Raw genomic sequence first — 57,671 nt, 5'->3', positions numbered from 1 at the left:
ATTTCATCAAAGACGATAAAAAAAGTGTTGAAGAATACGTTAAATCACTTGGAGATGTATCTGTAGTTGCTTTTGAAAGAGTTTCTTTAGGATAAATTCAAATCATATATTTTTTCAGATATTTCTAAAAAATTTAAAAACCGCTTCTTTTAAAAGAAGCGGTTTTTTTTCATCATTTTCAAAATACTTTTATCCTGTTTCTGTTACGTTTATAAGTACCTAATTTCTTAAAGCACTTACCCCCAAAATAAAGATTGACCCCCCAATCAACCTATATAACATACAGACTATTTAAGTTTATATGTTTAAAACGTAAAAAAACATTCTCAAAATATTTTTTATCCCCCAACATATTTTTTTGTTTTCCTTGGAACAAACCTATAACATAATTAAACATTAACCAATACCAATAGCAGGGGAAAACCACCCTTTTTTAAAAATCTCACAAAATTTGATCTTTATTATTTTAACACAAAAAACCACCTTTATAATACAAACTATTTTCTAAATTAAGAATATCGCTATATTTGCACCACAGTTAAATCTCACAATGAAATATAAAAGAATATTACTTAAATTATCTGGCGAGGCTCTAATGGGAGATCGCCAATATGGAATTGACCCTAAAAGGCTAGCAGAGTATGCCTATGAAATTAAACAAATTACAGAAAAAGGTGTACAAGTTGCCATTGTAATTGGAGGAGGTAATATTTTCAGGGGTGTTGCAGGGGCCAGCAAAGGAATGGACAGAGTACAAGCGGATCATATGGGAATGTTAGCCACCGTTATTAACGGACTAGCTTTGCAAAGCGCACTTGAAGACGCTAAAATACCTACTCGATTACAATCTGCTGTAAAAATCAATGAAGTTGCAGAACCATTTATTCGCAGAAGAGCAATACGTCACTTAGAAAAAGGAAGAGTAGTGATTTTTGGAGGAGGAACAGGAAATCCATATTTTACTACCGATTCCGCTGCAGTACTTAGAGCAATAGAGATTCATGCCGATGTTATTTTAAAAGGAACAAGGGTAGACGGGATTTATACTTCAGACCCCGAAAAAAATGCAGATGCAACCAAATTTGATTTTATAACATTTGATGATGTTTTGCGTAAAGGTTTAAAAGTAATGGATACCACAGCCTTTACATTAAGTCAAGAAAATGAATTACCAATAATCGTCTTTGACATGAATAAAGCGGGTAATCTGCTAAAAGTAGTTTCTGGCGAATCCATTGGCACCCAGGTAAACCTTTAATCATATTGGCTTATTTTTTGATCAATCAGAAGAAAAGAACTAAAAAATGAACGAAGAAATAGATTTTATAATAGACTCTGCTAAAGAGGCAATGCAAGATGCAATCACTCATTTAGAAAAAAAATTACTTAACATTAGAGCAGGAAAAGCATCTCCTGCAATGTTAGGAGGTGTAATGGTTGAATACTACGGATCCCCTACTCCATTAAACCAAGTAGGAAATGTGAGCACGCCAGATGCTAGAACCATAACTATCCAACCTTTTGAAAAATCTTTGATCCAAGCAATCGAAAAAGGTATACTATTGGCCAATCTAGGCTTTAACCCTATGAATAATGGAGATAGTGTAATTATAAGCGTTCCTCCTCTTACAGAAGAACGTCGTAAAGACCTTGTAAAACAAGCTAAATCGGAAGCTGAAGATTCAAAAATTGGCGTACGTAACGACCGTAAAAATGCCAATAGTGAAATTAAAAAACTAGAAAAAGAAGGACTATCCGAAGATTTGGCAAAAGTAGCAGAAACAAATATTCAAGAATTAACAGATATGTACATCAAAAAAATTGATGACACACTTAGTAAAAAAGAAAAAGAAATCATGACAGTCTAATCTTTCTTACATTGTTTTAATTATAATAGAAGCGTTTTCTAAACGGAAACGCTTTTTTTGTATATTCGTTTTTTTGAATCTATTTAGCATAATGCAAAAAAAACTCTTTTGTTTATTATTTTTCACACACTTTGTCTTAATTTCTCAGGTTAGTATTAATGGTGTCATTATAGATCAAAACTCTAAAAAACCTCTATCATTTGCTACAGTAAAAACTAATGACTCCTCTTACGCCCTTACTTCGGTAAAAGGAGAGTTTACAATACGGTGTAACACCTATCCTGTAAGATTAACTATAAGCTATTTAGGTTATCAAAAAAAAACTATTATAATTACCAAAAAAAAACCTGAAAAGCTTTCGATTGAGCTTGTTGCTCAAGAAGAAAACCTAGGTGCTGTAAAACTAAAAAGCTCTCAAAATACTGCCGCAAAAATTATTGATAAAGCAATTCGTAACAAAAAACAAAACAATCCAGATAAATCATTATCCTCTTATAGTTATAAAAGTTATAATAAATTAAAAATAACAGAAGATCATCAAGCTCATTTAAAAACCAATGATACTTCAAATGTAGATATGGAGCATTTATTCAATAAAGCCCATTCTTTTTTATCTGAAAAAATAAGCTTACACCAATTTAAAAAAAATATTGGGCAAAAAGAAACAGTCTTAGCCACTAAGATGAGTGGATTTAAAAAGCCAATTTACAACATACTAGGCATTAAAATACAATCCAATTCTCTATACGATGAAGATTACACCATTTTCAACAATAAATATATAGCACCATTATCTAAAAGAGCTCTTAAAAATTATCATTATAAAGTTCTGGATACTACACAAGGTAATACTCCTGCTTTTGTTATTCTTTTTCAACCACGAAAATCTAAAAATTTTGCAAGTCTAGAAGGAGTATTATATTTGGATATAAAAACATTAGCAATTCAAAAAGCAATTATAGAATTACGAGGAGAGCTTAATGTAATGGCAATACATAATTTTAAATATTTAACTGAAAAAGAAAGTTGGTTTCCAACCCGACAAGAGATTACAATAAGACCTGGTAATGGAAGACAAAAAATAAGTCTTTTTGGAGGGCAAATTTCTGTAGGAAGAATAGGAAATAATAATAAAAACAACCCTAAGAACAATGATTTTTTAATTTCTACTACCGATTTGTTTGATATTCAATTAAATGAAAACAAAAGCTTAAATCTAAGTCAAGCGACAATAAAAGTTGACCCCTTAGCAAACAACAGATCAGAATCTTATTGGAATAAGTACCGTACAAATGCCATTACTGAAAAAGATTTAAATTCATTTCCAATTGTCGATAGTATAGTAAAAGCTCAAAATATAGAACGAAGAATTGATGTAATTCAAAGTTTCAACACAGGGTATTACCCTGTTGGTTTCTTTAATTTTGATCTTACATACCCCGTAAAATTTAATAACTATGAAGGTTTGCGGGTAGGATTAGGTGGCAAAACAAATACAAAATTTTCTAATAGATTTAGGCTAGAAGGGTATCTTGTTTATGGTTTTAGAGACTCCAAATTTAAACATGGCGTTGGTGGGGGCATCTTATTAAATAAAAATTCAGATTCATGGTTAAACATAAATTATAAAGACGATGTTAAAGAAGTAGGTAGTTTTCTATATCTTACAGACCGAAGAGTATATTCCTTATTTGAGCCTCGTCTAGTAAATATTGATTTTTATTACAAACACAAAACATGGAGTACTAGCCTACAACAACAAATATTTCCAAAATTAATGTCTGAAACTCAATTTTCTATAAGCGATATTGATCAGACTGGAGGGTATAGATATATAAATAACAATACGTCTTTTTCTTCATACAAAACATCCGAAGTTACTATTGCTTTAAGATGGAATCCATTCAGTGAATTTCTAAAAACCCCAAATCAATTTAAAGAAATTCATGAAGGATACCCAAAAATAACAGCGCAATACACACAAGGTTTTAAAGGTATATTTGACAGTGATTTTGAGTATCGAAAAATAGGATTAAAAGCAGAATATATCATTAATCGTATTAATCAATCTCAAACAAGTTTTTTGTTAGAAGCAGATTATGCAAGTGGTGATATCCCTCTTACTCATTTGTATCACACTTACCCCAATGCCCCTACAAAAGAAACTGCATTAAGAAGATTTTCTGTAGCAGGAAGAAGAACTTTTGAAACTATGTATTTTGGTGAATTTTTTAGTGATAAATTAGCCACATTACAGGTTAAACATAGAATAAAACCAATACATATTACGAATTGGTTAAAACCAGAGCTTGTTTTTATAAGTCGTTACGCTATTGGAGAAGTTAGTGATACCGAAAAACATCAAGAAGTTAACTTCTCTTCTTTACAACAAGGATATCAAGAATCTGGATTAGAGATTAATAAATTATTTGCTGGTTTTGGACTAAGCTTTGCTTATCGTTACGGAGCATACCACCTTCCTGAATTTGAGGATAATATTTCTTTTAAATTCACCTTTTATTTAAAACTTTAATTTTCAAAAGCAACATCCAATTTTCTTTACCAAATTAGATAAATTATACCTCTTCAATCCTTACATTTGCACAAGAAAGTAAAGAATGGCAAAATTATTCAGTTTCGGGTTTTGGAATGCACTGGCTGGAATTATACTCCGTAATAGAGCAGTAATATTTCTAATAATAATAGGAATAACAATTTTTTTAGGTTTTCAGTGGAAAAACATGAGGTTTTCCTATACGGAAGCTAACTTACTCCCAGATGATCACGAGGTAAATATACAATACCAAAAGTTTCTTGAAAAATTTGGAGAGGAAGGTAACTTGATAGTAATGGCTGTTAAAGACAGTACCCTATTTACTCCTGAAAAATTAAAAGCATGGAATGATTTCAACACTTCTTTTAAAGCATATAAAGAAATTGATCTAGTAGTATCTATTGCTGATCTAAAAACTTTAAAAAAAGAAGATAATCCTTCTAGATTTGAATTAGTGCCTTTTATTAAAGATAGTAGTTATACTAAAAAGCAAGTTGCTAAATATAAAAATGAATTATTTAATAAACTACCTTTTTATGAAGGTTTAGTATATAGCAAAAAATCTCAAACAGTACAAAGTGCTCTTTATTTAAAGAAAGATATTGTAAACACTCCTTTAAGAAAAAAATTCATTAAAGAAATCCTTCAACCCGCTGTAATTGATTTCGAAAAAAAACATGATCTAGACATCAAAGTATCTGGCATGCCATATATCAGAACCTTGAACTCTCAAAATATAATGGATGAAATTCAAGTTTTCATTCTTGCAGCTTTACTAGTTACATCTTTAATTTTCTTTTTCTTTTTTAGATCATTTAGAGCAACTTTTATCTCCATGACTGCAGTTATCATTGGAGTAATGTGGGCTTTTGGATTTTTAGGTCTTTTAGAATACGAAATCACAGTGCTAACCGCAATTATACCACCATTAGTAATTGTTATAGGTATCCCAAATTGTATTTTTCTGATCAATAAATATCAGCATGAAATTAAAAAACATGGGAATAAAGCAAAATCTTTACAACGAGTAATCACAAAGGTAGGTAATGCAACATTAATGACAAATGTTACCACTGCTGCTGGTTTTGCAACTTTTGCTTTAACAGAAAGTAAATTACTACGAGAATTTGGTATCGTAGCCTCACTAAACATAATTGCTCTATTTATACTTTGTTTATTAGTCATAACTATAATCTATAGTTATATGCCTCAACCTAAAGAAAGGCATTTAAAACATTTGGGTAAAGGATGGATAGAAAAATTAATGGATTGGATGGAAAATATGGTGAAAACAAGAAGAGTAACCATATACTTTTCATCTATTATTATATTAATTGTTAGTATTATTGGTATCTATACTATAAAAGTTTCTGGAAGCTTATTAGAAGATATGCCCAAATCTGCCGGTTTCTACAAGGATATAGAGTTTTTTGAAAATGAATTTGATGGCATTATGCCATTAGAGATATTAATAGACACTAAGCGAAAACAAGGGGTATTGAAGCTACCTACACTAAAACGAATGGAAAAACTTCAAGAGCTTCTAGAAGATACTCCAGAGCTTTCTAAGCCAATTTCTATCGTTAATCTTGTCAAATATTCCAAACAAGCTTTCTATAATGGAAACCCAAAATATTATCAAATACCAACTAGCCAAGAAAGAAACTTTATCTTGCCGTATGCAAATAGTTTTGAGTCTGAAGCAGGAGTAATGAAAAGTTATGTAGACTCTACTGGGCAATATGCCCGTATAACTACATTTATGAAAGATGTAGGCACCGAAGAAATGGAGCGTATAGAATCTACACTTGCTCCCCAAATTGAAAAAATATTCCCAAAAGACCGATATGACGTATCCTTTACTGGCAAAGCTCTTATTTTTCAAAAAGGAACTAAATATTTGGTCTGGAATCTAACCTTTTCATTAGGTCTTGCGGTACTATTAATAGCTATATTTATGGCCTGGATGTTTCGATCCTGGAAAATGATAGTTATATCTTTAATTCCAAATTTATTACCATTACTAATGACCGCTGGTTTAATGGGATATCTGGGTGTACCTATTAAACCTTCTACTATATTGGTTTTTAGTATTGCATTTGGCATTTCTGTAGATGACACTATACATTTCCTTGCAAAATACAGACAGGAATTAAAAGCAAATCATTGGAGGATTAGAAAATCTGTTCTTGCAGCTTTAAGAGAAACAGGAGTTAGTATGTTTTACACTTCAACTGTCTTGTTTTTTGGTTTTTCTGTATTTATGATATCTAGTTTCGGAGGGACTAAAGCTTTAGGAGGACTAGTATCCACAACTCTATTATTTGCTATGCTATCTAACCTATTACTACTTCCTTCTTTATTACTATCGCTAGAGAGAAGCATAGCAAACAAAAAGACTCTTAAAGAACCTACACTAAAAATTATCCCTAACGACGAAGAGTTAGATGAACCTAGTAAAAAAGACTAGTTATACTCCAAAACAAAACAAATCTTATAAAAAAAGCCCCGTTAGAAACTAACGGGACTTGTGTAAGATAGATTACCCCAAAACCTATCGAACTAAACTTAACGTAAACACAATCGTCATAATTGCATACGCAAGATAACACCCCTTTATATATTTTAAAATACCCCGTGGGGGGGAAAAATCCCCTTTTTTTAGAAACAAGGTGTATTTTAACATTATTCAAGAAGTTAATACTCAAAAAAAACAACTTAAAGAGCTGAAAAACAAATGTTTAATTTAAAAAATAATTATTTAAATTATTTTTATTTTTATACAAAAACCTTAAAAAATGAATGGTTTTTAGCTTAAAATGATATTAAACAGTATATTTTTATAGAATTGAAATTAAAAAAAGCGCCAGATTTTAATCATAAAGTATAATCCTTCTTTTTTGAATTCATAAGATTATGCTACAATCGGATTAAAAAATTATCTTTGCTACCTTAAAAATCATTATATATTTTAGTTTATCTATTATAAACTACCGAGAGGTATCGAAAAAATGATTTTAAAAAAAAATATTTAGAAAAACAGATTATATAATTAATAAATGTACATATCAACAAATTCTAACATCTAATTGTTGGGTTGTTATATGAAATCACATTTAATCTTAAAAAAAGTTAAAACTGATGAAACATACTAAAGTAATAGAGGTACTACAAAGTGATAAGCTATTACAACCTGTAATTATTAAAGGCTGGGTTCGTTCTTTTAGAAATGATCGTTTTATTGCGATTAACGATGGATCGACTATAAATAACATCCAGTGTGTTTTAGAAGATAACACCATTGACAAAACCACACAAGACAGAATAAATATTGGGGCTGCAGTAGTAATAAAAGGGACTCTTACTGAAAGTCAAGGGCAGGGACAACGTGTAGAAATACAAGTAACCAATGTTGAAATTGAAGGAGATGCAGACCCAGAAGAACTAAAACTTACTATTTTATCTCCAAAAAGACACTCTTTAGAAAAATTAAGAGAACAATCACATTTAAGAGTACGAACTAATACTTTTGGTGCAATAATGAGAGTTCGCTCAAAACTATCCTTTGCTATACATGAATACTTTCAAAAAAATGATTTTTATTACGTACACACTCCTATAATTACAAAAAGTGATGCAGAGGGAGCTGGTGAAGCTTTTAAGGTAACCAACCTAGATCTTAATAATATTTCTAAAGATAAAAATGGTGAGGTCGATTATAAAGGCGATTTTTTTGGTGGTGAGACAAACTTAACTGTTTCTGGTCAATTAGAAGCAGAAACGTACGCTATGGGACTGGGACAGGTATATACTTTTGGCCCTACTTTTAGAGCTGAAAACTCAAATACTTCTCGCCATTTAGCAGAATTTTGGATGGTAGAACCAGAAGTAGCTTTTTGTGACTTAGATGGCAATATGGATCTGGCAGAAGATTTTATAAAATATGTAATTAAATTTGTTTTAGAAAATTGTCAGGATGACTTAGAGTTTTTAGAAAATCGTCTAACTCAAGAGGATAAACAAAAGCCGCAAGAGGAAAGAGCTGAGATGTTATTACGAGATAAGTTAAATTTTATATTAGACAATAATTTTAAACGAGTAAGTTATACAGAGGCGATTGAAATTCTAAAAAACTCTAAACCTAATAAGAAGAAGAAATTTAAGTTTCCTATCGATTCATGGGGTGCAGATTTGCAGAGTGAACATGAAAGATTTCTTGTTGAAAAGCATTTTAAATGTCCTGTGATCTTATTTGATTATCCTGCAAATATAAAGTCATTCTATATGCGTCTAAACGAAGACGGAAAGACGGTAAGAGCTATGGATATTTTATTTCCAGGAATAGGAGAGATTGTTGGTGGTTCTCAAAGAGAGGAACGTCTGGATGTTTTAAAAGAAAAAATGGCAGCTCTTAACATCCCTGAAGAAGAATTATGGTGGTATCTGGATACTCGTCGTTTTGGAACCTGTACCCATAGTGGTTTTGGTCTAGGATTTGAACGTTTAGTACTTTTTGTTACTGGTATGGGCAACATTCGCGATGTTATTCCTTACCCAAGAACACCTCTTAATGCAGAGTTTTAAGATAGATTAATTACTATGCCTTTTTAATAAAATCTCAGAAATTAGATTCTTTATAATAATTTTATCTGGACCTGATTTCTGAGATTTGTTTTTTGCATGTTGTATCTTTTTATAATGTGGCATCTTTCCTGTTTTCTCTATAACCATAAGAACTTCTTCAAAAAAACCATTTAAAATAGGAATTACAAATCTGCTCGATTCATGTTTTTCTCTCAAATGAATAAATTTTTTGGTGTATGCTAAAAAAGTTTGTGGGTATTGAGAAAAAGTAAGTAACGCTTCGCAAAAACTCTTATAAACTTCTATTTTATTTAGGTTGTTTTTAAATTTAAGTTTTTCACGATTTATTTGTGTTAGAACATATAGTAATACGCTTTCTTTGATAAATACGCTATAATCATTCTTAGAGTAATAATACACTTCCATTCCGATATTTGTATTTACTACCAATACTTCCTGACCTATATTTTCTTTTAAAAATAATTCAAAAACCGTGACCATAGACGAAGACATTAATAATCTTCTATTAACACCTAATCCTATAATATTTACAGATTTAATACTTTCTATTTCTTTGTTATTATTCACTGAGTAATCTTAAATAATCCTGAGATTTCTAATCCTTGATTTTTGGCATGCATTTCTGCGGTATAACCCCGATTATCTTTTGCTAATACATCAGCCCCTTTTTCGACTAATAACTTAATGATTTCTTTTTGTCCAAATGTAGCAGCATATATTAAAGCTGTAGCATCATTAAAGTTTCTCTCATTAACATCTGCTCCGTTTTCTATGAGCAACTTTGCAATATCATAATACCCTTTAAAGCAAACTCCCATTAGTGCTGTATTTCCTGAAGCATCTTTAGCATCTATATCAGGAGTATAATCTAAGATTATCTTTGTAATTTCCTCAAGACCATAATAAGACGCTAATAATAAAGGTGTTGATCCTCTACTATCTTTTTTATTAACCAATAATGGGTTTTTATTTAGATTTTTTTTTACTTTTTCTACTTCTTCAGATCGAATAGAGTTAAAAATATCTTCCATACTTATTTTGTTATTTTTTTGTGAATATGTAACAAACTAGTCGAAAATATTTTTTGGTATCTCAAGAAATATTTTCGACTAGAAGTTAACTAATGTAAAATCAAATTATGAATTTAATACAAATTTTGAGCTGTTAAATTTAAAGCTTTACGAACACCGTTACCATATTCTGGGTCCGCTTTATCAAAATGAACTAATTGTTTTTCGATAATTTCCATAGAGACCCCTTGCATTGCTGCAGCAATATTATTAAAAAGACGATCCTTTTGCTCATCATTAAAGAGTCTAAATAAATCTCCTGGTTGTTTATACTCTCCAAAAGTGTCGTTCTCTTCATATCTATTTACATCTCCTTCAATTTTCATTGGTGGTTCTGCAACACTAGGATCTTCTACTGGACCTCCTTTTGTATTAGGCTCATAATATGCATCTGGGTTTGTATTTCCATTATCAAAAAATCGCATGGCACCATCTTTATGATAATGATTTACCTCTGATATTGGTGCATTAGCTGGTAATGCCTCATAATGCGTTCCTAACCTGTATCTATGAGCATCTGCATAAGAAAAAATCCTAGCTTGTAATACTTTATCTGGAGAAAATCCAATACCAGGAACCACATTAGATGGTGAATATGCAGCATTTTCTATATACTGAAAATAATTATCTGGATTTTTATTTAACTCGAACTCTCCTACCTCAATTAACGGATAATCTGCATGTGGCCATACTTTTGTTAAATCAAATGGATTATACGCTGTTTTTTCTGCATCTGCTTCTGGCATTACCTGAATCATCATCTTCCATTTAGGATAATCCCCACGCTCTATTGCTCCATACAATTCTTCTTGAAATTTTTCTCTGGTTTGCCCAATTACCGCTGCAGTTTCCTCATTTGTATAATGTTTATGACCTTGCTGTGTTTTCATATGAAACTTCACCCAAAAACGTTCTTCGTCATTATTCCAAAACGAAAATGTATGTGAACCATACCCATTCATATGCATAGGTGTTTGAGGGATTCCTCTGTCACTCATTAGTATAGTTACTTGGTGTAAACTTTCTGGGGTTTGAGACCAAAAATCCCACATAGCCTCATTGGATCTCAAATTAGTTTTAGGATGTCTTTTTTGAGTTCGAATAAAATCTGGAAACTTATAACCGTCTCGAATAAAAAATACTGGAGTATTGTTTCCTACTAAATCCCAATTTCCTTCTTCTGTATAAAATTTCAAAGAAAACCCTCTTACATCTCTTTCTGTGTCTGCTGCTCCTAATTCGCCTGCAACAGTAGAAAATCTAGCTAACATTGAAGTTTGTTTTCCTACTTCAGAAAAGATCTTGGCACGAGTATATTTTGTAATATCATTGGTTACTGTAAAAGTTCCTTGAGCTCCCCATCCTTTGGCATGAACAACTCGCTCTGGTATTCGTTCACGATTTTGGTGAGCCAATTTTTCTAACAATTGGTAATCTTGTAATAAAACGGGCCCTCTATGTCCTGCAGTAACAGATTTTTGATTATTAGGAACAGGAGCCCCTGCCGAAGTTGTTAATTTTTTCTTAGTCATTGTGTATAAATTTTGTATGGATAATCTCTACATAAAGATACTCCTTATCATACATAAAATCAATATCTTAAATTGATTGTAATAATTTTACTATAGTTAAAATCTATTTTAACTAATTTTAAAATCATAAAAAATTATGGCTTTAAAGATTTATACTTAAAATGAATATACTACTAATCAATAACCTCGGAGAAGCTCATGAGGTATGTTTCCAAAAACATGTTTTGTTTTCGAGGTAAGCCTCAGAGAATTAAACTCTACAATGTGGATTAAAATTAAACCTATTATTTCTTTTTTTAACCAGTTGTTGTTTGAATTTACTAGAAAAGAAAATAAAGTTTTTTTTGTTTCAATGAAAAAAAAAAGCTTGTGCCAAACTCTATCTGGTATTAAGCATAACAGGGCTACAGTTTATATTTATTCTGAAATTGAGGTATAAAAAGAACCTTTTATTCCAGTAAATTCAAAATGATAAATAGCATTAGATCCTCAAGCCATTACAAAATAGAAAAAACAAACAAAACTTATCATTCCGACCTAAGAAACAACGTTTTTAAAATCTGTGAGATTTAAGCTTTTTTATATCAAAATATTTTATACTTTTACATAAGCACTTATATAAATACTTATGGAAGATAAATTACAGTTATATGGAGAACTGGGATTAGGATCCCGACTAAAAAGGCTTAGTGATATTTTGATGAAAGAAGTTCAGATAGTATATAACATCTTAGATATTGATTTTGATGCTTACTTATTTCCGATTTTTAAAGTAATCATTGATCTGGAAGTAGCTACTACCACAGACATTCAGGAAGCAATACAATATACCCAACCAGCAATTACCCAAGCGCTGAAAAAACTTACCGACAAAAAACTAGTAACCTATAAAATTGACAAACTAGATAAGCGAAAAAAAATCTTTAAACTTTCTCCTAAAGGAAAAAAAATTCATCAACAAATGTTGCCTTTATGGAGTGCAATTGATATCCAAGTAAAATGGTTAACAGAAGGTAGCGCCGCAAACCTAATGCATCACCTTACCTATATTGAAAATCAATTAAAAGAAAAGTCCTTAAGCCAAAGAATATTAGAAAAATATAACGTTTAAAAAATGAAAACTACTATTATCCCGTTTGAATCCAAATATGCAAAAAACTTTGCTAACCTTAATATAGAATGGTTAGAAAAACACTTTGTAGTAGAACCGCATGATATTAAATTATTGGAACAGTGCGAAAAAACTATTATAAACGAAGGCGGTTATATATTTTTTGCAAAAGTAGATACTGAAATCGCAGGAACTTTTGCATTAATAAAAATAGAAAATGGTATTTATGAACTAGGAAAAATGGCAGTGTCTCCAAAGTTTCAAGGTCAAAAAATTGGTCAGCAACTAATGCTATTTTGTATTGAATTTTCTAAGGATCAAAACTGGAAAAAACTAATTTTATATTCTAATCGGATTTTAGAAAACGCAATTTATATCTATCAAAAATATGGTTTTAAAGAAATCCAAATGGAAGAAAACCCTCCGTACCAACGTGGTAATATTAAAATGAGCCTTGTATTATAGGGTCCTATTCAAAAAAAAATACCAAATCTATCTTTTGTGTTTAAAATTTTGATTGAAACTCAAATTTCTACAAACACACCAACATACTTAAAAAGTCTTTTTTCTACCACAAAAGAGGCAAACCCCTTTTTAGAAAAGGGGCAAAAACCCCTTTTTTCGAACAAAAAAACCAGCTGCAAAATAACAAAAACATCATCAAACACATTTATTATCAATAGCTTGCGAATTGTTTAATAAAACAAAAGGTCCTATTGTTTTTTTATACCTATAGAATAATAGTATTTTTATTCAAAAGAACACCTCCGTTTGTATGGAGAAATTAAATAATTATCATTTCTATTATTTACATTTTAAAAGGAATAACAAAAAGCTTCAACAAATGTTGAAAAAACTAACTAATATGTTTCGATAAGATCGAAACCTTAACAAACCAGTAAAAAAAGCTTACAAAATGGACAAAAGATCTAATTTAATTGGGTATCCAATCGTTATTATCATCACAGCTATCATTACATTTTTACTACTCAAAAAATGTGAAAAACCAGATCCACCAACAGTAGATCCTCCAAAAGAAATCATTTCATTTAAAGACGCTATAGAGCTTTACCGAACCTATACTAATAATCGATCGTGTGTTATCGAAGTTTTTGAAAGTAAAAGGGATAGTTCTTTAACAAATCTTTGTCCTTCTAAAAGAAAACCTATTGCAAATTTCGTTCCTTCTAGGTCGTTTCATTTAAACAAAGAATTTTTAAATCAGTATATGGCATATATCAATCAAGTAACTCCAGATTCTATTGCTGTTACAGGATATCGTTTATATCTTGGCAACTACCCTGACACTACTAATTTAAGCAGTGGAAAACCTGTTCCAGATCCAAGAAGAAATACTTTTTTTATTGCACCAACAACTTTATTAGGAAACTCAAGTACGCACAGAGGATTTACTTTTGTTGACCAAAATAATGATGGAAAACCAGAGGTGCTTTTTTTAGAAGACGAATTAGACAATCTAAAAAATTCTAATCCAAGCTCTCCTAAAACAAAAATAAATACCGCTAATTTCTTTTCATTCTCTAGTCAAAATGGAGGAACCAGTACTATTGCTAATGAACTTGGTGGGTACCCTCCGCCACAATAAACAGCATCACTAATGAACTTTAGTTTACAAACATTTGGAATAACTTTTCAAATAATTACTGCGATAATTGGATCAATATATTTTTATAAATACAAAAAAACCTTTTTAAAATATTTTTTAATTATACTCTGGTACATTGCAATTAATGATCTATTAGGTTTTTTTTTAAGAAATAATGATTACCCTGTATCTATTCTTTATAACATATATTACCTAGTAGTATTTAATTATTTAATGTTTTTGTTTAAAAACTATATAACCAATATGAATCACAAAAAAATGATACTGACATTTATGTTTGTTTATACAATATCATTCTTCATAAATGGTATCTTTGGAAATTACTTAATTCAAGATTCTAAAACACCTTATATAATTGGAGCTAGTTTTTTAGTTATTAGTATAATATTCTATTATATGGATATCTTAAATTCAGAAAAAGTATTGCATGTTAAAAAGAATTTACTTTTTTGGATAAGCACTGGGGTACTTATATATTATTGCGGTAATATCCCTTACAAAATAGTAAAAAATTACGCTGGTGATTTAAGAGATATTCATATTGAATTTCTAGTTCTTTGTATTTTAACTATTGTAATGAATCTTTGTTTTATTATAGGTTTTGTATGGAGCGACAACAAGCAGCAATATTAATTGCAAGTATTATTCTTGTAGTTATTATTATTTTTTTGATAGCTTTATTTACTATTTTTCAAAAAAGAAAGAATAGCCTATTGCTACAACAAAGAGAAGCGGAGAAAAAATTTGAAACTGCCATAGCAGAGACCCAGATTGAAATACGGGAGGAAACCTTACGCAATATTAGCTGGGAGTTGCATGATAATATTGGCCAGCTACTTACGCTGGCCAAAATACAAGTAAATATTGCACAGGATGATCCGGATAAATTGGGAGAAGTTACCGAAACCATCAGTAAAAGTCTTACAGAACTAAGGTCTTTATCTAAACTAATTAATCCTGATATTATTAAAAGTCTCACCCTAACAGAAGCTATAACCTTAGAAATAGAACGATTTAATCGTATGCAATTTATTGCTGCCACCATCACTAGTAATGAAGAAATGGAAGATCTGGATGATAAAGCTGAAATTATAATTTTTAGGATATTACAAGAGTTTTTTACCAATACTATAAAACATTCTAAAGCTTCCACTTTGGATGTTACGGTACATTATGATACCGATAAACTAATAATAAAAGCACAGGATGACGGCGTTGGTTTTGACCATACAGATCGTACTATGCACAGCGGGATAGGGTTAAGCAATATGCAGAATAGAGGTAAGTTGATAAATGCTGAAGTACAGCTCCTGTCTGAAAAAGGAAAAGGAACCGCTATAACCCTAATTTATCCTTACAAAAAAGAAAATTCTATAGTATTAGAAGATAAAATCGATTAAAGCCTAATTAATTTAAAAACTAGTAAAGTTATATAAAAAGCATTGTTCTGTCATTTTAAATAAACTGAAATAAAAATAATAGAATATGCTTAAATACAGGTTTTGCACAAACATCAGCTTTAAGTTCACTAGTTTTGTAGTTATTATCAAAAAAATGTATAAACAATAAATTCTAACAGATGAAATACTCCATAGTAATCGTAGAAGATCATATTTTACTATCCCAGGCTTTATCTGGACTAGTTAATGGGTTTGCCAAATTTAAAATCTTATACATTTGCAAAAACGGAAAAGAATTACTCACTAGACTTAAAGACCCCAAAAACATACCCGATATTGTACTTATGGATATTAACATGCCTATTATGAATGGTATCGAAACCACTGCTGTCTTAAAAGAAGAATATCCGCAAATTAAAGTTCTGGCTCTTTCTGTAGAAGAAAACGAGAACACCATTTTAAAAATGCTAAGAGCTGGTGCTAAAGGGTATCTTTTAAAAGACACAGAAAAAAGTATTCTGGAGAGTGCTCTAATACAAGTGCAGGAAACTGGATTTTATCACACAAAAGATGTTACTAAGTTACTTTTGGGATCTCTAAATAACAAAAAAGAAAAAGAGATAGTGTTAAAAGATCGTGAAATAGAATTCATTAAACATGCTTGTACCGAAAAAACGTATAAAGAGATAGCAAACGATATGTGTTTAAGTCCAAAAACTATTGAAGGTTATCGGGATTCTATTTTTGAAAAGCTTCAATTAAAAAATAGAACCGGCTTGGTTATTTATGCTATTAAAAGCAAACTATTTGTTCCTTAATTTCCTTTACAATAACATACAAGCTCTATTTATAAAATTAAATTTGATGTAAAAAAATTATTCCAACAGGGTGATTTACGACAGAGAATTGTTTTGAACAACTAAGCAAGTTTTCAATCAAAAAGCTTTATTTCAAACCAAACTCTTAGATTGAATTCGCATTATAAATACATAAAAAGAAAATTTACAAACAAAGAAATAGGCTAACTTATACCTCTGCTAAAGAACAGAGTCCTCCATTAATGATACCAAGCAAAATAAATCTAAATCTTTAATTTACCTCTTAACTGACTAAAAAATAGTATCATAAACAATAATCTATATACGCTTTTTTACCCTCTACTTAATCATAAATATAACTATACTCTTTTTGTGCAATAATATCAATATTTAACGTTTTAAATCACAAAACTGTCTATATAGTATATTATATTTACTTTTGGCTCGTTTATTGATTAAACCCAAAAAAACAAGGTTATACAAAGGTGAATTCAGAACAAGAAATCAGGATCAAACTACTTTAATACAAAAACTTAAAAAATTCATCTAATAATAAAGTTTGCTTTATTAACAGACTTATAACTTTTTTAAAACAAACTAACCATCTAATACTTATTTAAGAACAGTGTTTTTTGTTTATTTTTGTGAGTAGAAGAACATTGACAATTTTATGCTAAAACAACAATTAAATTTTAAACTTTCTCAGAAACTCTCTCCGCAGCAAATTCAACTTATGAAGTTGATTCAACTTCCTACACAAGCATTTGAACAACGTTTAAAGCAAGAAATGGAAGAAAACCCTGCTCTGGACGACAGTAAAGAAAAAGCAGATGAATATGAAGATACGTTTAGCAATGAGAGTACAGGAGATGATGACTACGGAACAGAAAAAATTGAAGCAGACATTAATGTAGACGAATACCTTAGTGATGATGAAATACCAAGCTATAGATTAAGCACTAACAATTATAGTGCAGATGATGAGGAAAAGAGTGTGCCATATGCCTCCGGAACTTCTTTTCATCAACATCTAGTCAATCAATTAAACACCTATCGATTAAATGACGAAGAAAGAGAAATAGCAGAGTTTCTTGTTGGTAGTATAGATGAAAGTGGGTATATAAGAAGACCTTTATCTGACATTCTTGATGATTTAGCCTTTACCCAAAACGTATATACTACTGAAGAAAAAATAGAAAGTATTTTAAAAATTGTTCAACAGTTAGACCCTGCAGGAATTGGAGCTCGTAACTTACAAGAATGTTTATGGATTCAATTAGACAGAAAAGAAACCACAATTCCAACAAAACTTGCTTCGGAAATATTAAAAAAAGCATTTGATCTTTTTAGTAAAAAACATTACGACAAGCTTATAGTTAAATTTGACATTACCGAAGATGATCTAAAGAATGCTATTGATGAAATCGAACATCTTAATCCAAAACCAGGAGGAGCCTATTCGGGAAGTAATCGCATAATTGAACATGTGGTTCCTGATTTTACTATTAGAATTGTAGAAGGAGAACTTGAGTTGTCTTTAAACGGTCGTAATGCTCCTGAACTCCATGTTTCCAGAGAGTACAATAACATGCTACAAGGATATAAGGCTAGTAAAGAAAAATCTAAATCTCAAAAAGATGCTGTTTTGTTTATCAAACAAAAATTAGATGCTGCAAAATGGTTTATCGAAGCTGTAAAACAAAGACAACAAACACTTTTTGTTACTATGAGTGCAATAATGCACTATCAAAAAAGTTATTTTCTTAGTGGAGACGAAAGAAGCTTAAAACCAATGATCTTAAAAGATATTGCAGATGAAATTAGCATGGATGTAAGCACTGTTTCTAGAGTTGCAAATAGCAAATATGTAGATACTCCATACGGAACAAAACTCATTAAAGAGTTCTTTTCTGAATCTATGACAAATGACCAAGGAGAAGAAGTTTCTACTCGAGAAATAAAAAAAATACTGGAAATAACTATAGGAGAAGAAGACAAGAAAAAACCTCTTACAGATGAGAAACTTGCCAAAATCCTAAAAGAAAAAGGATACCCTATAGCCAGAAGAACGGTAGCTAAATACAGAGAGCAATTAGATGTTCCTGTAGCAAGGTTACGAAAGAAAATTTAATGAACTTTTTTTTAAGAAGTATTTCCTATATTTTACATCCTTTATTAATGCCTATACTTGGTGCTATAATTTATTTTAGCAATGCTCCTAGATTTATCTCATCTGAAATTATAACAGCAAAGATATTAGGGCTAATTACGATTACCCTTTTAATGCCAATTGTATTATTTTTTTTATTAAAAAACCTTGGTATCATCACCTCTATACATCTTAGAAATAGTAGAGAACGCAAAATACCTCTTTTATTACAATCTATTTTATTTATAATTGTTATTAAAATGGTTATTAATATTTATCATTACCCTGAATTATACTTTTTTTACTTAGGGATTTTATTTTCATCACTAAGTGCTATCTTTATGATTTTTTTCAATATTAAGGCAAGCCTTCATATGATTGGAGTTAGCAGCATTACAATATTCACTATACTACTCAGCATTCATTTTGAACTAAACTTAATTATATTAATCTCTATATTGTTTATTTTAAATGGATTGTCTGCAACTTCGAGATTACACTATAAAGCACATACTAGTTTCGAGCTTATTCTCGGCATATTAATAGGCACTGTGCCTCAAATTACTTTAGCAAACCTCTGGTTATAAAATATAAAACATTAGTCCGATTTTAGCCGTATTAAGTCCTACTGGAGCCTCTTGAACCATCGCTTTTTCGTTAAACATGCTATTTAAACTATAGTAAAAATAAAAATTAAAGGTATTCCACCCAAAAGTAAAAGTAGCTCCTACTCTCCACCTATTCAATTCCTCCACTTTAGTTTGTCTTACTTGGTTTCCTGGTTGTTTAAAATTAGAACTAAAAGAGTATAAGTATCCTATCCTAATTCCAGTATAAATCCTATAAAATTTATGTGTTTCTGGAATAGATGTGCGCCACCTAAACTCAAAAGGAGCCTCTAATAGATGTGTTGTAAACCTATTAGTATTATATTCTACATCATCTAAAACACTAAACACACTTTGCTCTTCTTCTTCTCCTATAAATAAATTCTGATTATATACATTAAACGAATACCCTAAACCTAAACCTATAGCAACATTACGTCTTTTATTAATTGGCATGTCTCTTAAAAATCCAAAATGTACACCACCAGAAAATCCAGATTGACTAACACCCTTAGGCTTATTAAAAAGCAGGTTGTATGTTACCCCAACATAAAATTGATCTTCACGATATAACGAATCTATCTCTATACTTTTATTAGAATCTAATTCAGTTTCTTGACCAGAAGAAAAAAACACAGATAAATAACAGATAATAAATACAAATAATCTTTTCATTTATTCTTTCTCATTTTTTTTAGATTGCCTTACTTAAATTAAGACAAACATAAAGTCGTTTCCCTTTTTAAACATTCCTACAAGTATCACACTTACTCTATACCAATCACTAAAATAAATCTATTTATTTAGATAGAATAAAAACTTTGCCAAAACAAAGTAAAAATGCCAATATTTAATCTAGTGAAGTCAAAAAAATACATGGATTAAATTAATAACTATGCTTCTAAACTTCACCAGAAATAATATGTTTTTAACCCTATATAAGAACATACTATATATAATATGTCCAATTTCTTAACTTAGTATAATGTATTTTATACTGCTATATAAGTCGTACAATTAATTAAAATATTAATAACCAGATATACAACTAAGTACTTTACATCTAGGTATTTTTTTTATAAGCATAAATTTAATCTCCAAGACTTCTTCCGTTGCCTAAAAACACTATCATGTCCTTTTAAACCCATTTTATGCAGTAGAAAATCTATTACATCTTGTAGCTGCTGCAAATGCAGATGCTTTGCTTCGTTTTTTAATGTAACCGTAGCGATACGGTGCTAAAATCAAAAAAACGACTGTATCTATAGCATCTTAAAACTTTATTACGTAGTTCTACTACATAAAGCAGGGTAAATCTTTAATTTTCATAACAGGAAGCAGTAATTTAAAACAAAAAAAATCCCGCCCGAAGGCAGGATTTACTGTATCATTTTGAATATTTTCTATGCAACAGTCATTATTTAAGATTATCCATAGCGCTTCCCACTCTGGTTGTATAATTAATCTTTAAAGCCTGAACATCCCTTAGTTCTGATTTAATATCTCCTACAAGACCCATATTAGTATCTCCATCCACTTTTAAAGCTGTAGTTAAGAAAGGTATTAATTCTTCTCTTTTAGAGGTTCTCTCTGCCAATATAAATGCTTTTATATCACTTACATCAGCAAATTTATCATTTAACTGAACTCTAGCTTGATCCCCTGCACTTGCACGATATCTTGAACTAGGTTTGCCTGCATAAATATACATTACCAAATCTTTTTTGTCTAATTTTTCTATTTGGTCTGCTGTAGGCAATTTATTTTCTATCATCAAAGTATTTTGACGCATTACCGTTGCAACCATAAAGAAAAACAGTAACATAAATACAATATCTGGTAACGAAGCTGTAGAAATAGCAGGTAATTCTCCACCTTTTTTCTTTTTAAACTTAGACATAGGAATTTTGTTTTATGTTATTTTATTTTTTTGGTTCTGCTTCAGAAAGTTTTTCAGGAAACAAAAATTGTATTTTCTTAATATCTTCCTTTAGGCTTTCTTTGTTTCCAGAATAGTTAACATCTTTTAGATCTTTTTCCATTTGACTAAAAGTTTTACCAAAAAGACGTTGTGCTTCCCTATTACGTAAGGTAGTATATGCTGCTACCAGTTCATTTTGAACTGCAATATAAGTAGCATAGTTAGTCTCTCTATTGTTACGTAAAGACACTACAGCCTTAGTAGGGTTATCTGATGATGATGGATCTCTTGCTCCCTGGCAGTACTTACATGCTTCTTCTCCTGTTCCTCCACCATTGTCTAAAAACTTGATAGCTGCTTCACGTAAATCTTTCAGTTCCATAGGAACTTCTTCTACTAACAGATCATTATTTTTATTCAATTCTACAACAAAAATATTTTTTTGTTTAAGAACTGGTGGGTCTACGTTATCCTCTTGCGGAGGAGGAAGTTTACGGCTAATTCCGCTATCTGTTTCAATAGTGGTAGTAACCAGGAAGAATATGAGAAGTAAGAACGCAATATCCGCCATAGATCCTGCATTTACTTCCGGTGCTGATCTTCTTGCCATAATTATTTTCCTATTAATTTTTTAATACCAGATAAAAACATCAAACCAACTGCAACTGCTGCTAGAACATAAAATGCATATAGTCCGGTTCCCACCCATTTAGAGCCACTAGCAGAAAGAACTTCTCCATCTTTTAGAGGAGTTTCTACTCCATCCGCTAGGACATAACCTACACCTAGGATGATTAAAAAAGCGATAATTCCTATAGCTGCATTTTTAAGACCCGCAGGGTTCTTTGCTAATGTTGAAAACACTGCAATTAAAGTAGCTACAATAGCGATCACAAAAATAATCAACGTAAGAAAATATAATGGAGAAACTGTTGGTTCTGCGATATCGAAAGGAAGTTCTCTCGCTTCAGAAACACCATTTTGATCCATTAAAGTGCTAATTGAACTACTCATGACATACCAAAGGATCGCTCCTAAGATACCCAATCCGAGTACAACATATGATAATATTTTAGAAATTTTCATGTGTCTATATTTTATATAAAGTGTTTATTACACTTTGATTAAACAATAAGTACACTTACCTTTTAATATTTAAAATCAAAAACAAAGTAAAGTAAGTTTTTAAGATATAGAATCTAAACTTATTATTTCTTGTTTTTGTAAGCTACTAACATATCGATTAAAGTAATCGAAGCATCTTCCATATCATTTACTATTCTATCAATTTTAGCAACTATATAGTTGTAAAATACTTGAAGAATAATTGCAACGATAAGACCAAATACTGTTGTAAGAAGTGCTACTTTAATACCACCTGCTACAAGAGAAGGTTGCATATCTCCAGCTGCCTCAATTTTATCGAATGCTTGAATCATCCCGATTACTGTACCCATAAACCCAAGCATTGGAGCAAGAGCTATAAATAAAGATACCCATGATACGTTTTTCTCTAATTGTCCCATTTGCACACCACCGTAAGCAACAACTGCTTTTTCTGCAGCATCAATACTTTCGTCTGCTCTATCTAAACCTTGATAATAGATAGATGCAACAGGTCCTTTTGTGTTTCTACACACCTCTTTTGCTGCTTCTACACCACCACTATTTAGTGCATCTTCTACATTTTGTTGTAATTTCTTAGTGTTTGTAGTAGAAAGATTTAAAAAGATAATTCTTTCAATTGCAATCGCTAAACCTAATATCAAACATAAAAGTACGATCCCCATAAACCCAGGTCCTCCTTCTATAAAACGTTTTTTAAGATTTTGATGGAAGGATAATTCTTCTGTAGCAGGTGCTGCTTCATCTTGAGTTGTTGTTGTCGCTGTAGTTATAGGAGCAATTAATAATTGCACATTAGCCGTTAATAACTGGGCAGGTGCAGTAGATGCTTGTAAATTTCCAAAAGTCATTACTGCTGCGATTGCCAGAATAGAAAATAATCTTTTCATTGCGCTGATTCTTAATTTTAATTAGTTAAAGGGTTAAAGATATAAAAATAATACAAAAATTATTAAAAAATTGATAATAATGCAGAGAGGAAGGGATTCGAACCCTCGATACGCTTTTGACGTATACACACTTTCCAGGCGTGCGCCTTCGACCACTCGGCCACCTCTCTAATTTTTTCCCAATTTTTTCCTAAAAAATAGGATGGGCAAATAACAAAAAAAAAGTTAACTAGTGAAATTTAACACGTTAATTTTCTGACATTTCCCCTCTCAAAGATGTTTCATAAATGGTTTTTAGGACTTTAAGTGGTAAATTTTCTCCTAACAAATACATCAATTTTGCTACAGCAGCCTCTGTTGTGATGTCTTTTCCTGAAATAACACCTGCTTTTTTTAATGCAATACTTGTATCATATTTCCCCATTTCAACACTTCCTCCTATACATTGCGTAACATTAACAATGGGAATCCCTTTTTGTATTATGTCAGAAATCATAGTTATAAACCATTTTTGAGTGGTCGTATTACCAGATCCGTATGTCTCTAAAACAATTCCTTTTATTGTTTCTAAAGCAAAAATACTTCTTAAAATGTTCTCATTAATACCTGGAAACATTTTAATAATTAGAATATCATTATTAAAATGTGTGTGATATTCCATTTTTTTTCGCCTGTTAACTGCTCTCAAAAAAGAGGTGTTTACTTTAAGATGCACTCCTGATTCTACTAATGATGGGTAATTGAGAGATTGAAATGCCTCAAAATGCTCTGCATTAATTTTAGTAGTCCTATTTGCTCTAAGTAATTTATACTCAAAATACAATCCTACTTCGGTAATCACAGGTTTTCCTTTTTCTTGCAATGCAGCTATCTGAACAGCTGTAATCAGATTCTCTTTAGCATCTGTTCTCAAATCTCCTATTGGTAATTGAGATCCTGTAAAAATTATAGGTTTTGCTAAGTTCTCAAACATAAAACTAACTGCCGAGGCAGTATAGGACATAGTATCACTACCATGCAAAACAACAAATCCGTCATATTTTTCATAATTACTGTTTATGACATCTCCCAACTCTTTCCAACGACCAACATCCATATCAGAAGAATCGATAGGCTTCTCAAAGCTAATAGTCTCGATACTACAATCTAGTTGTTTTAGCTCTGGAATATTTAATAAAAGTTCATCAAAATCAAAAGCAACTAATGCTCCTGTATCAAAATCTTTAATCATTCCTATAGTACCGCCTGTATAAATAAGTAATATGCTTGGTGAAATATTCATAAAACAAATGAATGAAATTATTTTTTTTTAATACCCTTAAACACCAAATACTTCTTTGGAATTTTGTGTTGTCGTACTTGCTATCTCTTCTATTGGCATTTGGTATATCTCGGCAAGCTTTTCTGCCACATTGATTAAATAAGAGCTTTCATTGCGCTTCCCTCGATAAGGGGTTGGTGCTAAATAAGGAGCATCTGTTTCTAACACAATATGGTTTACACCTATCTCATTTAAAAAAGTATCTATTTTACCGTTCTTAAAAGTAACTACTCCTCCAATCCCTAATTTCATATTATACCCTATAGCACGATGCGCATCTTGAATAGTTCCTGTAAAGCAATGAAAGATTCCATATAAATCTTCTCCTTTTTCTAATTCCAACACCTCAAAAACTTCCTCGAAAGCATCTCTGCAATGTATTACTATAGGTAATTTATATTTTTTTGCTAATTGAATTTGATATCTAAAGGCCTCCTGTTGTTGTTTTAAAAAAGTGGTATCCCAGTACAAATCGATTCCTATCTCTCCCACGGCATAAAACCTCTTATCTATTCTTCCATCAAATCGCTTTTTAAGCTCATTATCTACATGTAACAGTTCTTCTTTATAATTTTCTTTCACATGTGTAGGATGCAATCCCATCATCAAAAAAACATTTTCTGGATATTTTGACTCTATTGCATACATTGCATTGGTATATTCAGAATCTATTGCAGGGACAAAAAATCGTGTTACCTTATTTTCTATTGCTCGCAGCATCATCTCTTCCTGATCCTCATCAAAAGCATCACTATAAATATGGGTATGTGTATCTGTTAATATCATCCCGCAAAAGTATTAAATTATGACAGCTATTTTAATATCCTTAAAATTATCTTTATTAAAAATCCTTATAGTCTAGGTTTTTATTAATTGTGTTACTTTTGAAAAAATTTCCTCTAAACATAATATGATCACTCTTCGAAAATTTTTAACTCAAAAAGAATATCACAGAATTCAGCTAGTGTACACAAAAACCAATCATTTTGAAGTTACAGCAATACTAAATGGCATTGAAGGCAATTTTATTGTAGACACAGGAGCTTCTAATTCGTGTGTAGGTTTTGAAGCAGTAGAAAAATTTAATTTATACACCCAAGATAGCGATGTAAAAGCTGCGGGAGCCGGAGCTACAGATATGCTTACTCAGCTTTCCAAAAAAAACACCGTACAAATAGGAAATTGGTGTAAAAAAAGTATTCCCTTGGTATTATTTGACCTCAACCACGTAAATACAGCTTTAATAGCACACCAAGCAGATCCGGTAGATGGCATATTGGGAGCTGATATCTTAAAAAAAGGAAAAGCTATTATTGATTATCCAAAAAAATGTTTATACCTAAAATAAAATAGACATTATCCTTCTTTAAATCAAAAACTTAAAATCGAAACATCATTTTTCAAACACCCCCTCTCCCTTCTTCAACTTAAAACAAAAACAAGTCAAAAACAGTTGATTATTAAAAAAATAATTATATTAGTAACTGGCAAAACACAGTATATTTATTTAAAATATTAAAAATCAATAACTTAAATAAATACACATTTATATCCTACCCCCATAAATGTGACTAAAAATAAACCCCCTAAATGAGGGAGGAGTACTTTATTGAGTAATCACATCTTGTCAATTTTCAAATAGCTTGTTCTGTTAGTTTATTTTAGTTTCTATTCTTTGAAAATAGATTAGATCAGATTAAAACTACAACTATGCAATTATTAATTTTTAAGCCATATAGGTTATCCAATAACTTATATTAAACTATGTGTGTATGAAAATTACTCTAATTGGGAGTTTTCCTTCTTGTTTTACACTATACAAATACTTGTCTAAACACAACTATTTAGATGCTGTTTGCGTTCAAAAATATAACACCTCTGTTCCTAATCAAGATTTTTGGGTGCAATCTATTAAACATGAAGGTTTCGAAACTTATACAATAGACAGCAACTCTATCAAAAACAAGTTTAAGACTTGGTTAGAAGATCGATCCCCAGATTTGGTAATAGTTTATGGTTTTTCATTAAAAATACCTGAAGAAATTCTATCTATCCCTAAATATGGGTTTTTAAACATCCATTTCGGAAAATTACCAGAAAATCGAGGACCAGACCCTTTGTTTTGGTCTATAAAAAACGGAGAAAAAGAAACAGCGATTACCATACATCAAATGGATAAAGATTGGGATACTGGCAAAATTCTTTTGGAAGAACCAATACCTATTATACAAGGTGAGACAGGAGGGATGATAAACTCTAAAATGAATTTCATACTAGTTCAACTTATAGAAAAAACCTTGTCCCTTATACAAGAGCCAGTGAATTATAGAGTTCAACCCACTAAAAACAGATATAACAAACGCCCCAGTGATATCGAAACCACAATTAACTGGGAAGAACAGACAGCAGATGAGATTGAAAACTTAATCAATGCTTGTAATCCAAAATATGGTGGAGCTACGACTTATTATCAGGGTTCTCCTATAAAAATAATAGAAGTTTCTCCTGTTGACGGTCAATTACCTCTACTAGGAAAAACAGCTGGAGAAATAATCCATGCTCACCCACAAGAAGGATTATACGTATGCTGTAAATATGGAAAACTATTAAAAATAAATATCGTTAGCTCTGATGCAGGGATTCTTACTGGCAACAAGTACATACACCTAGGGCTACGACAAGGACATCTACTTACTACAACATTGACAGAAACTAAAAAGATCAGTGTTTTGACATAGAACTAAATTATTAAATATCAATTCTTAAAACAAATATATTATGGAAGGAAACATAGGAGAAATTCGTTTATTCGCAGGTAATTTTGCTCCAAGAGCTTGGGCATATTGTAATGGTCAATTATTACCCATCTCACAAAACACAGCATTATTCTCGATCATAGGAACTATTTATGGAGGAGATGGCAGAACCACAATGGCATTACCAGATTTAAGAGGTCGTGTCCCAATTAGTCAAGGAACAGGACCAGGGTTAAGTACTCACAACTTAGGATCCAGAGGTGGAGCAGAAACCGTTACACTAACAACTTCACACATGGCTAACCATTCCCACTTAATCAACAAGACAGGTACTAATGAAGTAACTACAGTAATTAAGGTATCAACACAAGACGGGGATCATTCTGTCCCTACCACCAATTCAATAATTGGTAAAGCTTTAGATATAAACGGTGATCCTATTAATATGTATACGAAAAATTCTAACATTAATCTTGATCCAAGCACTAGTCCAAGTACCCTTATAGAAGGTGAAAACTTTACTACGACCCCTACAGGAGGGCAACAACCAACCCCTATAATGCAACCTTATTTAACCATGCATTACATCATTTGTTTACAAGGTATTTTCCCCTCAAGGAATTAACTATTTTAAATAACACAGCAACATAAAGACTAGAGGATTTTGTAATCCCTAGTTTTTATGTTAAAAATAAAACAAAATAGCATTGCTTTTTTAACATTTTTTTAATACTTTTAAATTTATAGTTATTGCAATTAAGAAAACTTCACATATAGTTTTAAAGACATAGTTTAACTAAAAACTAATTTTTTACAAATTTCAACCCATGAAACTTTAATACTTATCCTAAATTTAATACAAAAATATGCCCTCTAACTACACAACTTCTTATAACCATTATTTAGGAAATCAGCCTCATTATTTTTTACCAAAAACACCTCCTATGAAACAACGTTATTTTTTGAAATGGAATAAAAACACACTGTTATTTTTAGTTATTTCGATTATCAGTAGCACATCATTTGGGCAACTTGAGATAGGAGATTTGGCAGTTGTAGGCGTGAATTCTGACATCGCCCCAGATCAGTTAGCTATAGTTGCTTTGGCAGACATTCCTTCTGGCGAAACAATTTACATATCTGATTATGGATGGGATGGTGCGAATTTTAACACTTCTAACGGCTCAGATGGAGCAATTACCTGGACAACCACTACTCTTGTTCCTGCAGGAACCCTTCTCAATATCACAATTTCTTCTGGTGGCACAATAGGTGGCGATTTAGCTACATATGGCACAGTATTTAGTATTGGGTGGAGCTTATCAGCCATTGCATCTGGAGGAGACAGTTGGTTAATATATCAAGGAATATCACCAACCTCGATCCCCTCTCAATGGATATTCGCGTTTGGAAACTGGTCGACCTCCTCTGGAACCAACCCTAATGAGTTTAAAAATTCGGGATTAATCACCTCTACCACATCCTATTTACCAAACACTCTAACACTAGGAACAAATGCCATTGCTTTAACTACTACCGCAGTAGGAGGAGGACATGCCGATAATTTAGTTTACGTAGGTACTTTGGTCGGAGATAAAGCTACAATTTTAACAGCTATAAGTACTACAGGAAACTGGAGTGGTAGTGAAACTGTAATACAAGACCTTAGCCCTGGAGGATCAAACTTTCCTGGAACCCAACCTATTTTTACCATATCAGGAGGAAACACCACACCAGCAATATCTATAGATAATTCGAACCTCGTTTATACCGAAGGAGAGGCTGCCAAGCAAATAGACAATTCTGCTACAGTTAGCGATGCCGATGGAGATACGGATTGGAACGGAGGTACATTAGTCGCTCAAATTACAGCAAATAATGAAGCTGGTGATGAATTAAGCATCTCTGATACAGATGGAGATGGCACAACAATAACAATTAGCGGAACTAACATCTTATCTAATGGAGTAGATATTGGAGATTTAAGTGCTAGCGGAGGAATCGTTACAAACGGTACGGCACTTACTATTACTTTTGATAGTAATGCTACAAATGCTAATATACAAGAAGCACTTCAATCTATACGATATAGAAATACATCTACAGATCCTGGCACTTCTAACAGAACAGTAACAATTACTGCTACAGACACTAATGCAGCAAGTGCTAATGACACAAGAACAATTGCTATTACCAAAATACCAGATATAACTAGTGTTACAGTACCTGCTAATGCAACTTATATAGCGGCTCAAAATCTCGACTTTATCATTAATTTTAATGAAAATATAACTGTTAACACCGCAGGAGGCAATCCTCAATTAAGTCTTACTATAGGTGCCACAACAAGACAAGCAATCTACCAAGGTGGAACCGGAACCTCTGCCCTATTGTTTAGATATACTATACAAGCTGGTGAATTAGATACCGATGGAATTACCGTAGGCACTTTAGCAGCTAATGGAGGAACACTAAGAAATAGCTCAGGTAATGATGCTATCCTAACATTAAATAGTGTTGGAAACACCACCGCAGTATTGGTAGATGCAGTAGCCCCAACTATAACCAGTGTTACAGTACCTGCTAATGCAACCTATATTACTGGACAAAATCTGGATTTTACCATAAATACCAACGAAAATATAACGATTAATACTGCTGGAGGAACCCCACAATTAAGTATTATAATTGGAGCCACAACACGTCAAGCTGTTTACCAAAGTGGAAGTGGAACCTCTGCCCTATTGTTTAGATACACCATTCAAGCTGGCGAATTAGATACCGATGGAATTGCTGTAGGCACTTTAGCCACTAATGGCGGAACGTTAAGGGATAATGCCGGAAACAACCTTAACACTACACTAAATAGTGTTGGAAATACCACCGCTGTATTAGTAGATGCAGTAGCACCAACCATAACCAGTGTTACAGTACCTGCTAATGCCACCTACATAGCAGGACAAAATCTGGATTTTACTATAAATATCAATGAAAATACAACTGTAAACACAACAGGAGGAACTCCACAAATTAGCCTTACCATAGGAGCAACAACTCGGCAAGCTACTTATCAAAGTGGAAGTGGAACCTCATCCCTATTATTTAGATATACCACACAAGCAGGAGATCTAGATACCGACGGTATAGCAGTGGGCACTCTAAACACCAGTGGCGGAACATTAAGAGATGCTGTCGGGAACAATTTGAACACCACATTAAATAGTGTTGGAAGCACTACTGCTGTATTAGTAGACGCTGTAGTACCAACCATAGCCAGTGTTACCGTACCAGCCAACGCCACTTATATAGCAGGACAAAATCTGGATTTCACCATAAATACCAGTGAAAATGTAACCGTAAATACCACTAGCGGAACTCCACAATTAAGTCTTACTATAGGCGCTACAACAAGACAAGCTATCTATCAGAGTGGCAGCGGAACCTCTTCATTATTATTTAGATATACAGTACAAGCAGGAGAACAAGATACTGATGGAATAGCGATTGGAACGTTAAACAACAATGGTGGAACGTTAAGAGACGGTGTTGGAAACAACCTTAATACCACATTAAATAGTGTAGGAAGCACCACCGCAGTATTAGTAGACGCAGCACCACCAACCATAACAAGTGTTACTGTACCTGCGAATGCAAACTATATAGCAGGACAAAATTTAGACTTTGTGATAAACATTAATGAGAATGTAACGGTAAATACCGCTGCTGGAACTCCACAATTAAGTCTTACTATAGGTGCCACAACAAGGCAAGCTGTTTATTTAAGTGGAAGCGGAACTTCTGCACTATTATTTCGTTATACCATACAAGCAGGTGAACTGGATAATGATGGAATAACAGTAGGAACGTTAAGTGCCAATGGAGGAACATTAAGAGACGCAGTTAACAACAACCTTAATACCACACTAAATAGTGTAGGGAGCACCACCGCTGTATTGGTAGATGCAGTAGCCCCAACCATAACCAGTGTTACTGTACCTGCCAACGCAACCTATATAACAGGGCAAAATCTTGATTTTACTATAAATACCAATGAAAATACAATCGTAAACACCGCAGGTGGAACTCCGCAATTAAGCATTACTATTGGCGCTACTACAAGACAAGCTGCCTATATAAGCGGAAATGGAACTTCAGCATTATTGTTTAGATATACTGTACAAGCTGGGGAATTAGATACTGATGGAATTGCGGTGGGGACTTTAGCTGCTAATGGTGGGACATTAAGAGATGCCGCTGGGAACAACCTTAACACTACATTAAATAGTGTAGGAAGTACCACTGCTGTATTAGTAGATGCAGTAGCACCAACTATAACCAGTGTTACTGTACCCGCTAATGCCACATATATAACAGGGCAAAATCTTGATTTTACTATAAATACAAGTGAAAATACAACTATAAATACTTCAGGAGGAACTCCACTAATGACAATAACCATAGGAGCAACAACCCGACAAGCTACTTACCAAAGTGGAAGTGGGACCTCTTCATTATTGTTTAGGTATACTGTACAAACCGGAGAACTTGACACCGATGGAATAACAATAGGAACCTTAAGTACCAATGGTGGAACATTAAGAGATACTGCTGGAAATGATCTGAACACTACATTAAATAGTGTAGGCACAACAACCTCAGTATTGGTAGATGCCGTGCCTCCAACAGGATACACAGTAACTATAGACCAAAGCCCCATCAACGCTATTAATCATAACGCAGTGAGTTTCACCTTTGCAGGAGCAGAAATAGGCACTACATATAATTATACATTTAGTACATCTGGAGGTTCAGGAACAGTTACAGGTTCAGGAACAATTATTAGTGCTACAGATCAAATAACAAATATAGATGTAAGTGGATTAAGTGACGGCACTATTACTCTTGGTGTTACACTTACAGATCCTACTGGAAACACAGGAGCTGAAACTTTAGACACCAAAAATAAAAAAGCCATCCCTCCTACAGCAACCATAACTATAAGTGATGATACATTAATTATAGGAGAAACAGCTGTTGTAACCATTACTTTTTCTGAAGCAGTAACTGGTTTTGATAATACAGATCTAACCATCCCTAACGGAACATTATCCACCTTAACATCCACAGATGGTAATATCACTTTTGAAGCTACCTTTACCCCTACAATCGACATAGAAGACAATACTAACATCATTATCCTTGATAATACCGGGATAACAGATAGTGTTGGTAATGATGGTACAGGAACAACAAACTCTCCAAATTTTAGTATTGATATGATAATCCCTACTGCAATTATAGAGATTAGTGATACAGAACTAATATCAGGAGAAACCACAACAGTTACCATTACTTTTTCTGAAGCAGTAACTGGTTTTGACAACACAGATTTAATCCTTATTAATGGAACATTGACCAAAGTAAGCTCTGAAGATGGAAACATTACCTTTATGACAACCTTTACACCAGCAGAAGGCATTCAAAGCGATACCAATATAATCTCCTTAGACAATATAGGATTTACTGATATTGCAGGAAACGAAGGAACAGGAACTACCAATTCCATCAATTTTAGCATCAATACTCTAGCTCCAACAGGAAACCCATTGACTTTTAACAAAGGTTTTTCTCCAAATGGAGACGGCATAAATGATACTTGGGTAATAGAGGGAATTGAAAACTTCCCTAATCATACTATTCAAGTATTTAACAGATCCGGCAGAAAAATATTCGAAGCTAAAAATTATCAAAATAACTGGGATGGAGTTTCTAGTGGTAATTCCGTTTTTGGAAATGACAAATTGCCGGTGGGAGCATATTATTATGTTTTAGAAACTGGTAGTAAAGAAGTTCCTCCACTTACTGGCTGGATCTACATAAACTATTAAAAAATGATTAATAGTTTTATAAACAAAGAGTTCACCAGATATTATTTCCAAAAAGATCAACAAAATAAAAGTAAGATGATGTATTTAAAATATATAATTTTTGCCCTCATTATATCCTTCACTGCTAATGCACAGCAAGATCCGCATTTTAGTATGTACCGATATAACATGAATGTGATTACTCCTGCCTATGCAGGCACTAACGGTAATCTTGAAACTACATTTGCAGTAAGAAGCCAATGGGCAGGTGTCGAAGGAGGTCCAGAAACCCTTAATTTTAATGTAAATTCTCCTGTTGGTGAAAATATAGGGATTGGATTAACTGTAGTAAATGATAGAGTTTTTGTTTTAGAAGAAACTCATTTATATGCTGATTTTTCTTACAAAATAAAAGTCTCTGAAGAAATAAACTTACATGCAGGTATTAAAGCAGGAGGATCTTTCTTAAATATAAACCTTAATGAATTAGACATTGTCGATGACCCTTTATTCACAGAAAACATAAGTACATTTAATCCTAATGTTGGAGTTGGGTTTTACCTTAAAGCTAAAAAATATTATGTTTCTCTATCTGCCCCAGGTCTTTTATCTAACAATAGATATGAAAAAGAAGGACTGAATCCTGTATCGGCAAAAGATGATACACAGATATTTTTAGGTGGAGGGTATGACTTTGACCTTAGTGAAAACTTTAAGCTTCGTCCTTCTGTGCTTGGTAAAGCTGTAAATGGAGCTCCATTTTCTCTGGATCTTACAGCATCTGCATTGTATAAAGAACGAATAGAGTTAGGAGCCAATTATAGAATAGACGAAAGTGTAACTATGTTTTTTACTGCAGGTTTTGCAGACAACATTTTTAAGGTGGGATATGCATACGAGTATATTACAACAGATATAAACACATACACTAATGGCACACATGAGATTATAATAAAGCTTAAGTTGAATTAAAAAATGAATAGGTAGGTTTATACAATGTAAGACCTACCTATTACCTATTCTATTAGCTTATAATTTTAGTGTATATTTTTCGATTAAAAAAGTTATACCATTTTAAAAGCTAGTAGATTACATACCTGTCCTTATTGCTTCTACAGGATCTAATTTAGATGCCGATATTGCAGGTAAAATCCCTGCTATAAGACCTATTATAGTGGAAGAAAACATACCCCAAAACATATTAGAACCAGAGAGTATAAACTCAAAATCTCCTGTAAACTGAGAGGCAAATATCGAGATTAGCCAGACCAAAAAAAGGCCTATCAACCCTCCAAAAATCGAAAGTATAACTGCCTCAAACAAAAACTGAAACAATATAAATCTCTTTTTAGCTCCAAGAGCTTTTTGTATACCAATTAAGTTTGTGCGCTCCTTTACACTTACAAACATAATATTAGCGATACCAAAACCTCCTACTAATAATGAAAACATTCCGATTACACCACCTATTGTTGACATAGTACTCGTGATATTATCAATAAAATCAGTAAACCCTTGTAATTGATTTACAAAAAAATTATTTTCTTCATCTGGTTTTAATCCACGATACGTTCTCAGTTTTTGTTTCAAAACCGCAATAAACTCAGGCACATCGACGTTAGATTCTGGTTTTATAATTATTGCAGGAAAAGAAGATTTATTATTATCCCCATAAATTCTTCTAACTAAATTAACTGGTAAAATCACCATAGTATCCTTGCTATTACCAAAAATCCCTGCTCCTTCTTTTTCAAGAACCCCTATCACCATAAGCTTTCTTCCATATAAACGTATTTTTTTTCCGATAGGATCATCAGAACCAAATAGGCTATTTGCTATTTCATCTCCTATTACTATAACAGAAGCTCCTGCCACTGATTCTTGTTCATTATAAAATCTTCCTTTAACTACTTGTAATTCTTCGATATCATAATAATCATTAGTAACTGGTGCAATCTCTACATTACTAATACTTTTGTCTTGATATTTTATAGTTTCAGGAGCTACATTCAAAGTAAAACTAGCTGCTTTAAGCTCTGGCATCGATCTATTAATATATTGGTATTCTTCAAAGGTCACATCAGGAAACTGCTCTCTCTTCCATTGTGGAATATCTGTTGGCCCAAAAGAAAAACGCATTAAATAAATAGTCCTATTATCTAGTGAACTAATACTTCCTTTTATTTCTTCTTTTAAAGAATCCACTGCCGCCAGAACCCCAATTATTGAAAAAATACCAATGGTAACACCAAGTAACGAAAGAAGTGTTCTTAGTTTATTGTTTCTAAGTGCATTAATGGCAAAATTAAAGCTCTCTTTAAGTACTCTAAGATAGATCAGCATGCCTTATTTTTAAACTAGATTTTTAATTATTTAAAGATAGGACGTTTTCCTTGTATTTTTGTTACAATTTATTGAAAACAATTACACATAATTGATTGTCTAATTGGATACTAAATTGCTACTTTTGCATTTTATAACTAAATTTTCTCATGAGCAACACAAAAACCGCTAAATCTGCGCTGATTTCTGTATTCAGCAAAGACGGATTAGCACCTATCGTAAAAAAGTTAGACGAACTTAATATTACCATATATTCTACTGGCGGGACAGAAAAATTCATTAAAGATTTAGGAATTAATGTGGTACCTGTGGAAGATGTAACCTCTTACCCTTCAATTCTAGGCGGAAGAGTTAAGACCTTACACCCAAAAGTTTTTGGTGGAATTTTAAATCGTCAAAATAACGATAGTGATGTTGCAGAACTTGAGCAATATGAGATTCCACAAATTGATATTGTGATTGTTGACTTATACCCTTTTGAAAAAACAGTTGCATCTGGTGCTCCTGAACAAGATATTATAGAAAAAATTGATATTGGTGGTATTTCTTTAATTAGAGCAGCTGCCAAAAATTTTACGGATGTTACATGTGTATCCTCTGTAAATGATTACGAGGAGTTTTTAGAGATAATTTCTCAAGGAAACGGAAATATAACTTTAGAAGATCGTAAACGTTTTGCGGCTAAAGCTTTTAATGTTTCTTCTCATTATGATTCTGCTATTTTCAATTATTTTAATACCGATCAAAACATTACTTCTCTTAAAATAAGTGAAACCAAAGGCCAAGAATTAAGATATGGAGAAAATCCGCATCAAAAAGGATATTTTTTCGGTGATTTTGATGCAATGTTCACAAAATTACACGGTAAAGAACTGTCTTATAATAACTTACTAGACGTAGATGCTGCAGTAAATTTAATGAGTGAATTTAAAGGAGAAGCACCAACATTTGCAGTTTTAAAACATAATAATGCCTGTGGTTTAGCGCAACGAGAAACAGTTCTTCAATCTTATGTAGATGCATTAGCTGGAGATCCTGTCTCTGCATTTGGAGGGATTTTAATTAGTAATACCGAGATTGACAAAGCAACTGCTGAAGAAATTCATAAATTATTTTGCGAAGTCGTAATCGCTCCTTCTTATAATCCTGAAGCTCTGGAAATATTAAAAGGAAAGAAAAATAGAATTCTTTTGATTCAAAAAGAAATCGATTTACCTAAAAATCAGGTTCGTTCTTGTTTAAACGGAAGTTTGGTACAAGATAAAGATCTTAAAACTGATGCTAACGAGGATTTAAGTACTGTTACGAAAATAGCTCCTACCGCAGAGCAAGTAGAAGACCTGCTGTTTGCTTCAAAAATTTGTAAACACACCAAATCAAATACAATAGTTTTTACAAAAGGCAAACAACTACTAGCAAGCGGAACAGGACAAACCTCTAGAGTCGATGCTTTAAAACATTCTATAGAAAAAGCTAAATCATTTAATTTTGATCTTAATGGAGCAGTAATGGCTAGTGATGCCTTTTTCCCATTTCCAGATTGTGTAGAGATTGCAGACAATGCAGGCATTAAAGCAGTGATTCAACCAGGGGGTTCTATTAAGGATCAATTGAGTATAGATTATTGCGATCAACACGGAATTGCAATGGTAATTACCGGAACACGTCATTTTAAACATTAATTTTATTACATTTACTGAATTTTAACCCCTTTTTTTGACTTTTATGGGATTTTTTGACTTCTTTACCGAAGAGATCGCAATAGATTTAGGTACCGCTAATACATTAATAATTCATAATGATAAAGTAGTAGTGGATAGCCCCTCTATTGTAGCCAGAGATATTATATCCGGCAAAATTATTGCAGTTGGAAAAGAAGCTGCTATGATGCAAGGAAAAACTCATGAAAACATAAAAACCATCCGCCCGCTTAAAGATGGAGTTATAGCGGATTTTGATGCAAGTGAGAAAATGATAAGCATGTTTATCAAAGATATCCCTGCGCTAAAGAAAAAACTCTTTGCTCCTGCCCTACGTATGGTAATCTGTATTCCTTCTGGAATTACAGAAGTAGAAATGCGAGCGGTAAAAGAAAGTGCCGAACGTGTAAACGGGAAAGAAGTATATCTTATTCATGAACCTATGGCCGCTGCAATTGGTATTGGTGTAGATATCATGCAACCTAAAGGAAATATGATTGTAGATATAGGGGGTGGTACTACAGAAATTGCAGTTATTGCTCTTGGAGGGATCGTTTGTGATAAATCTGTGAAAATTGCAGGAGATGTTTTCACAAACGACATTATTTATTATATGCGTACTCAACATAACTTATATGTTGGAGAGCGTACCGCAGAAAAAATAAAAATCCAAATAGGGGCTGCAACCGAAGATTTAGAACTACCTCCAGAAGAAATGAATGTCCAAGGGCGTGATCTTCTTACAGGTAAACCTAAACAAGTTCAGATCTCTTACAGAGAAATGGCAAAAGCATTAGATAAATCTATATTACGTATTGAAGACGCTGTTATGGAGACTTTATCTCAAACTCCTCCAGAACTTGCTGCAGACATATATAACACAGGTATATATCTTGCTGGCGGAGGCTCTATGCTACGCGGATTAGATAAACGTTTATCACAAAAAACAGATCTACCGGTTTATATTGCCGAAGATCCTTTAAGAGCAGTAGTAAGAGGTACGGGGATTACACTTAAAAATCTAAACAGGTACAAAAGTATACTTATAAAATAGTGTTAAAAAAACAGCATTTTAATATACCTAAATTTCTCATTTTACGTTATCCTGCTTTAGGACTTACTTAGTATACTTAAAATATATGAAATTTAATAAAAATTATTATACTTTAAATCATGCAGCAGATTATTAATTTTTTAATTAAAAATAAACATTCTCTGCTATTTTTAATATTATTGTTCATCTCATTAGCCCTTACTATACAATCTCACTCCTATCATAGAGGTAAAATTGTTAGTTCTACAAATTTTTTTAGTGGAGGAATATATAATTGGCAACATTCTATAAGTGATTATTTTAGTTTAAAAGATGAAAACAAACGATTATTAAAAGAAAACGAACATCTTCGTAATCAACTAAGTGCTCTTGGAATGGAATCTGTTTCTACAAAATATGTGGATAGTATATCATTTAATAAACCTTACACATACACAAAAGCAAGAGTTATCAAAAACGACTATAGTAAAATCGATAATTACATCCTTATAGACAAAGGGCAAAGAGACAGCATCCTTCCAGACATGGGAGTTATAACAGATAAAGGCATCATAGGGATCGTAGAAAATTCTTCAAAAAACTATAGCAGAATAATTTCTATATTAAATAGTAATTCTCGTATTAATGCAGGATTAAAAAAATCTAATCAATATGGCTCTTTAGTTTGGAATGGCAAAGATCCTAATATAGTCCAACTAGAAACAATACCTCGACAAGCAATTATAAGAGAAGGCGATACTATTATAACTAATGGTCGTTCTACTATTTTTCCAAAAGGGATAGGAATAGGAACCATTGCCAGCTATTCTTTAAATCAAAATAAAAGTTATTACTTAATAGATGTTAAACTATTTAATGATATGTCTAATATTGGGTTTGTTTATGCAATAAAAAGCAAGGATGTTGATGAAATTAAAAGTTTAGAAAACTAATTCATGAATAGAGACACATTATTACATATTATTAGATTTATTGTTTTGATTTTACTTCAGGTAATCGTCTTAAATCACGTCAACTTTTTGGGGTACTTAAACCCATATATCTATATCATTTTTATTTTGCTTGCCCCTATTAATATAAACAGAAGTCTTTTTTTAGTAATAAGCTTTATACTAGGACTAACTATAGATATGTTTAGTGATTCTGGTGGAGTTCATGCAGCAGCATCTACTGTTATTGCTTTTTTTAGACCAATTGCACTACGATCTGTTTTTGGACTTAGTTACGAGTTTCAAACTGTAAAACTAAGTAATGTTAGATTCGGAGAACAGCTTTTGTATGTAATATTAATGGTTTTAACACACCATATTATGCTATTTTCATTAGAAATTTTTAACTTCTCCCATATACTATTAATTGCTAAAAAAACGTTATTTTCTAGTCTATTCACAATAGTAACAACTATGCTCGTTTTGGTATTGTTTAGAAGAAATAATTCATGAGAAAACTCCTATTCTATCTAATTATTATTACTGCTGGAATAGTATTTATTACTAGGTTATTTTACCTACAGATATACAATACTTCTTTTGCTTCATTGTCAGAGGACAATGCCATAAAAGTAATTTATGATTATCCGCAGAGAGGCGCTATTTATGATAGAAATGGAAAACTATTAGTTACTAACCAGCCATCATATGATGTCATGGTAATTCCTAGAGAATTAAAACCTTTTGACACTTTAGAGTTTTGTTCTATTCTTAATATCAGCAAGGATAAATTAAAAAAAAGCTTAAAAAAAGCAAGGATTTATTCCCCTAGAGTGCCCTCGATAGTGATACCACAATTAACTAAAAATGAATACGCTTATCTACAAGAAAAAATGCGAAAGTTTGAAGGATTCTATATTCAAAAACGTTCTTTAAGAGATTATCAAACCACAGGAGCTGCAAATGTACTAGGGTATATTGGAGAGGTAAACGATGCTTTAATACAAAAAGATCCTTATTATATTTCTGGAGACCTTATTGGTATTGATGGTGTAGAAAAAGAATACGAAAATCAACTTAGAGGAATAAAAGGAGTAAAACGCATTCAAAAAGATCGTTTTAATAGAGATATAGGCCCTTATAAAGAAGGGAAATTTGATACACTGCCTGTTAACGGTAAAGATCTCACTTTAACTCTAGATGCTAAATTGCAAGCATACGGACAAAAATTGATGCAAAATAAACGAGGAGGCATTGTAGCTTTAGAACCTTCTACAGGAGAGATATTAGCATTGGTTACCGCTCCCACTTATAAGCCAGAGTTATTGGTAGGCAGAAAAAGATCTCCTAATTTTACCAAACTATATTACGATACAATAGCTAAGCCACTGTATGATAGAGGGTTACAAGGGGAGTACCCGCCAGGATCTCCGTTTAAAACGGTTAATGCATTAATCGGTTTACAGGAAAACGTTATCGACACTAAAGAAGGTATTTCATGCAGAATGGGATACTATTATGGAAAGAATGGAAGAAAACTCGGTTGCCATTCCCACAGAAGTCCATTAAACATGATCCCTGGCATTGCCAATTCTTGCAATGCATATTTTGCGGCTGTATATAGACGAATCATAGAAAAGTATGAGACTCCTCAAAAAGGTATTGAAAAATGGAGGAAACATGTAGAAAGTTTTGGTTTAGGGAACTATCTTGGATATGATTTACCTACTGGAAAAAAAGGAAAAGTACCTAGTGCAGAAACATATAACAGAATGTACAAGTACCCAACCTACAAATGGTATGCTACAGCAACACTATCCAATGCCATTGGACAGGGAGAGGTTTTAGCAACTCCTATACAATTAGCAAACATGACTGCCGCTATAGCTAACAGAGGACACTATTACACTCCACATATTATTAAAGCTATTGATAGTCAACCAATAGAAAACGAAAACTATACTATCCCTAAAGTTACCACTATAAACAAAGAACACTTTGAACCTGTAGTAGAAGGAATGTACCAAGTATATACACAAGGTACAGCAAGCTCGTTGCAAGTTAAAGGGATTGAAATTTGTGGAAAAACAGGAACCGCAGAAAATTTCACTAAAATAAATGGGATTAGAACACAACTTACAGATCATTCTGTATTTGTGGCGTTTGCCCCTAAAGATAATCCTAAAATTGCTATTGCTGTATTTATTGAAAATGGGTATTGGGGCTCTCGATATGCTGGAAAAATTGCTTCCTTGATGATAGAACAACATTTAAGAGGTAGTATTTCCAGAACAGATCTAGAAGACTGGTTACTAACTCACAGCCTTGAAGAAGAATATGTCAAACCTTATAGTGGCGAACCTTTTAAAATTAACTACTAATGGCAAAATCCAGCGTTGCTGCTATAGATTGGATAACAATCTTATTATTTATATTGCTTGTTGGTTTTGGATGGGGAAATATTTATTCTGCATCCTACCAAAACGAGGTCTTTTCTTTAACAAATTTCTCACTGGTATATATAAAACAAGGATACTGGATTTTATTCAGTATTATTTTAATTATCATAACCCAGGCAATAGAAGTAAAATTTTATGAACGTTTTGCAGGATTAATTTATGTAATATCTTTATTATCTCTACTTGGGTTATTTGTATTTGGTAAAAATATAAACGGAGCTACTTCTTGGTATGCTTTTGGCCCTATAGGACTACAACCATCTGAGTTTGCAAAAGCTTGTACGGCTTTAGCTTTGGCAAAATACTTAAGCGATATGCAAACCAATATCAAGCTTCTTGGTCATCAGGTAAGAGCATTTTTAATTATTGTAATACCAGCTATAATTATAATACCGCAACCTGACCCTGGTAGTGCCTTGGTATATGCTGCTTTTTTCTTCCCGTTATACAGAGAGGGCTTAGCTGCTATATATCTTATTGTTGGAGCCTCTGCCGCGGTATTATTTATACTTACATTACTATTTGATCCATTATGGGTAGTGCTCGCAATAGCTGTATTTATGTTTCTTATTTTGATTAAAAACAGAAAACAAAAACCTAAATACTCTAGATATATATTAACTATTATTGTAGTAACTGCTTTTTGTTTCTCTGTAAATTATATTTTCAATAATGTCTTTGAGCAAAGACATCGGGATAGATTTAATATTGTTCTTGGAAAAGAAATAGACACAAAAGGAATAGGGTATAACACAAATCAAAGTGAAATTGCGATTGGTAGTGGTGGTTGGACTGGCAAAGGTTGGAAAGAAGGAACACAAACCAAAGGTGGTTTTGTACCAGAACAACATACAGATTATATATTTAGTACTGTTGGAGAAGAGTGGGGTTTTCTTGGAGCATCTCTAATTATAATTTTGTTTATGCTACTATTAATCCGGCTTATTCATCTTGCAGAAAGGCAGAAATCTCAGTTTAGCCGAGTATATGGCTATAGTGTTATTGGCATTTTATTTATTCATTTTGCAATTAACATAGGTATGGTAACTGGATTAATGCCTACTATAGGTATTCCCTTACCATTCTTTAGCTATGGGGGCTCTGGTCTTTGGGGTTTTACCGTTTTACTTTTTATATTTATTAAACTAGATGCAAATCGGGTTAATGAGTGGTAATTTGAATATTAGAATTTCCATTCTTTTATAGAAGGAGAGGACTCTAATTTATCTTCCATTTTATTGTCTAGTTTTTCAAAAAAATCAATGCCTGTTAATTTTTCGATATCATCTACTGGTACAACAAATTTTTCTAGTGGTTTATTAGAATTTTTATGTGGTAATAAAAACGCTATCATTTTTGGATTAGTAGAAGAATTACTAAACACTATTTTATAGAATTGTTTTGGTACTGTTACATGCTCATACCCTATTGTAGGAAGGTTATTAGATAACACTCCTCCAGTTATTACATATACTCCATCATATATATTTGCCCAATATCTAACTTTTTGTTCTAAAGCACTCCAAATCCCACTATTAAAATCGTGATTCTGAGGACTAATATTAGAGGTTAAAAATGTTTCCTCGAAAGCTTGCTGTGTAAACCTTCTATCCCCAGCTGGGCATAAATGCCCTTTATCATAACCGGATTTTTTATAATTTCGCCAATCCGCAGAAGAGGTTTTTACTTTTTTATCCTCTTCAAAATATGGTCTTTTAAATTCATTTTTAGATAAATGCTTTTTTTTCAATTCATAAGCTACCCACTCTGCCTGTTCATGCTTTTCTGAATATGATAATGAATAATTATTATGTACTATTATAGACCCTGTAGTTGATGTAGGCAAATAGAAAAAACCAAAACTATTTGGTTCTTTCTCATTAGAGTAGTTATTATTATCAAAATATTCTTCAAAATAATAAAACCCAGCCGTTATTATAATCATTAATAACGGATATATATATTTTCTTTTATTCATTTTACATTACACCTTAATTCAAAATAATTATCGCGAAAGTATTAAAATAATAAGACATCACAAATCATCCATATTAACTAACTCGTAACTAAAGATTTATGTTAAAAACAAGAATTAACAAGTACAAACCTTTAGTTTTTTTAATAATTACGGTTTAACCTTAGAAAATACGATGTTATGTCTCAACCTAAATATTCTTTAATGCTCTATATTTGTATAAATAAATATTGTTAATCAGTTGTGGCTTTTAAAAAAACTGATTAATAATCTATTAAGACTTCACACAAGTCATCTTAATATTTCTAAAATTAATCCATATACATGTCGTCAAAATTGTAATAAATATTGTCAAAATTGCAATGGGTTATTTTAGAATATTATGTTTCTACATAAATACTCTATCCATATCTAAAATTTAATTTACAAATAGATACGTTTATCTTTTCCAAAAAAATAGACATAAACCTTGGGTGTCTTTAAAAGTTCAAGGTACTTTAATATATAAAAAACCTATTAATTATGTTAAAAAATATTTTAAATCAAACTGGAGTTAAATCTTTAGACAGAAAAGAAAAAGCCTCTATTAATGGAGGGGTTGTACTTTGCGAAAAACTAGGTGTTTGTTTTGATCCTATTAGTGGTTTTATTGATTTTGTTTCTTGTTGTAGCCTATGCAATCATGGGACACTGCCTGAAGATTGCCTTCTATAAAAATCATATATAACAAATAATGTAGGTATGTTTTTATTTCTTTCATCAACAACATACCTTCAAAATGATTACAAATTAAAGTATTCTATTTATATGTTTAATTCCTAAAATTATATCGATTAAAATCTTTAAATTTAATAGTAGATAATTTTAGGAATTAATTTTATTACATCTCTTAATATAGATTATCTCAACAAAATAACAATGTAATATACGAATTACTCTAACCTAAGTAAAAATGGATAATACTATCGAGAAAATTGTAGAAAATGTTTTGATTCAAAACAGAATTAGAAATTATAACAAAAAAGACCTGGAACTACAGCTACAAATACATCCAAATTACCCTAGTTTTCAATCCATTACAGATACTCTAGACTATTTTAGCATTGATAATATTGCTGTAGAAGTACCCATTGATGCTTTAGACCAACTCCCTAACAGTTTTATTTCCTTAATAAAAACAGATGGTATAGAAGAAATAGTAACTGTAAACAAAAAAAACAACTTTATAAACCTTAAACATTCTAGCTTAAAGAAAAAGAAACTCTCTCTTAATGAATTTAAAGAAATATGGGTACCTAAAGTTATTGCGGTAGAATATAACACCAAGCATAGTGTTGTTTCGAATACATCTATTATCCAAAACATACTATTTACAGGACTCTTCATTAGTTTAATTTTCATACTTATTGAAAAATCTTGGGGCGTCAATCAGATTCTTTTTTTGCTCTTATCCTTAGCAGGGGTTGTTTTTAGTTTTTTTGCGGTTCGGGAAAGCTTAGGGATACAATCTCAAACTATACATCAATTTTGCACATCTATAGGAAACACAAATTGCGGCGATGTTATTAATAACAACAGCGGTATACTCTTTAAGAATTTTTCTTTAGCAGATGCAGGAATGGCCTTTTTTGGTTCTATTACATTATACCAAATATTTTATGGATATAGTAACGTCCTTTTAATATCTTCTTTAGCAGGGATTCCTTTTATATTATATTCTATATACTCTCAAGCATTTATAATTAAAAAATGGTGTGTGATCTGTTTGGGTATAGCTTCCATTTCATTAACACTAGCAGGCATTGCAATACTCAATTTCCCTTTTGACTTAGATTTCTCCAAAACTATTCCTTCATTTATAATGGTCTCCTCTTTATTTACACTAGCATATTTGTATTCTAAAGAAAAAATAAAAGACAATAACTTATTTAAGTCCGAAAATTTAAAATTAAATCAGTTTAAAAGAGATGAGGAAATATACACTTATCTAATGAATACTTCTGAAAAAATAAAAGAGACTATAACTATTCCTAATGAGATTATATTAGGCAATCCCAATGCTACTTTTAAAATCACCAGTATTACTAATCCTATGTGTGGTCATTGCAAGAAAGCGTTTAAAGCCTACACTCGGGTTATTAGATCTATGGGGGATCAATTAAAGATAGTTATTCGTTTAAGTGTAAATACCGATGATTTAGACAATAAATCAACACAGATAGCTTTAAAACTTTTAGAAATATATCATGAACAAGGCACTAACAAGTTCATAGATGCATATACAGATTGGTTCACCGATAAAGCGCATAGTAAATGGTTAAAAGAACATGGGCTTCCAAAAAACAACTTGAATGATCTGGATATTCTAAAAAACCAGTCTGAATGGGCTAAAGCAAACCAACTTTATTATACTCCAACTTCTATAATAGGTAACACTATATATCCGCAAAAATATGGGTACGATGAGTTTTTTCACTTTATAAGTGTAATGATAGAAAAAAAGAGTAACTATATTCTCGAAGAGAATGAACAACCAATAGAAATATAATTTTAAACAGAAAAATATTAACTCCAAAACTAAATACTATGAAACTAATTTCGAAATTAAAAAATGCTAAATCTCTTTCTAAAGAGCAACAAAAAGATCTAAACGGAGGTAAAACACCACTTGTTTTTATTAAAAGAGATGGTTGTGTACCTGCTATAAGTTGTTGTTACCATAACGGAACTACGTGGGTACAAGGTCCACCCTGTTTCTAAACCCTTTAATTAATAAAATCAAAAGCTGGCTCCTAAATCAAAAGAGTCAGTTTTTGATCTTATTAATTTACTTGATAAGATCACCCTTTCACATCCAATGCATCTCGGAGTGCATTACCTATTAGCATAAATGCCATTACCAGACTCATAATCCCTAATCCTGGAATCACTGCAAGATAGGCTTTGCCCAAAATAATATAAGAATAGTGATCTTTAATCATTGCCCCCCAACTTGCCATAGGCGGCTGTGCTCCTATCCCTAAAAAACTAAGACCGCTTTCAATAAGAATAGCCCCTGCAAAATTTGCTGCAGAAATCACAATTACCGGAGCTAAACTATTAGGTAAAATATGTTTTGTTATGATTCTAAAATTTGTAAATCCCATTGCTCGTGCAGCGGTAACATATTGCATCCGTTTAACACCTAATACCTGTCCTCTAACCACTCTTGCTACCTCTACCCACATGGTTAGTCCTACCGCTATAAAAACCTGCCAAAAACCTTTTCCTAAAGCTAAAGTTATTGCTATAACTAATAATAATGTAGGTATGGACCATGTAACATTAATCAGCCACATAATTATAGCATCTATTTTTCCTCCAAAATATCCTGCTATTGCTCCAAGAGATATTCCTAAAATTAAAGATATTAATACCGCTACAAAACCAATAGAAAAGGAAATACGGATACCAACTAACATTCTACTTAACAAGTCTCTACCATACTTGTCCGTACCTAATATAAATATTTGGTTTTTAATATATTTACTTATTATCTGATCCTCTGTTAAGCCTTTAGGGAAATGTTCTAATTTTATATTTTTGGATAATTCTATTATCTCTCCTTCACTGTATGGAGATACATTTAAAACACCGTCTTTTAGACTATATTTTTCTATTGGAATCTCAGTTTCTGTGTTTTTTTCTCCGAAGAATATTTTACTAAAAAAAGATTGACCTGAAATAACCTGTGATGGAATTGTTAGCATTTGCACTTTAAACCCTGGAGGTTTAGAATGAATAGACAAATGCATTTGATTTGCATTTTGAGAATTATCTGGAGCTAAAACGTATGCAAATATTGCTATAAACGCACAAGAGATAATAAAATAAAAACTGAAAACGCCCCAAAAATTCTTTTTGAATTTTTGGAGCGCTATTGTACTTAAAGAGTTTGAATTTGCTTCTGTCATTAATACATACTAATTCTTTACTGTAAGTGGATTCTTAGATTTTCTGATATTGTTTATCTTTAAATCCTCTAGCACGCTTATTGCTTCTTCTACATAAACATCTTTACTAAGACTTTCATGCCATCTTTTTCTTTTTTCTTCTAAAACTGAATCTTTTTTCATTAACTCTGCTTCATAAGGCAATGATTCGAAAGTCAAATTAGTCTTATATTTATTGATCTTATCAAAGCGTTTTGCTTGTTCTTCATTGAGCTCTATGTTTTCTTTATATTTACTAAACTGTAAAGAATAGCTATTAACATCTCTTTTTTCTCTAACCCACCTTGCATTTTCATCAATCAATTTTAATTGACTGTTTTTAGCCATTCTTTCCTTACTATTATTAATGGTTTGATTAAAATCAATATACCCATCCCAAATAGTATAATCTGCTGCAGGTATTTTATCCCATGGCAGTGGGTTTTCTTGATCTTTTTCTCCAATATTAATATAACTATAACGATCTGGGACTACAACATCACTTTTTACTCCTTCTAACTGAGTTGATCCACCATTAACTCTATAAAATTTTTGTGTAGTTAATTTTAGTGCTCCAAGGTCTCCAAAATCATTGCTTCGCATCCACCTATTAAGATCCATTACATTTTGAACTGTTCCTTTACCATACGTTTGTTTACTACCAATAATAATAGCTCTTTTATAATCTTGCATCGCTGCTGCCAAAATCTCTGAAGCTGAGGCGGATAATTCATTAACCAATATTACTAGTGGTCCATCCCATAATATATTTCTATCCTTATCACTTAAAACTTCGGGAGATTCTTCTTTAGTCCTAACTTGCACTATAGGTCCCTTTTCTATAAACAATCCTGCAATATCTACTACTGTTTGCAAAGACCCTCCTCCATTATCTCTTAGATCAATTACTAAACCATCCATATTCTGTTCTTTAAGACGAATAATTTCTTGTTTTACATCTTTTGCAGCATTACGTTGGTTATAATCTTGCATGTTAAAATAAAATTTTGGCAAGTTAACAATGCCAAACGTTTTGTCTTCTTTTTTGACGATAGAGGATTTCGCGTAAGTTTCTTCTAATTCGACAACATCTCTTATAATATTTATTACTTCTATAGTACCATCTACTTTTTTAACTGTTAAAGATACTTTAGTGCCTTTAGGCCCTTTAATCAAACTTACCGCATCGTCTAAACGCATCCCTACTACACTTACAGGTTCTGCTTCATCTTCTTGTTTAACTTTCATGATAAGATCACCAACTTCTATTTGATTTCCTCTCCATGCAGGTCCCCCAGAAATAACCTCAACTATCTTTACATTATCATTTTTCTTTTGCAACCTTGCTCCAATCCCCTCTAATTTTCCAGACATAGCAATATCAAATCGATCCTTATCTTGTGGCGCAAAATAATAAGTATGTGGATCAAACTCTTCTACTATAGAGTTAATATAAATAGAAAACCAATCTTTTCGCTCTAAATCATCAGCAAATTCAAAATACTCTTTTAAAGATGTTTTAGTTATATCCCTAGCTTCTTGTTCTAAAACAACAGAGGTTTTTCTTTTATAATTAGTGTTTTTAGACACAGAATCTATTTGCTCTTCTACTTTATCATAATAGCTGGATAATGCATTAAATTTAAGTTGCAATCTCCAACGATCTTTCATTTCCTTTTTATCAGTCACATAAGGTAACTTCTCATAGTCTGTATCTATAATTTCATTTTTTTCGAAGTTAAATGGTTTTTCTAAAATCTCCTTATGTAAAGTTCTAGCCTCTCCCATTCTTTGTTGAAGTCTTTCATAAGTTAAATTAAAAAAAGTTATTTCCTTATTTCTTATTTCGTCATCAATAAGTTTTTCGTAATTCTTAAACTCCTCTATATCACTTTTATAGAAATAACGTTTTAATGGATCCAAAGCATCAATATAGTCTATAAAGACTTCTCTAGAAAAATCATCATTAATATCTTTTGCATCATAGTGTCCTTTACCTAATACATAGCTTATTAAATCTATTAATAATTTATCTTTATCTGGATCATTTTCAACTTTAGTCGTAAAACTGCAAGAGGCTACTGAAACGATAACAGCAAGCATCAATGCCAAAAAACTCTTTTTCATATACTCATTTAATTTAGGGGATTTACAGCAAAATACATTAAAAATCATGCCAATAACAAGTAATATTACTAATTTTTTCTTAAATCAACTAATATTATTTCCCCATCTATTATTAAGATAAAAATTAAGGTGTTATATATTTGTTATTTTATAATGATCTTATAAAAATATAATTAGATTTATTTTAATAGATATTGACTTTTAGTTATAACTCTTATACTATAAAAAAATGTATTTTTACCAATATAAAACTCAGGAATATGACACAAAAAAAACCTCTTATTTTAGTTACTAATGATGATGGTATAACCGCTCCTGGAATTCGTGCTCTAATAGATGTTATGAATGAAATTGGTGAAGTTGTTGTTGTTGCTCCAGATAGCCCACAAAGCGGTATGGGTCATGCTATTACAATTAATAGCACATTATATTGTGATCCTGTTATAATTAATAAAAATGCACCACAAAAAGAATTCAGCTGTTCTGGAACTCCTGTAGACTGTGTTAAGATGGCATCTCGTGAAATTCTTAACAGAAAACCTGATTTATGTGTAAGTGGAATAAATCATGGATCTAATTCTGCTATTAATGTAATTTATTCTGGTACCATGAGTGCTGCAGTCGAAGCTGGTATTGAGGGCATTCCTGCTATAGGATTCTCTTTACTTGATTATGCAATGGACGCTAATTTTGAACCTTCAAAAAAACATATAAAAGCGATTGTAAAAAATGTATTGAAAAATGGATTACCAAAAGGTGTTGTACTAAATGTTAACATCCCTAAACTAGAAGAATCAGAAATAAAAGGAGTAAAAATATGTCGTCAAGCAAATGCACATTGGGTTGAAGAGTTTGATAAAAGAACAAATCCTATGGGACGTGATTATTACTGGCTTTCAGGGAAGTTCATTAATGAAGACAAAGGTGAAGACACAGATGAATGGGCTCTACATAATGGATATATTTCGATTGTACCTACCCAATTTGATCTTACTGCACATCATTTTATTCAAGAATTAAACAACTGGTCATTAAATGGTTAAAAAAGAAATTATTATAGGGTTTATAATTGGCTTATTAATTAATTGTTTAGGTTTTATATTATGCCTGTTTATTTTTTCTACATTAAGTGGGCAAGAATACACATTTACTGAAACAATGAAAGCTTCTATAAAAAATGGTTCTTTAGGAAGTTTAATCGCTCTTGGGGCAATACCAAATTTGATTACCTTCTTTTACTTTTTAAGAAAAAACAACATATATAGAGCTCGTGGTATACTTCTTGTCTGTCTTATTGCAGCTATTTGTATAGCAATTAGTAAATTTGAATCTTACTAAAATATTTTTTTAAGTACAATCTTAATCCTTTATTAGAAATCTAAACTCTTAAAAAAGAAAAATAATACATGAAGTACTATCTAATTGCAGGAGAAGCATCTGGTGATTTACACGGTGCTAATCTTATGAAATCTATTCTTAAAGAAGATCCTAAAGCAGAATTCAGGTTCTGGGGAGGTGATCTTATGCTTGCTGTAGGAGGGTCAATAGTAAAGCATTATAGAGATCTTGCATTTATGGGATTTATAGAAGTAATTTTAAACCTGTTTACTATTTTAAGAAATATAAAATTTTGCAAACAAGACATCACAAACTTTCAACCAGACGTACTTGTTTTTATAGATTATCCTGGATTTAATTTGCGTATTGCAGAATGGGCTAAGCAAAAAGGGTTTAAAACTCACTATTATATCTCTCCTCAAATATGGGCATGGAAAGAGGGTAGAATAAAAAGTATTAAACAATGTGTCGATATGATGTACGTTATACTTCCGTTTGAAAAATCTTTTTATGAAGACAAACATCATTTTCCTGTTGAATTTGTAGGTCACCCCCTAATTGATGCTATTGCTGATCATAAACAGATAATGCCTGAAAATTTTAAAACTAAACATAATTTAGATGACCGCCCTATAATAGCAATACTTCCTGGAAGCAGAAAGCAAGAGATTCGAAAAATGCTTGAAGTTATGCTAACTGTGGTAAATGAATTTTCTGATTATCAATTCGTAATTGCAGGAGCACCTAGTCAAGAAGCTTCTTTTTATGCTCCTTTTATTAAAAAAGAAGGGGTACATCTAATTATGAACCAAACATATGACCTATTAAGCCTTAGTAGCGCAGCTTTAGTCACGTCTGGAACAGCTACACTAGAAACAGCTTTATTTAAAGTCCCAGAAGTCGTTTGTTATAAAGGTAGTTATATCTCTTATCAAATTGCAAAACGAGTTATTAATTTGGATTATATTTCTTTGGTAAACTTGATAATGGATAAACCTGTAGTAACTGAGTTAATACAAGGTGAATTTAATTCTAAAAGACTTAAAGAGGAACTTACCACTATAATTGATGATTATAACAGAGCAGTAATGTTTTTAGACTATTATGATTTAGAAAAAAAATTAGGGGGTAGAGGAGCTAGTGATAAAACTGCTAAATTAATCGTAGAAGCTATAAAAAACTAGTCTAATATTTTTACAATATCCCTTTCTATTGTCATATATTTCTTTATCTATTTCAAAAGCTACAGGACAAATCTTTTTAAACTTTGATTTTATTCTAACATCAATCAATAACCTAGGAGCAAGCTCATAAGATGTGCTTCTGAAAAATATATTTTGTTTTAAAGGTAAGTAAGCCTCGAAGAATTAAATAAACTACTCTGAAACGGAACCATCGAGGTAATTTATTATAAAATTGATTTTTTAATAAATAAATACCTTAAATCTGTCTTAATGATTGGTTTTTTTTTGAAAATGTTGCATAAATACGCTTACTTTGTTATAAACTCCAAATTGAATGAAAAGGATTATAATATATTTTTTATTTATAATAGCATTAATTTCTTGTGGGAGTTCTTCAAAAAAGAAAGCTGTTATTTCTTCCTCAAAAAACAGAACTGCTTTAAAATCTAAACTAAAGAAAAATTCTGATTACAGAAAAGTTAACAGTATTATAAACTATGCTAAAACTTTTAACGGTACTCGTTATAAGTTTGGTGGCACTACAAAAAAAGGGATGGATTGCTCTGGTTTAGTATATACATCTTTCAAAAAAGAAAACATTATTTTACCTAGAACTTCTAGAACTATGGCTACGCAAGGGACTGCTATATCTCTAAAAAAAGTTACTGTCGGAGATTTACTCTTCTTTAAAACCAATAAAAGAAAAAATGTTATTTCGCATGTGGGATTAGTTGTTGAGACTAAAGGCAGTATTAAATTCATACATTCTTCTAGTTCTAAAGGCGTCATTATATCCAGTCTTAATGAAGCTTATTGGAATAAATGTTTTGCTTGGGCAAGAAGGGTATTATAACTCTAACACCCTTTAAAATTACTTTTAATAAAACACAATTAACTTTTCAATATCGTTTTTAGAATAATATTTATATTCTAAAAATTTATTAGCTCCGAAAAATGAAACTACAATTTCTTATCATTGTAGAAACAAAGATATTTTCATTTCATAATTCAGATTCTAAATAATTGTGCATAAAAAAGTTAATCCTAAACTCATTAACACTCCTTTTGTTATTATTACTATTGCCACTCTATTAGGGGTCCTTTTAGGGTACTATACTTTTATAGAAGTTAATATAGCAATTATAAGCTTTTTAATTTCTATTTGTGGATTAGCTATCTTTTGGCAACAATCAAAAAAAATGTTTAGTAAAACTACTCCTTTTGTTATTCTAACAATTCTGGTGTTTATCAATTTTGGGATTGTTTTAGTAAAAATTCATAACCTCCAAAATTACTCAAATCATTATAGTAATGAAATTAATTCAAAAGAGATTGGCAAAACTCCTATAGGTATCGAATTTTGTATTACAGAGAGGTTAAAATCTACAGCATACTATGATAAATACATTGTCTCTATTAGACTTATAAAAAACAAAGCTACCCATGGTAAAATATTACTCAGAATATCAAAAAAAAGTTCTATTAACATTTTGGATATAGGTAATATCTATCTTTCTTATGCAACTCTAAAACCTATTACTAAACCACTAAATCCTAATCAATTTGACTATGCAAGATATTTAAGAAATCAGTATATACTTCATCAAATCACAATTCAACCGAACCAATTAATTTACAATGAAAAAAAAGAATGGTCTGTATACTTTCTTGCTGATCAAATAAGGAAGAAAATTAATGAAAATCTATCTAAATACCATTTCAAGTCTAAAGAGTTTTCTGTTATTAATGCACTATATCTTGGGCAAAGACAAGATATGAGTCAGGAAATTTTTAAAGATTACAGAGATGCTGGAGCTATTCATATTTTAGCCGTTTCTGGATTACATATAGGCATACTTTTATTTATTATAAAATTAATGTTAATGCCTCTAAATCGAATAAAAAAATATGGAAGAAAAACTAAGCTAATACTCTCCATTACTTTATTATGGAGTTTTGCTATCATTGCAGGTTTATCCCCTTCTGTTCTTAGAGCGGTCACTATGTTTTCTTTTCTTGCGATTGGCATGGAAATAAGGTCTAAAACAAGTACTTATAATTCCTTATTTATTTCATTATTCTTATTGGTATGCTCTAACCCTTTATTAATATTCTCAGTAAGTTTTCAATTAAGTTATGTAGCTGTTTTTTCTATACTCTGGATACAGCCAATTATAGTAAACAAATACAAACCGAGATTTTATGTAACTAAAATATTATGGACAATATTTACAGTAACAATAGCCGCTCAACTTGGGTTACTACCATTATCCTTATTTTATTTTCATCAGTTCCCTCTATTATTTTTTGTTTCTAATCTTATTATTCTTCCTTTTTTAGGGATAATTCTTGGATTTGGTGTTTTTGTTATCTTGCTTGCTTTGTTAAATATCCTTCCTCAATTTATAGCAAATTTATTTGGAAACTGTATCGATAGTATGAATACTACAATTGGGTGGATTGCACAGCAAGAAATATTCATCATAAAAAACATCTCCTTTTCATGGAGCATGTTAATTGCATCTTATCTTGTAATTATTTCTTTTATTTTAGTCTGTAAGCAATATAAAAGAATGAAATTATATTTTATGGTATCTTCTATTATTTTAATAATTTCTATAATCACTTATGAAAAATACAGAGCATCTCGCATTGAAGAATTAATACTATTTCATAATCAACAAAATACCACATTAGGAATTGTAGAAAATCAAAAAATACAACTTTATAGCAAAGATTCTATTTCTATGCGCACTACTACTTTTTTATTAAAAAATTATCTCATTAAAAATCAAATAACTCTTATAGACTCTACCATCAAATTAAAAAATGTTTATCTATATAAAAAACAAACAATTTTGATCTTAGATAGCTCGGATATCTACAAAAAATTAAACCTACAACCTGACGTTCTTATTTTATCAAATTCACCTAAAATACATTTAAAAAGAGTAATCAACACCTTAAAACCTAAACAGATTGTTGCAGATGGGAGTAACTATAGATCTTATTTAGATCGATGGGAAAAAAGTTGTACTATATTAAAAGTTCCTTTTTATCGTACAGACAAAGAAGGAGCCTTTATAATTAAACAATAATATCTATTATAATAACACTAAAGATTCTTTAGCATATCTTTCTTCTTGAGTATTCATTATTTCTTGTATTATTTCATAAATTTTAGGTATACAGTCTTTAGCCATTTTATTTTGACTATTGAAAAGAACACAAATTCCTAAATCTTCCTCTGGATAGATAGCGATTTCGCTTCTATAATTATTAACACTACCGCCATGATGTACAATAGTGGTAGCTTTTCCTGTTTCTATATTATTAAAAGAATGTATCCGCCACCCTAGTCCATAAAAAGATTTAGAGTGTCCAAACCATTTTTGATAATATTTTCTTCTTCCTTCTTCTTTAATAATCGGAGAAAAAACAGTTCTCATAGTACTAGGCATCATAACCTCTGGGTTATTGCCTAATAAAAATTTCATCCATTTCCCCATATCGGTTGCACTTGCATTGATGCCTCCAGCTGCAACTGCGTTATTATAATATTTTTTATTAATACGTATAGATCTCCATCCGTTTCGAAGACGTTTATGTGGATATGCTACATTCTCTGCATTTGTTATAGCTTCGTAGCTAGCAGAAGCCGTCTCCATTTTTAATGGACTAAAAATTCTTTCCTGGATTATTTCTCTTAAGGGTTTCCCTGTAACTTGTTCTAGTATCTTTCCACTAAGTGCAAAAACAGCATTTTGATAACTATAAATATGACCAGGCTTTTGAATTAAGCGAACTTTTTTAAAACGGCTCGCAATGGCTGTAATTGGTAACCCAGCCTCTACAAGATTTGTAAAACTATGGTATGGCAACCCTGTTGTATGAGATAATATATGAGATATAGTTATATTATTGGTTTGTTCCTTACTGGAGAGTTGAAAATCTGGAATATAATCTACTACTTTATCTTCCCAACTTATTAAATCTTGTTCTACATGGATTCCGGTTAGTATTCCTGCAAAACCTTTAGACACAGATCCAACTCTAAATATAGTCTCTTCATTTACCGTATCTTTTAATGCTATATTTCTATTACCATAACCTCCTAAGTAAATAATTGAATCACATTTCACTATAGCTACAGAGGCTCCCACTATCTGTTTTTTAGATACTGCTTGATTAAAATATGCTTGTATAGAATCTATTAGTCTTTGCTTCTTGTAATCAGAAAAACGAACATCTGGAGATAACGGTTCAGACAATTGTGATTTCTCTGATATATGAGATAATTTAGGCTGTTCTGCAGAAACAAAAGAAAAAAGTAAAGCCACAAACAACATAGATAGGGAAACTATGATAAATATCTTTTTCATAAGTAGGTATATGATCCATAAAAAGAAATAACAGTTTTTACTAAAAGGTTTTCTTTTTAAGAATTCAATTTTGGGGTATTATTTTAGGTTACATAGCTAGTAACGTATATATTTTCAAATAATTGTCATTTCCTATTAACTTAAAGTCAAATTTTTTATTCTTTTCAAATAAAAAATCGATTCTTTTTTTGAAAGAAAAAACCTTCATTTTTACAACAAAAACAACTAATGTACGATAAAAAACAAAATAAACAAGATTAAACGCTTATTTAAAATAAGTGTAAAAAGAAAAAGGTGCGTATTCTTATAACTTAATACTCATTAAGACATAACTTTAAACTTAACAAAGGAGGCTTTATTAACATGAATTCGATGTAAGAAAAACTCACATTGAATTTAATTATTTTTGACATCATTTTTCTTTAACTCGCTTTATGTAGTAGAACTTCGTAATGAGGCTTGAAGATGCCATAAATACAGTCGTTTTCTTGATTTTAGCAGAGCGATGATTAAATTAAAAAACGAAGCAAAGCGTCTGTATTTGCAGCAGCTACAAGATGGAATAAATTTTCTACTGCATAAAATGGGTTTAATCATATCTAGAATAATCAAGAAGCAATCATAAAAACTACTAAATTATAAACCTGAGTTCGACGTAAGGATTTAACAGAAAAGAGTCAATTGTTCAGATTTTTGTGTTTCAAATTTGATACTTGGTTTCTTTTCTTGAAAGGAGTATGCTATTAGACTAGCCACTAAATTAGTGATGAAATTTCCAAAACTTCTGTGTCTGGAATGTTCAGCTTGAGCGATGTTTTTAAGTTGATCATTGATAGTTTCTATAACTGATCTTTTGCGAAGCAATATTTTATCTCTTAGTGTCATTAATACATTTTTCATATTGTTTCTAATACCTGTTACTAGGTGTAAGCCTTGATCAAAGAGTAAGTTGGCTAACTCTTTGGAAATATATCCTTTATCCCCATA

49 protein-coding genes and 1 tRNA gene (1 of these 50 running past the window's edge) are annotated in these 57,671 nt (G+C 31.5%); 33 read left to right on the top strand and 17 right to left on the bottom strand.

All coding sequences use genetic code 11. The annotated features are described in order from the left end of the window. The 6 genes from tsf to asnS all read left to right on the top strand — a co-directional run. On the top strand, positions 1-95 hold the 3' end of the coding sequence (gene tsf, locus H527_RS0103570) for a translation elongation factor Ts (RefSeq protein ID WP_027411432.1). 871 nt of this gene lie to the left of the window's left edge; only the last 95 of its 966 coding nucleotides appear in the window; its start codon lies beyond the left edge, outside the window; it ends in the stop codon at positions 93-95. 455 nt (positions 96-550) lie between these two features. Next, complete coding sequence (pyrH, locus tag H527_RS0103565) at positions 551-1,258, top strand: UMP kinase (protein ID WP_027411431.1); 708 nt, start codon at positions 551-553, stop codon at positions 1,256-1,258. Positions 1,259-1,304: 46 nt separating this feature from the next. Further along, positions 1,305-1,868, top strand: coding sequence for a ribosome recycling factor (gene frr, locus H527_RS0103560; protein WP_027411430.1), 564 nt, complete (start codon positions 1,305-1,307; stop codon positions 1,866-1,868). A gap of 91 nt (positions 1,869-1,959) precedes the next feature. After that, positions 1,960-4,401, top strand: a complete 2,442-nt coding sequence (locus tag H527_RS0103555) for a DUF5686 family protein (protein ID WP_027411429.1) — start codon at positions 1,960-1,962, stop codon at positions 4,399-4,401. 85 nt (positions 4,402-4,486) lie between these two features. Further along, complete coding sequence (locus tag H527_RS0103550) at positions 4,487-6,892, top strand: efflux RND transporter permease subunit (protein WP_027411428.1); 2,406 nt, start codon at positions 4,487-4,489, stop codon at positions 6,890-6,892. 671 nt (positions 6,893-7,563) lie between these two features. Beyond that, a complete protein-coding gene (asnS, locus tag H527_RS0103545) occupies positions 7,564-9,006 on the top strand; it encodes an asparagine--tRNA ligase (protein ID WP_027411427.1) in 1,443 nt (480 codons plus the stop codon). A 6-nt stretch (positions 9,007-9,012) separates the two neighbouring features. On the opposite strand, the gene H527_RS0103540 is transcribed toward asnS, so the two are convergent. From H527_RS0103540 to H527_RS0103530, 3 genes are all read right to left on the bottom strand, one after another. After that, positions 9,013-9,594, bottom strand: coding sequence for a hypothetical protein (locus H527_RS0103540; RefSeq protein ID WP_027411426.1), 582 nt, complete (start codon positions 9,592-9,594; stop codon positions 9,013-9,015). Beyond that, positions 9,591-10,058, bottom strand: a complete 468-nt coding sequence (locus H527_RS0103535) for an ankyrin repeat domain-containing protein (RefSeq protein WP_027411425.1) — start codon at positions 10,056-10,058, stop codon at positions 9,591-9,593. The genes H527_RS0103540 and H527_RS0103535 overlap by 4 nt, the downstream gene beginning before the upstream one ends. 113 nt (positions 10,059-10,171) lie before the next feature. Further along, positions 10,172-11,629, bottom strand: a complete 1,458-nt coding sequence (locus tag H527_RS0103530) for a catalase (protein ID WP_027411424.1) — start codon at positions 11,627-11,629, stop codon at positions 10,172-10,174. Between the two features lie 628 nt (positions 11,630-12,257). Here H527_RS0103530 and H527_RS0103520 point away from each other — a divergent pair. The 8 genes from H527_RS0103520 (at position 12,258) to H527_RS0103480 (ending at position 19,321) form a co-directional block, all read left to right on the top strand. Further along, a complete protein-coding gene (locus tag H527_RS0103520; protein ID WP_027411423.1) occupies positions 12,258-12,740 on the top strand; it encodes a MarR family winged helix-turn-helix transcriptional regulator in 483 nt (160 codons plus the stop codon). 3 nt (positions 12,741-12,743) lie between these two features. Then, complete coding sequence (locus tag H527_RS0103515) at positions 12,744-13,205, top strand: GNAT family N-acetyltransferase (RefSeq protein WP_027411422.1); 462 nt, start codon at positions 12,744-12,746, stop codon at positions 13,203-13,205. Positions 13,206-13,656: 451 nt separating this feature from the next. Continuing rightward, entirely contained in the window at positions 13,657-14,346 is a 690-nt protein-coding gene (locus tag H527_RS0103505; RefSeq protein ID WP_027411421.1) for a hypothetical protein, read from the top strand. Positions 14,347-14,625: 279 nt separating this feature from the next. Then, positions 14,626-15,000: a hypothetical protein gene (locus H527_RS24175; protein ID WP_162143805.1), complete on the top strand. Its 375-nt coding sequence runs from the start codon at positions 14,626-14,628 to the stop codon at positions 14,998-15,000. Then, positions 14,973-15,767, top strand: coding sequence for a sensor histidine kinase (locus H527_RS0103495; RefSeq protein ID WP_027411419.1), 795 nt, complete (start codon positions 14,973-14,975; stop codon positions 15,765-15,767). Before H527_RS24175 ends, H527_RS0103495 begins: the two co-directional genes overlap by 28 nt. Before the next feature lie 179 nt (positions 15,768-15,946). Continuing rightward, on the top strand, positions 15,947-16,585 hold the full coding sequence (locus tag H527_RS0103490) for a response regulator transcription factor (RefSeq protein ID WP_027411418.1): 639 nt from the start codon (positions 15,947-15,949) through the stop codon (positions 16,583-16,585). Positions 16,586-17,255: 670 nt separating this feature from the next. Further along, positions 17,256-18,716 (top strand): RNA polymerase factor sigma-54, encoded by a 1,461-nt coding sequence (gene rpoN / locus H527_RS0103485; protein ID WP_027411417.1) that lies wholly within the window; start codon positions 17,256-17,258, stop codon positions 18,714-18,716. Further along, positions 18,716-19,321, top strand: a complete 606-nt coding sequence (locus tag H527_RS0103480; protein WP_027411416.1) for a hypothetical protein — start codon at positions 18,716-18,718, stop codon at positions 19,319-19,321. The genes rpoN and H527_RS0103480 overlap by 1 nt, the downstream gene beginning before the upstream one ends. Here H527_RS0103480 and H527_RS0103475 read toward each other — a convergent pair. The 8 genes from H527_RS0103475 to H527_RS0103440 form a co-directional block, all read right to left on the bottom strand. Next, entirely contained in the window at positions 19,316-20,017 is a 702-nt protein-coding gene (locus tag H527_RS0103475; protein WP_027411415.1) for a porin family protein, read from the bottom strand. The two genes, H527_RS0103480 and H527_RS0103475, sit on opposite strands and share 6 nt — an antisense overlap. Positions 20,018-20,759: 742 nt before the next feature. Continuing rightward, a complete protein-coding gene (locus H527_RS0103470) occupies positions 20,760-21,242 on the bottom strand; it encodes an ExbD/TolR family protein (protein WP_027411414.1) in 483 nt (160 codons plus the stop codon). A 22-nt stretch (positions 21,243-21,264) separates the two neighbouring features. Further along, positions 21,265-21,873 (bottom strand): ExbD/TolR family protein, encoded by a 609-nt coding sequence (locus H527_RS0103465; RefSeq protein WP_027411413.1) that lies wholly within the window; start codon positions 21,871-21,873, stop codon positions 21,265-21,267. A 2-nt stretch (positions 21,874-21,875) separates the two neighbouring features. Next, positions 21,876-22,277 (bottom strand): hypothetical protein, encoded by a 402-nt coding sequence (locus H527_RS0103460; RefSeq protein ID WP_155837798.1) that lies wholly within the window; start codon positions 22,275-22,277, stop codon positions 21,876-21,878. Positions 22,278-22,471: 194 nt separating this feature from the next. Beyond that, positions 22,472-23,278: a MotA/TolQ/ExbB proton channel family protein gene (locus H527_RS0103455; RefSeq protein ID WP_027411411.1), complete on the bottom strand. Its 807-nt coding sequence runs from the start codon at positions 23,276-23,278 to the stop codon at positions 22,472-22,474. Positions 23,279-23,360: 82 nt separating this feature from the next. Next, positions 23,361-23,448, bottom strand: a tRNA-Ser gene (locus H527_RS0103450). 77 nt (positions 23,449-23,525) lie between these two features. Continuing rightward, entirely contained in the window at positions 23,526-24,560 is a 1,035-nt protein-coding gene (locus H527_RS0103445; protein ID WP_027411410.1) for an asparaginase, read from the bottom strand. Between the two features lie 36 nt (positions 24,561-24,596). Next, positions 24,597-25,385: a TatD family hydrolase gene (locus H527_RS0103440; protein ID WP_027411409.1), complete on the bottom strand. Its 789-nt coding sequence runs from the start codon at positions 25,383-25,385 to the stop codon at positions 24,597-24,599. A 124-nt stretch (positions 25,386-25,509) separates the two neighbouring features. Between H527_RS0103440 and H527_RS0103435 the strand changes: the two genes are divergently transcribed. From H527_RS0103435 to H527_RS21350, 5 genes are all read left to right on the top strand, one after another. Continuing rightward, positions 25,510-25,947, top strand: a complete 438-nt coding sequence (locus H527_RS0103435; RefSeq protein ID WP_027411408.1) for a retropepsin-like aspartic protease — start codon at positions 25,510-25,512, stop codon at positions 25,945-25,947. Between the two features lie 424 nt (positions 25,948-26,371). Then, complete coding sequence (locus H527_RS0103430) at positions 26,372-27,337, top strand: methionyl-tRNA formyltransferase (protein WP_081414544.1); 966 nt, start codon at positions 26,372-26,374, stop codon at positions 27,335-27,337. Between the two features lie 40 nt (positions 27,338-27,377). Further along, positions 27,378-27,980, top strand: coding sequence for a phage tail protein (locus H527_RS23455; protein WP_081414543.1), 603 nt, complete (start codon positions 27,378-27,380; stop codon positions 27,978-27,980). 241 nt (positions 27,981-28,221) lie between these two features. Continuing rightward, positions 28,222-33,243: a T9SS C-terminal target domain-containing protein gene (locus H527_RS0103420; protein WP_027411405.1), complete on the top strand. Its 5,022-nt coding sequence runs from the start codon at positions 28,222-28,224 to the stop codon at positions 33,241-33,243. A gap of 3 nt (positions 33,244-33,246) precedes the next feature. Continuing rightward, on the top strand, positions 33,247-34,194 hold the full coding sequence (locus tag H527_RS21350; protein ID WP_081414542.1) for a PorP/SprF family type IX secretion system membrane protein: 948 nt from the start codon (positions 33,247-33,249) through the stop codon (positions 34,192-34,194). A 117-nt stretch (positions 34,195-34,311) separates the two neighbouring features. Here the strand turns inward: H527_RS21350 and H527_RS0103410 are convergent, their stop codons facing one another. Beyond that, a complete protein-coding gene (locus H527_RS0103410) occupies positions 34,312-35,565 on the bottom strand; it encodes an ABC transporter permease (RefSeq protein ID WP_027411404.1) in 1,254 nt (417 codons plus the stop codon). A 149-nt stretch (positions 35,566-35,714) separates the two neighbouring features. On the opposite strand from H527_RS0103410, the gene purH reads away from it, so the two are divergent. From purH to rodA, 6 genes are all read left to right on the top strand, one after another. Continuing rightward, a complete protein-coding gene (gene purH, locus H527_RS0103405; RefSeq protein ID WP_027411403.1) occupies positions 35,715-37,247 on the top strand; it encodes a bifunctional phosphoribosylaminoimidazolecarboxamide formyltransferase/IMP cyclohydrolase in 1,533 nt (510 codons plus the stop codon). 43 nt (positions 37,248-37,290) lie between these two features. Further along, the gene (locus tag H527_RS0103400; RefSeq protein WP_027411402.1) at positions 37,291-38,319 is read left to right on the top strand and encodes a rod shape-determining protein; all 1,029 of its coding nucleotides are present in this window, start codon (positions 37,291-37,293) and stop codon (positions 38,317-38,319) included. Between the two features lie 119 nt (positions 38,320-38,438). Further along, positions 38,439-39,251, top strand: coding sequence for a rod shape-determining protein MreC (mreC, locus tag H527_RS0103395; protein WP_027411401.1), 813 nt, complete (start codon positions 38,439-38,441; stop codon positions 39,249-39,251). Between the two features lie 3 nt (positions 39,252-39,254). Next, on the top strand, positions 39,255-39,761 hold the full coding sequence (gene mreD / locus H527_RS0103390) for a rod shape-determining protein MreD (RefSeq protein ID WP_027411400.1): 507 nt from the start codon (positions 39,255-39,257) through the stop codon (positions 39,759-39,761). Then, the gene (mrdA, locus tag H527_RS0103385) at positions 39,758-41,629 is read left to right on the top strand and encodes a penicillin-binding protein 2 (protein WP_027411399.1); all 1,872 of its coding nucleotides are present in this window, start codon (positions 39,758-39,760) and stop codon (positions 41,627-41,629) included. Before mreD ends, mrdA begins: the two co-directional genes overlap by 4 nt. Continuing rightward, positions 41,629-42,882 carry a rod shape-determining protein RodA gene (gene rodA, locus H527_RS0103380; RefSeq protein ID WP_027411398.1) on the top strand — a complete coding sequence of 418 codons (1,254 nt, stop codon included), beginning with the start codon at positions 41,629-41,631 and terminating at the stop codon, positions 42,880-42,882. The genes mrdA and rodA overlap by 1 nt, the downstream gene beginning before the upstream one ends. Positions 42,883-42,890: 8 nt before the next feature. Here the strand turns inward: rodA and H527_RS0103375 are convergent, their stop codons facing one another. Beyond that, on the bottom strand, positions 42,891-43,685 hold the full coding sequence (locus H527_RS0103375) for a DNA/RNA non-specific endonuclease (RefSeq protein ID WP_027411397.1): 795 nt from the start codon (positions 43,683-43,685) through the stop codon (positions 42,891-42,893). 519 nt (positions 43,686-44,204) lie between these two features. Here H527_RS0103375 and H527_RS0103370 point away from each other — a divergent pair. From H527_RS0103370 to H527_RS23855, 3 genes are all read left to right on the top strand, one after another. Next, entirely contained in the window at positions 44,205-44,396 is a 192-nt protein-coding gene (locus H527_RS0103370) for a hypothetical protein (protein ID WP_027411396.1), read from the top strand. A 238-nt stretch (positions 44,397-44,634) separates the two neighbouring features. Continuing rightward, a complete protein-coding gene (locus H527_RS0103365; RefSeq protein ID WP_027411395.1) occupies positions 44,635-46,230 on the top strand; it encodes a vitamin K epoxide reductase family protein in 1,596 nt (531 codons plus the stop codon). A gap of 38 nt (positions 46,231-46,268) precedes the next feature. After that, positions 46,269-46,442, top strand: a complete 174-nt coding sequence (locus H527_RS23855) for a hypothetical protein (RefSeq protein ID WP_155837797.1) — start codon at positions 46,269-46,271, stop codon at positions 46,440-46,442. Between the two features lie 80 nt (positions 46,443-46,522). On the opposite strand, the gene H527_RS0103355 is transcribed toward H527_RS23855, so the two are convergent. Together H527_RS0103355 and H527_RS0103350 are read right to left on the bottom strand one after the other, a co-directional pair. Then, positions 46,523-47,635, bottom strand: coding sequence for an ABC transporter permease (locus H527_RS0103355; protein ID WP_027411394.1), 1,113 nt, complete (start codon positions 47,633-47,635; stop codon positions 46,523-46,525). Between the two features lie 9 nt (positions 47,636-47,644). Further along, positions 47,645-49,780 carry a carboxy terminal-processing peptidase gene (locus tag H527_RS0103350; protein ID WP_027411393.1) on the bottom strand — a complete coding sequence of 712 codons (2,136 nt, stop codon included), beginning with the start codon at positions 49,778-49,780 and terminating at the stop codon, positions 47,645-47,647. Between the two features lie 260 nt (positions 49,781-50,040). Between H527_RS0103350 and surE the strand changes: the two genes are divergently transcribed. From surE to H527_RS0103325, 5 genes are all read left to right on the top strand, one after another. Then, entirely contained in the window at positions 50,041-50,823 is a 783-nt protein-coding gene (gene surE / locus H527_RS0103345) for a 5'/3'-nucleotidase SurE (protein ID WP_027411392.1), read from the top strand. Further along, positions 50,816-51,118, top strand: a complete 303-nt coding sequence (locus H527_RS0103340; RefSeq protein ID WP_027411391.1) for a hypothetical protein — start codon at positions 50,816-50,818, stop codon at positions 51,116-51,118. The genes surE and H527_RS0103340 overlap by 8 nt, the downstream gene beginning before the upstream one ends. Before the next feature lie 68 nt (positions 51,119-51,186). After that, positions 51,187-52,302 carry a lipid-A-disaccharide synthase gene (gene lpxB / locus H527_RS0103335; RefSeq protein WP_027411390.1) on the top strand — a complete coding sequence of 372 codons (1,116 nt, stop codon included), beginning with the start codon at positions 51,187-51,189 and terminating at the stop codon, positions 52,300-52,302. A gap of 334 nt (positions 52,303-52,636) precedes the next feature. Next, positions 52,637-53,155 (top strand): C40 family peptidase, encoded by a 519-nt coding sequence (locus H527_RS0103330; protein WP_027411389.1) that lies wholly within the window; start codon positions 52,637-52,639, stop codon positions 53,153-53,155. A gap of 172 nt (positions 53,156-53,327) precedes the next feature. After that, positions 53,328-55,400, top strand: coding sequence for a ComEC/Rec2 family competence protein (locus H527_RS0103325; protein WP_051316616.1), 2,073 nt, complete (start codon positions 53,328-53,330; stop codon positions 55,398-55,400). Between the two features lie 6 nt (positions 55,401-55,406). On the opposite strand, the gene H527_RS21345 is transcribed toward H527_RS0103325, so the two are convergent. Together H527_RS21345 and H527_RS0103315 are read right to left on the bottom strand one after the other, a co-directional pair. Next, positions 55,407-56,684, bottom strand: a complete 1,278-nt coding sequence (locus tag H527_RS21345) for a serine hydrolase domain-containing protein (RefSeq protein ID WP_081414541.1) — start codon at positions 56,682-56,684, stop codon at positions 55,407-55,409. Positions 56,685-57,347: 663 nt separating this feature from the next. Further along, the coding region (locus tag H527_RS0103315) for a transposase (protein WP_027411387.1) at positions 57,348-57,671 on the bottom strand (324 nt) is incomplete at its 5' end.

Source organism: Aquimarina muelleri DSM 19832 (assembly GCF_000430665.1).
GTDB lineage: Bacteria > Bacteroidota > Bacteroidia > Flavobacteriales > Flavobacteriaceae > Aquimarina > Aquimarina muelleri.
This window is presented reverse-complemented; position numbering and strand designations above follow the sequence as displayed.

Coding starts and splice junctions, on each gene's coding strand:
- pyrH (WP_027411431.1), top strand. CDS start 551: ATGAAATATAAAAGAATATTACTTAAATTATCTGGCGAGGCTCTAATG.
- frr (WP_027411430.1), top strand. CDS start 1,305: ATGAACGAAGAAATAGATTTTATAATAGACTCTGCTAAAGAGGCAATG.
- H527_RS0103555 (WP_027411429.1), top strand. CDS start 1,960: ATGCAAAAAAAACTCTTTTGTTTATTATTTTTCACACACTTTGTCTTA.
- H527_RS0103550 (WP_027411428.1), top strand. CDS start 4,487: ATGGCAAAATTATTCAGTTTCGGGTTTTGGAATGCACTGGCTGGAATT.
- asnS (WP_027411427.1), top strand. CDS start 7,564: ATGAAACATACTAAAGTAATAGAGGTACTACAAAGTGATAAGCTATTA.
- H527_RS0103535 (WP_027411425.1), bottom strand. CDS start 10,058: ATGGAAGATATTTTTAACTCTATTCGATCTGAAGAAGTAGAAAAAGTA.
- H527_RS0103530 (WP_027411424.1), bottom strand. CDS start 11,629: ATGACTAAGAAAAAATTAACAACTTCGGCAGGGGCTCCTGTTCCTAAT.
- H527_RS0103520 (WP_027411423.1), top strand. CDS start 12,258: ATGGAAGATAAATTACAGTTATATGGAGAACTGGGATTAGGATCCCGA.
- H527_RS0103515 (WP_027411422.1), top strand. CDS start 12,744: ATGAAAACTACTATTATCCCGTTTGAATCCAAATATGCAAAAAACTTT.
- H527_RS0103505 (WP_027411421.1), top strand. CDS start 13,657: ATGGACAAAAGATCTAATTTAATTGGGTATCCAATCGTTATTATCATC.
- H527_RS24175 (WP_162143805.1), top strand. CDS start 14,626: ATGATACTGACATTTATGTTTGTTTATACAATATCATTCTTCATAAAT.
- H527_RS0103495 (WP_027411419.1), top strand. CDS start 14,973: ATGGAGCGACAACAAGCAGCAATATTAATTGCAAGTATTATTCTTGTA.
- H527_RS0103490 (WP_027411418.1), top strand. CDS start 15,947: ATGAAATACTCCATAGTAATCGTAGAAGATCATATTTTACTATCCCAG.
- rpoN (WP_027411417.1), top strand. CDS start 17,256: ATGCTAAAACAACAATTAAATTTTAAACTTTCTCAGAAACTCTCTCCG.
- H527_RS0103480 (WP_027411416.1), top strand. CDS start 18,716: ATGAACTTTTTTTTAAGAAGTATTTCCTATATTTTACATCCTTTATTA.
- H527_RS0103475 (WP_027411415.1), bottom strand. CDS start 20,017: ATGAAAAGATTATTTGTATTTATTATCTGTTATTTATCTGTGTTTTTT.
- H527_RS0103470 (WP_027411414.1), bottom strand. CDS start 21,242: ATGTCTAAGTTTAAAAAGAAAAAAGGTGGAGAATTACCTGCTATTTCT.
- H527_RS0103465 (WP_027411413.1), bottom strand. CDS start 21,873: ATGGCAAGAAGATCAGCACCGGAAGTAAATGCAGGATCTATGGCGGAT.
- H527_RS0103460 (WP_155837798.1), bottom strand. CDS start 22,277: ATGAGTAGTTCAATTAGCACTTTAATGGATCAAAATGGTGTTTCTGAA.
- H527_RS0103455 (WP_027411411.1), bottom strand. CDS start 23,278: ATGAAAAGATTATTTTCTATTCTGGCAATCGCAGCAGTAATGACTTTT.
- H527_RS0103445 (WP_027411410.1), bottom strand. CDS start 24,560: ATGAATATTTCACCAAGCATATTACTTATTTATACAGGCGGTACTATA.
- H527_RS0103440 (WP_027411409.1), bottom strand. CDS start 25,385: ATGATATTAACAGATACACATACCCATATTTATAGTGATGCTTTTGAT.
- H527_RS0103435 (WP_027411408.1), top strand. CDS start 25,510: ATGATCACTCTTCGAAAATTTTTAACTCAAAAAGAATATCACAGAATT.
- H527_RS0103430 (WP_081414544.1), top strand. CDS start 26,372: ATGAAAATTACTCTAATTGGGAGTTTTCCTTCTTGTTTTACACTATAC.
- H527_RS23455 (WP_081414543.1), top strand. CDS start 27,378: ATGGAAGGAAACATAGGAGAAATTCGTTTATTCGCAGGTAATTTTGCT.
- H527_RS0103420 (WP_027411405.1), top strand. CDS start 28,222: ATGCCCTCTAACTACACAACTTCTTATAACCATTATTTAGGAAATCAG.
- H527_RS21350 (WP_081414542.1), top strand. CDS start 33,247: ATGATTAATAGTTTTATAAACAAAGAGTTCACCAGATATTATTTCCAA.
- H527_RS0103410 (WP_027411404.1), bottom strand. CDS start 35,565: ATGCTGATCTATCTTAGAGTACTTAAAGAGAGCTTTAATTTTGCCATT.
- purH (WP_027411403.1), top strand. CDS start 35,715: ATGAGCAACACAAAAACCGCTAAATCTGCGCTGATTTCTGTATTCAGC.
- H527_RS0103400 (WP_027411402.1), top strand. CDS start 37,291: ATGGGATTTTTTGACTTCTTTACCGAAGAGATCGCAATAGATTTAGGT.
- mreC (WP_027411401.1), top strand. CDS start 38,439: ATGCAGCAGATTATTAATTTTTTAATTAAAAATAAACATTCTCTGCTA.
- mreD (WP_027411400.1), top strand. CDS start 39,255: ATGAATAGAGACACATTATTACATATTATTAGATTTATTGTTTTGATT.
- mrdA (WP_027411399.1), top strand. CDS start 39,758: ATGAGAAAACTCCTATTCTATCTAATTATTATTACTGCTGGAATAGTA.
- rodA (WP_027411398.1), top strand. CDS start 41,629: ATGGCAAAATCCAGCGTTGCTGCTATAGATTGGATAACAATCTTATTA.
- H527_RS0103375 (WP_027411397.1), bottom strand. CDS start 43,685: ATGAATAAAAGAAAATATATATATCCGTTATTAATGATTATAATAACG.
- H527_RS0103370 (WP_027411396.1), top strand. CDS start 44,205: ATGTTAAAAAATATTTTAAATCAAACTGGAGTTAAATCTTTAGACAGA.
- H527_RS0103365 (WP_027411395.1), top strand. CDS start 44,635: ATGGATAATACTATCGAGAAAATTGTAGAAAATGTTTTGATTCAAAAC.
- H527_RS23855 (WP_155837797.1), top strand. CDS start 46,269: ATGAAACTAATTTCGAAATTAAAAAATGCTAAATCTCTTTCTAAAGAG.
- H527_RS0103355 (WP_027411394.1), bottom strand. CDS start 47,635: ATGACAGAAGCAAATTCAAACTCTTTAAGTACAATAGCGCTCCAAAAA.
- H527_RS0103350 (WP_027411393.1), bottom strand. CDS start 49,780: ATGAAAAAGAGTTTTTTGGCATTGATGCTTGCTGTTATCGTTTCAGTA.
- surE (WP_027411392.1), top strand. CDS start 50,041: ATGACACAAAAAAAACCTCTTATTTTAGTTACTAATGATGATGGTATA.
- H527_RS0103340 (WP_027411391.1), top strand. CDS start 50,816: ATGGTTAAAAAAGAAATTATTATAGGGTTTATAATTGGCTTATTAATT.
- lpxB (WP_027411390.1), top strand. CDS start 51,187: ATGAAGTACTATCTAATTGCAGGAGAAGCATCTGGTGATTTACACGGT.
- H527_RS0103330 (WP_027411389.1), top strand. CDS start 52,637: ATGAAAAGGATTATAATATATTTTTTATTTATAATAGCATTAATTTCT.
- H527_RS21345 (WP_081414541.1), bottom strand. CDS start 56,684: ATGAAAAAGATATTTATCATAGTTTCCCTATCTATGTTGTTTGTGGCT.